At 74.1% G+C, this 57,671-nt stretch carries 42 protein-coding genes and 5 pseudogenes (2 of these 47 cut by a window edge); 28 read left to right on the top strand and 19 right to left on the bottom strand.

Annotated features, from left to right (window positions below; translation table 11 throughout):
• Positions 1 to 78, bottom strand: partial view of a class I SAM-dependent methyltransferase gene (locus VSR01_RS30975; RefSeq protein WP_326452326.1) — the start only. 804 nt of this gene lie to the left of the window's left edge; the window shows 78 of its 882 coding nt (coding positions 1-78); its start codon is at positions 76 to 78; the stop codon falls past the left edge of the window.
• 325 nt (positions 79 to 403) lie between these two features.
• Here VSR01_RS30975 and acnA point away from each other — a divergent pair, with 325 nt between their 5' ends.
• From acnA to VSR01_RS31040, 13 genes are all read left to right on the top strand, one after another.
• Positions 404 to 3,121, top strand: a complete 2,718-nt coding sequence (gene acnA / locus VSR01_RS30980; protein ID WP_326453911.1) for an aconitate hydratase AcnA — start codon at positions 404 to 406, stop codon at positions 3,119 to 3,121.
• Between the two features lie 456 nt (positions 3,122 to 3,577).
• Complete coding sequence (gene ngcE / locus VSR01_RS30985; RefSeq protein WP_326452327.1) at positions 3,578 to 4,978, top strand: N-acetylglucosamine/diacetylchitobiose ABC transporter substrate-binding protein; 1,401 nt, start codon at positions 3,578 to 3,580, stop codon at positions 4,976 to 4,978.
• Between the two features lie 91 nt (positions 4,979 to 5,069).
• Positions 5,070 to 6,005, top strand: a complete 936-nt coding sequence (locus VSR01_RS30990; protein WP_326452328.1) for a carbohydrate ABC transporter permease — start codon at positions 5,070 to 5,072, stop codon at positions 6,003 to 6,005.
• A 14-nt stretch (positions 6,006 to 6,019) separates the two neighbouring features.
• The gene (locus tag VSR01_RS30995) at positions 6,020 to 6,955 is read left to right on the top strand and encodes a carbohydrate ABC transporter permease (RefSeq protein WP_326452329.1); all 936 of its coding nucleotides are present in this window, start codon (positions 6,020 to 6,022) and stop codon (positions 6,953 to 6,955) included.
• 284 nt (positions 6,956 to 7,239) lie between these two features.
• Positions 7,240 to 8,442: an ROK family transcriptional regulator gene (locus VSR01_RS31000; protein WP_326452330.1), complete on the top strand. Its 1,203-nt coding sequence runs from the start codon at positions 7,240 to 7,242 to the stop codon at positions 8,440 to 8,442.
• Positions 8,443 to 8,581: 139 nt separating this feature from the next.
• A complete protein-coding gene (locus VSR01_RS31005; RefSeq protein ID WP_326452331.1) occupies positions 8,582 to 9,679 on the top strand; it encodes a substrate-binding domain-containing protein in 1,098 nt (365 codons plus the stop codon).
• A 246-nt stretch (positions 9,680 to 9,925) separates the two neighbouring features.
• On the top strand, positions 9,926 to 10,714 hold the full coding sequence (locus VSR01_RS31010; RefSeq protein WP_326452332.1) for an ATP-binding cassette domain-containing protein: 789 nt from the start codon (positions 9,926 to 9,928) through the stop codon (positions 10,712 to 10,714).
• A complete protein-coding gene (locus tag VSR01_RS31015) occupies positions 10,711 to 12,000 on the top strand; it encodes a sugar ABC transporter permease (protein ID WP_442785584.1) in 1,290 nt (429 codons plus the stop codon). Before VSR01_RS31010 ends, VSR01_RS31015 begins: the two co-directional genes overlap by 4 nt.
• A gap of 254 nt (positions 12,001 to 12,254) precedes the next feature.
• Positions 12,255 to 14,282 carry a 1-deoxy-D-xylulose-5-phosphate synthase gene (dxs, locus tag VSR01_RS31020; RefSeq protein WP_326452333.1) on the top strand — a complete coding sequence of 676 codons (2,028 nt, stop codon included), beginning with the start codon at positions 12,255 to 12,257 and terminating at the stop codon, positions 14,280 to 14,282.
• 251 nt (positions 14,283 to 14,533) lie between these two features.
• Positions 14,534 to 16,063, top strand: coding sequence for an amino acid permease (locus VSR01_RS31025; protein WP_326453913.1), 1,530 nt, complete (start codon positions 14,534 to 14,536; stop codon positions 16,061 to 16,063).
• A 90-nt stretch (positions 16,064 to 16,153) separates the two neighbouring features.
• Entirely contained in the window at positions 16,154 to 17,011 is an 858-nt protein-coding gene (locus VSR01_RS31030) for a DsbA family protein (protein ID WP_326452334.1), read from the top strand.
• 187 nt (positions 17,012 to 17,198) lie between these two features.
• Entirely contained in the window at positions 17,199 to 18,665 is a 1,467-nt protein-coding gene (locus VSR01_RS31035; RefSeq protein WP_326452335.1) for a peptidoglycan-binding protein, read from the top strand.
• 7 nt (positions 18,666 to 18,672) lie between these two features.
• The gene (locus tag VSR01_RS31040) at positions 18,673 to 19,740 is read left to right on the top strand and encodes an SPFH domain-containing protein (RefSeq protein ID WP_326452336.1); all 1,068 of its coding nucleotides are present in this window, start codon (positions 18,673 to 18,675) and stop codon (positions 19,738 to 19,740) included.
• Positions 19,741 to 19,822: 82 nt separating this feature from the next.
• Here the strand turns inward: VSR01_RS31040 and VSR01_RS31045 are convergent, their stop codons facing one another.
• The 6 genes and pseudogenes from VSR01_RS31045 to VSR01_RS31070 all read right to left on the bottom strand — a co-directional run bounded on the left by VSR01_RS31045 (position 19,823) and on the right by VSR01_RS31070 (position 27,756).
• The gene (locus VSR01_RS31045; protein WP_326452337.1) at positions 19,823 to 20,095 is read right to left on the bottom strand and encodes a GNAT family N-acetyltransferase; all 273 of its coding nucleotides are present in this window, start codon (positions 20,093 to 20,095) and stop codon (positions 19,823 to 19,825) included.
• Positions 20,096 to 21,000: 905 nt separating this feature from the next.
• Positions 21,001 to 23,136 (bottom strand): 3-hydroxyacyl-CoA dehydrogenase NAD-binding domain-containing protein, encoded by a 2,136-nt coding sequence (locus VSR01_RS31050; protein ID WP_326452338.1) that lies wholly within the window; start codon positions 23,134 to 23,136, stop codon positions 21,001 to 21,003.
• Entirely contained in the window at positions 23,133 to 24,353 is a 1,221-nt protein-coding gene (locus VSR01_RS31055; protein WP_326452339.1) for a thiolase family protein, read from the bottom strand. The genes VSR01_RS31050 and VSR01_RS31055 overlap by 4 nt, the downstream gene beginning before the upstream one ends.
• Positions 24,354 to 24,557: 204 nt before the next feature.
• Positions 24,558 to 25,780, bottom strand: a pseudogene (locus VSR01_RS31060) (HRDC domain-containing protein); the annotation flags it as partial.
• 288 nt (positions 25,781 to 26,068) lie between these two features.
• Complete coding sequence (locus VSR01_RS31065) at positions 26,069 to 26,743, bottom strand: response regulator transcription factor (RefSeq protein ID WP_326452340.1); 675 nt, start codon at positions 26,741 to 26,743, stop codon at positions 26,069 to 26,071.
• 377 nt (positions 26,744 to 27,120) lie between these two features.
• On the bottom strand, positions 27,121 to 27,756 hold the full coding sequence (locus VSR01_RS31070; protein ID WP_326452341.1) for a DUF3000 domain-containing protein: 636 nt from the start codon (positions 27,754 to 27,756) through the stop codon (positions 27,121 to 27,123).
• 310 nt (positions 27,757 to 28,066) lie between these two features.
• Between VSR01_RS31070 and hemE the strand changes: the two are divergent.
• Positions 28,067 to 29,121, top strand: a pseudogene (gene hemE, locus VSR01_RS31075) (uroporphyrinogen decarboxylase).
• A gap of 125 nt (positions 29,122 to 29,246) precedes the next feature.
• Here the strand turns inward: hemE and VSR01_RS31080 are convergent.
• Entirely contained in the window at positions 29,247 to 30,500 is a 1,254-nt protein-coding gene (locus VSR01_RS31080) for a DUF4349 domain-containing protein (protein ID WP_326452342.1), read from the bottom strand.
• 734 nt (positions 30,501 to 31,234) lie between these two features.
• On the opposite strand from VSR01_RS31080, the gene VSR01_RS31085 reads away from it, so the two are divergent.
• From VSR01_RS31085 to hemQ, 4 genes are all read left to right on the top strand, one after another.
• Positions 31,235 to 31,876 (top strand): DUF5753 domain-containing protein, encoded by a 642-nt coding sequence (locus VSR01_RS31085; RefSeq protein WP_326452343.1) that lies wholly within the window; start codon positions 31,235 to 31,237, stop codon positions 31,874 to 31,876.
• Positions 31,873 to 32,091, top strand: coding sequence for a DUF397 domain-containing protein (locus VSR01_RS31090; RefSeq protein ID WP_326452344.1), 219 nt, complete (start codon positions 31,873 to 31,875; stop codon positions 32,089 to 32,091). The genes VSR01_RS31085 and VSR01_RS31090 overlap by 4 nt, the downstream gene beginning before the upstream one ends.
• A gap of 84 nt (positions 32,092 to 32,175) precedes the next feature.
• Positions 32,176 to 33,642 carry a protoporphyrinogen oxidase gene (gene hemG, locus VSR01_RS31095; protein ID WP_326452345.1) on the top strand — a complete coding sequence of 489 codons (1,467 nt, stop codon included), beginning with the start codon at positions 32,176 to 32,178 and terminating at the stop codon, positions 33,640 to 33,642.
• A gap of 4 nt (positions 33,643 to 33,646) precedes the next feature.
• Positions 33,647 to 34,426 carry a hydrogen peroxide-dependent heme synthase gene (gene hemQ / locus VSR01_RS31100; RefSeq protein WP_326452346.1) on the top strand — a complete coding sequence of 260 codons (780 nt, stop codon included), beginning with the start codon at positions 33,647 to 33,649 and terminating at the stop codon, positions 34,424 to 34,426.
• A 172-nt stretch (positions 34,427 to 34,598) separates the two neighbouring features.
• On the opposite strand, the gene VSR01_RS38040 is transcribed toward hemQ, so the two are convergent.
• Positions 34,599 to 35,165, bottom strand: coding sequence for an aminoacyl-tRNA hydrolase (locus tag VSR01_RS38040; RefSeq protein WP_442785728.1), 567 nt, complete (start codon positions 35,163 to 35,165; stop codon positions 34,599 to 34,601).
• A pseudogene (locus VSR01_RS38045) lies at positions 35,151 to 35,518 on the bottom strand (peptidyl-tRNA hydrolase); the annotation flags it as partial. The pseudogene VSR01_RS38045 and the gene VSR01_RS38040, both read right to left, overlap by 15 nt.
• A 183-nt stretch (positions 35,519 to 35,701) precedes the next feature.
• Between VSR01_RS38045 and VSR01_RS38050 the strand changes: the two are divergent.
• The 6 genes and pseudogenes from VSR01_RS38050 to VSR01_RS38060 all read left to right on the top strand — a co-directional run bounded on the left by VSR01_RS38050 (position 35,702) and on the right by VSR01_RS38060 (position 41,416).
• Complete coding sequence (locus tag VSR01_RS38050) at positions 35,702 to 37,783, top strand: ATP-binding cassette domain-containing protein (RefSeq protein WP_442785585.1); 2,082 nt, start codon at positions 35,702 to 35,704, stop codon at positions 37,781 to 37,783.
• Between the two features lie 11 nt (positions 37,784 to 37,794).
• Positions 37,795 to 38,067: a hypothetical protein gene (locus VSR01_RS31115; RefSeq protein WP_326452347.1), complete on the top strand. Its 273-nt coding sequence runs from the start codon at positions 37,795 to 37,797 to the stop codon at positions 38,065 to 38,067.
• Between the two features lie 188 nt (positions 38,068 to 38,255).
• Positions 38,256 to 39,248, top strand: coding sequence for an aldo/keto reductase (locus VSR01_RS31120; RefSeq protein ID WP_326452348.1), 993 nt, complete (start codon positions 38,256 to 38,258; stop codon positions 39,246 to 39,248).
• 178 nt (positions 39,249 to 39,426) lie between these two features.
• Positions 39,427 to 40,608: a sensor histidine kinase gene (locus tag VSR01_RS31125; RefSeq protein WP_326452349.1), complete on the top strand. Its 1,182-nt coding sequence runs from the start codon at positions 39,427 to 39,429 to the stop codon at positions 40,606 to 40,608.
• A gap of 20 nt (positions 40,609 to 40,628) precedes the next feature.
• A pseudogene (locus tag VSR01_RS38055) lies at positions 40,629 to 40,892 on the top strand (LytR/AlgR family response regulator transcription factor); the annotation flags it as partial.
• A 215-nt stretch (positions 40,893 to 41,107) separates the two neighbouring features.
• Positions 41,108 to 41,416, top strand: a complete 309-nt coding sequence (locus tag VSR01_RS38060) for a LytTR family DNA-binding domain-containing protein (protein ID WP_442785586.1) — start codon at positions 41,108 to 41,110, stop codon at positions 41,414 to 41,416.
• Positions 41,417 to 41,838: 422 nt separating this feature from the next.
• On the opposite strand, the gene VSR01_RS31135 is transcribed toward VSR01_RS38060, so the two are convergent.
• The gene (locus VSR01_RS31135; RefSeq protein ID WP_326452350.1) at positions 41,839 to 42,075 is read right to left on the bottom strand and encodes a hypothetical protein; all 237 of its coding nucleotides are present in this window, start codon (positions 42,073 to 42,075) and stop codon (positions 41,839 to 41,841) included.
• Between the two features lie 116 nt (positions 42,076 to 42,191).
• Between VSR01_RS31135 and VSR01_RS31140 the strand changes: the two genes are divergently transcribed.
• From VSR01_RS31140 to acs, 3 genes and pseudogenes are all read left to right on the top strand, one after another.
• Positions 42,192 to 44,093: a sodium/solute symporter gene (locus VSR01_RS31140; protein ID WP_326452351.1), complete on the top strand. Its 1,902-nt coding sequence runs from the start codon at positions 42,192 to 42,194 to the stop codon at positions 44,091 to 44,093.
• Positions 44,094 to 44,440: 347 nt separating this feature from the next.
• The gene (locus VSR01_RS31145; protein ID WP_326452352.1) at positions 44,441 to 45,070 is read left to right on the top strand and encodes an acetate uptake transporter; all 630 of its coding nucleotides are present in this window, start codon (positions 44,441 to 44,443) and stop codon (positions 45,068 to 45,070) included.
• Positions 45,071 to 45,156: 86 nt separating this feature from the next.
• Positions 45,157 to 47,114: pseudogene (acs, locus tag VSR01_RS31150) on the top strand (acetate--CoA ligase).
• A 58-nt stretch (positions 47,115 to 47,172) separates the two neighbouring features.
• Here acs and msrB read toward each other — a convergent pair.
• The 4 genes from msrB to VSR01_RS31170 all read right to left on the bottom strand — a co-directional run bounded on the left by msrB (position 47,173) and on the right by VSR01_RS31170 (position 50,674).
• A complete protein-coding gene (msrB, locus tag VSR01_RS31155) occupies positions 47,173 to 47,622 on the bottom strand; it encodes a peptide-methionine (R)-S-oxide reductase MsrB (protein ID WP_326452353.1) in 450 nt (149 codons plus the stop codon).
• A gap of 16 nt (positions 47,623 to 47,638) precedes the next feature.
• Positions 47,639 to 49,045 carry a UDP-N-acetylmuramate--L-alanine ligase gene (gene murC / locus VSR01_RS31160; protein WP_326452354.1) on the bottom strand — a complete coding sequence of 469 codons (1,407 nt, stop codon included), beginning with the start codon at positions 49,043 to 49,045 and terminating at the stop codon, positions 47,639 to 47,641.
• 202 nt (positions 49,046 to 49,247) lie between these two features.
• Positions 49,248 to 49,724, bottom strand: coding sequence for an indole-3-glycerol phosphate synthase (locus VSR01_RS31165; RefSeq protein WP_326452355.1), 477 nt, complete (start codon positions 49,722 to 49,724; stop codon positions 49,248 to 49,250).
• A 176-nt stretch (positions 49,725 to 49,900) separates the two neighbouring features.
• A complete protein-coding gene (locus VSR01_RS31170) occupies positions 49,901 to 50,674 on the bottom strand; it encodes a pyrimidine reductase family protein (protein WP_442785587.1) in 774 nt (257 codons plus the stop codon).
• 260 nt (positions 50,675 to 50,934) lie between these two features.
• On the opposite strand from VSR01_RS31170, the gene zapE reads away from it, so the two are divergent.
• A complete protein-coding gene (gene zapE / locus VSR01_RS31175) occupies positions 50,935 to 52,014 on the top strand; it encodes a cell division protein ZapE (RefSeq protein WP_442785588.1) in 1,080 nt (359 codons plus the stop codon).
• Between the two features lie 72 nt (positions 52,015 to 52,086).
• Here the strand turns inward: zapE and VSR01_RS31180 are convergent, their stop codons facing one another.
• The 4 genes from VSR01_RS31180 to glgX form a co-directional block, all read right to left on the bottom strand.
• Positions 52,087 to 52,281 (bottom strand): hypothetical protein, encoded by a 195-nt coding sequence (locus VSR01_RS31180; RefSeq protein WP_326452356.1) that lies wholly within the window; start codon positions 52,279 to 52,281, stop codon positions 52,087 to 52,089.
• Positions 52,278 to 54,059: a malto-oligosyltrehalose trehalohydrolase gene (gene treZ / locus VSR01_RS31185; RefSeq protein WP_326452357.1), complete on the bottom strand. Its 1,782-nt coding sequence runs from the start codon at positions 54,057 to 54,059 to the stop codon at positions 52,278 to 52,280. The genes VSR01_RS31180 and treZ overlap by 4 nt, the downstream gene beginning before the upstream one ends.
• 208 nt (positions 54,060 to 54,267) lie before the next feature.
• Complete coding sequence (gene treY, locus VSR01_RS31190; RefSeq protein ID WP_326452358.1) at positions 54,268 to 56,823, bottom strand: malto-oligosyltrehalose synthase; 2,556 nt, start codon at positions 56,821 to 56,823, stop codon at positions 54,268 to 54,270.
• Between the two features lie 130 nt (positions 56,824 to 56,953).
• Positions 56,954 to 57,671 carry the 3' portion of a glycogen debranching protein GlgX gene (gene glgX / locus VSR01_RS31195; protein WP_326452359.1) on the bottom strand. It continues 1,421 nt past the right edge of the window, so only the last 718 of its 2,139 coding nucleotides appear in the window; its start codon lies beyond the right edge, outside the window; its stop codon occupies positions 56,954 to 56,956.

The following is a 57,671-nucleotide window of genomic DNA, read 5'->3' on the forward strand; positions in this document are numbered from 1 at the left end:
CCGCCTGGCCCGGGACTCGTTCACCAGGTAGGCGGTCAGCTCCACCCCGCCGTCCAGCCCGCCGTGCACCGTGCCCACCGCACGTCCCCCGTCCCCGTCCGTTTCCGTACCGGCGCGCCCTCCCCTGCATGCGGGCCGCCCGCCGTGACTTTCCGTCAGCCTCCTTCGTACCATCGCGGACCTCACCGCGGGGACCCCGGGACCGCGGGCTGTGGACAACCTGGACAACCCGGAAGGCGACAGCGGCCCCGCGGCGGGCCGACACTCGCCGGAGGGGCCCACCGCGCCGCGTGATAGAACTGCGGTAGAGTTATCTTGACATCGAGATATCTGCAGCGGCGTACCGTCCGTCGGATCGGCCGCATCGCGGTACGCGCGAGAAACACGCATGAAGGAGACTGTCGTGTCGGCGAACAGCTTCGACGCCCGCAGCACCCTGCAGGTGGGCGACGACTCGTACGAGATCTTCCGACTGGACGCGGTGGAGGGCTCCGCCCGGCTGCCGTACAGCCTGAAGGTCCTGCTGGAGAACCTCCTGCGCACCGAGGACGGCGCGAACATCACCGCCGACCACATCAGGGCGATCGGCGGGTGGGACTCGCAGGCCCAGCCGAGCCAGGAGATCCAGTTCACGCCGGCCCGCGTGATCATGCAGGACTTCACCGGCGTCCCCTGCGTGGTGGACCTGGCGACGATGCGCGAGGCCGTCAAGGAACTCGGCGGCGACCCGGCGAAGATCAACCCGCTGGCCCCGGCCGAGCTGGTCATCGACCACTCGGTGATCGCCGACCGCTTCGGCACCCCCGACTCCTTCGCGCAGAACGTGGAGCTGGAGTACGGCCGCAACAAGGAGCGCTACCAGTTCCTGCGCTGGGGCCAGACCGCCTTCGACGAGTTCAAGGTGGTCCCGCCCGGCACCGGCATCGTGCACCAGGTGAACATCGAGCACCTGGCCCGTACCGTCATGGTCAGGAACGGCCAGGCGTACCCCGACACCCTCGTCGGCACCGACTCGCACACCACCATGGTCAACGGCCTCGGCGTGCTCGGCTGGGGCGTCGGCGGCATCGAGGCCGAGGCCGCGATGCTCGGCCAGCCGGTGTCCATGCTGATCCCGCGCGTGGTCGGCTTCAAGCTGACCGGCGAGCTGCCCACCGGCACCACCGCCACCGACCTGGTGCTGACGATCACCGAGATGCTGCGGGGGCACGGCGTGGTCGGCAAGTTCGTCGAGTTCTACGGCGGCGGCGTGGCGGCCACCTCGCTCGCCAACCGCGCCACCATCGGCAACATGTCGCCGGAGTTCGGCTCCACCGCGGCGATCTTCCCGATCGACGCCGAGACGCTCAGCTACCTGCGGCTGACCGGCCGCAGCGAGCAGCAGGTCGCGCTGGTCGAGGCGTACGCCAAGGAGCAGGGCCTGTGGCTGGACCCGGAGGCCGAGCCGGACTACTCCGAGAAGCTCGAACTGGACCTGTCCACCGTGGTGCCGTCCATCGCCGGTCCCAAGCGCCCGCAGGACCGCATCGTGCTGGCGAACGCCGCCGAGCAGTTCGCGCGCGACGTGCGCAACTACGTCAGCGACGACCAGGAGGCCGGCAAGGAGTCCTTCCCCGCCTCGGACGCGCCGGCGCCCGGCAGCAACGGCGTGCCCACCAAGCCGACCCTGGTCACCGCCGAGGACGGCAGCACCTACGAGATCGACCACGGCGCGGTCACCGTCGCCGCGATCACCTCCTGCACCAACACCTCCAACCCGTACGTGATGGTCGCCGCCGCCCTGGTGGCCAAGAAGGCCGTCGAGAAGGGCCTGACCCGCAAGCCCTGGGTCAAGACCACGCTGGCCCCCGGCTCCAAGGTCGTCACCGACTACTTCGACCGGGCCGGCCTGACCCCGTATCTGGACAAGCTCGGCTTCAACCTGGTCGGCTACGGCTGCACCACCTGCATCGGCAACTCCGGCCCGCTGCCGGAGGAAGTCTCCAAGGCGGTCAACGAGGCCGACCTCGCCGTCACCTCGGTGCTCTCCGGCAACCGCAACTTCGAGGGCCGGATCAACCCCGACGTGAAGATGAACTACCTGGCCTCCCCGCCGCTGGTGGTCGCCTACGCCATCGCCGGCTCCATGAAGGTGGACATCACCAAGGACGCCCTGGGCACCGACGCCGACGGCAAGCCGGTGTACCTGGACGACATCTGGCCCTCGGAGTCCGAGGTCAACGACGTGGTCGCCTCCGCGATCGGCCAGGACATGTTCCGCGACTCCTACCAGGACGTCTTCGCCGGCGACGCGCAGTGGCAGGCGCTGCCGATCCCGACCGGCGACACCTTCGAGTGGGACCCGCAGTCCACCTACGTCCGCAAGCCCCCGTACTTCGAGGGCATGGGCACCGACCCCGAGCCGGTCACCGACATCACCGGCGCCCGGGTGCTGGCCAAGCTGGGCGACTCGGTCACCACCGACCACATCTCCCCGGCCGGCGCGATCAAGGCCGACACCCCGGCCGGCCAGTACCTCACCGAGCACGGCGTGGAGCGCCGCGACTTCAACAGCTACGGCTCGCGCCGCGGCAACCACGAGGTCATGATCCGCGGCACCTTCGCCAACATCCGGCTGCGCAACCAGATCGCGCCGGGCACCGAGGGCGGCTTCACCCGCGACTTCACCCAGGAGGGCGGCCCGGTCGCCTTCATCTACGACGCCTCCCGGCACTACATCGAGCAGGGCGTCCCGCTGGTGGTGCTGGCCGGCAAGGAGTACGGCTCCGGCTCCTCGCGCGACTGGGCGGCCAAGGGCACCGCACTGCTGGGCGTCAAGGCCGTCATCGCCGAGTCCTACGAGCGCATCCACCGCTCCAACCTGATCGGCATGGGCGTGCTGCCGCTGCAGTACCCCGAGGGCGCCACCGCGCAGAGCCTGGGCCTGACCGGCGAGGAGACCTTCTCGGTCACCGGCGTCACCGCGCTCAACGACGGGACCACCCCGCGTACCGTCAAGGTCAGCACCGACACCGGGGTGGAGTTCGACGCGGTGGTCCGCATCGACACCCCCGGAGAGGCCGACTACTACCGCAACGGCGGCATCATGCAGTACGTGCTGCGCTCCCTGCTGCGCAAGTAAGATCGTCGCCGCCGCGGGCGATCCGGGTGATCCCGCTGGGCCATCGGAACTAACGGTTCTTCGGATCGTATTCGAACACATAGGCCGCGCCTCCCGCCCGGGAGGCGCGGCCTGCGTGTTGCCGGGCCGTGACCCTCCGATGAGCGTCCACAACCCCGTTCACCTGCAATTTTGCCGATGGACGTTTCGGAGAGGTCTCAACTCGGGAAAGCTTATCGTCCAAACCGCCGCTTGATCTTGCCCTGTCCGAGCCGAGTGGACTATACCTGTCGCGTCCAAGGAACCCGCTGGGCGCGGGGACGCGCGGGGGATACGACACGGGTGGCACGGCTGGTCGTTCGATATCGTTCCTCGCCTCACTGGATGCACAGCATCACTCACGCTTCAACTGTTCGCGGTCGTCGGCGGATTCCGCTGCACCACCGCATGAGTCCTGATGAAGGCGAGGACTTGAGCATGGGATCCGAAATCAACCGCCGGGATCTGGTCAAGCGCTCCGCGGCGCTCGGCCTGGTGGCCATCCCGGCGACCGGCCTGCTGAGCGCCTGCGCGTCGAGCGGCGGCGACAGCAGCGGCGACTCCACCAAGCCCACCAAGGGCTCGACGAGCGCAAACAACCCGTTCGGCGTCAACGAGAGCACCGGTCTGGACGTCCTGATCTTCAAGGGCGGCTTCGGCGACGACTACGCCAAGCGGTTCGAGGCGCTGTACAACAAGGAGTACCCGAAGGCCAAGGTCTCCCACAACGCCACCCAGAACATCACCGGCCTGCTCCAGCCGCGCCTGAACGCGGGCACCCCGCCGGACGTCGTCGACGACTCGGGCAACGCCCAGATCAAGCTCGACGTGCTGCAGAAGGCGGACCAGCTCACCGACCTCACCCCGCTGCTGGACGCGCCCTCCATCGACGACCCGAGCAAGAAGGTGCGCGACACCCTCATGCCCGGCACCATCGAACTGGGCACCATCGGTGGCAAGTTCGTCACGCTGCAGTACGTCTACACGGTCTTCGGCCTGTGGTACTCGAACAAGCTGTTCAAGCAGCACGGCTGGACCGCGCCCAAGACCTGGGCGGACTTCATGTCGCTCAGCGGCGAGATCAAGAAGGCCGGCATCTCGCCCTTCGCCCACCAGGGCAAGTACCCGTACTACATCAACGTCGCCATCGTCGACCTGGCCGTCAAGCACGGCGGCCTGGACTGGCTGGACCGGCTGGACAAGCTGGACGAGACCGTCTGGGACGACGACGCCGCCAAGCAGGCGATCAACGCGATCTACCAGATCGTGCAGAACAAGTACCTGCTGCCCGGCACCAACGGCATGACGCACATCGAGTCGCAGACCGCCTGGAACCAGTACAAGGCCGCCTTCATCCCCTGTGGCGCCTGGCTGGAGAACGAGCAGCTGAAGGCCACCCCCTCGGACTTCGAGATGACCTTCATGCCGATGCCGTCGCTGCCCGGCGACAAGCTGCCCTTCGAGGCCATCCGCGGCGGCGCCAACGAGCCGTTCATCGTGCCCAAGAAGGCGAAGAACGCGGCCGGCGGCCTGGAGTTCATGCGCACCATGCTGAGCAAGGCCGGCGCCACCGCCTTCGCCCAGAGCGCCAACTCGCTGACCGTGGTCAAGGACGGCATCGGCGACGACGTCCAGCTGCGCCCGGGCACCAAGTCCACGGTGACCGCGCTGAAGGCGGCCGGGACGAACGTCTTCAACCCGACCTACCTGCAGACCGCCAGCTCGCTGGACATCGACATGGGCAACGCCAGCACCGAGCTGATGGCCGACCGCATCAAGCCCGAGGAGTGGCTGAAGCGCGTCAAGTCGGCCACCGTGAAGGCCAAGAAGAACGCCTGACACCGTCGGCGGCGGTGCGGCCGGACCCCACCCGTCCGGCCGCACCGCCGCCAGCCCGGACCGCAGCGGAGCCAGAGCAGGGGCATCAGCAATGAGAAGAAACAGTAAATACCCCTTCATCGTGGGATTCCTCATCGTCCCCGTCGCCTTGTACGCACTGCTGGTGCTGTGGCCGTACATCCAGACGTTCGGCTACTCGTTCACCGACTGGTCGGGCGAGTCGCAGAAGATGAAGTTCATCGGGTTCAAGAACTACAGCACGCTGTTCTCCGACGACGTCTTCCGCAAGGCGTTGTGGCACAACGTGCTCATGCTGATCTTCCTGCCACTGGTGACCATCCTGCTGGCCCTGTTCTTCGCGTTCCTGCTGAACGTGGGCGGGCGCGGCGGCACGGCCGGCATTCAGGGCGTCCGCGGCTCCGCCTTCTACAAGGTGGTCTTCTTCTTCCCGCAGGTGCTCTCGGTGGCGATCCTCGTGGTGCTCTTCGAGGCGGTCTACCGCAGCGACGGCGGCGGACTGCTCAACGGCATCCTGATCAAACTCCATCTGGAGAGCGCCAACAATCCCACCGAATGGCTGAACGACCCGACCTTCGTGCTCTGGTGCATCATGGGCATCCTGGTCTGGTCCGGCGTCGGCTTCTACCTGGTGCTCTTCTCCGCGGCGATGCAGTCCATCCCCAAGGAGATCTACGAGGCCGCGCTGCTGGACGGCGCGGGCCGCGGGCAGACCTTCTTCCGGGTCACCATGCCGCTGCTGTGGGACAGCGTGCAGACCGCCTGGGTCTATCTGGCGATCGCCGCGATGGACGGCTTCGCGCTGGTGTCCGCGCTGACCCCCGGCGTCTCCTACGGCGGCGGCCCGGACTACCACAGCGAGGTGCTCGCCACCTACCTGATGCGCAACTTCCTCTACCTCGGCAAGAGCGGGTACGCCTGCGCCATGGGCGTGGTGATCCTCTTGCTCACCCTGATCCTGTCCATCGTCACGCTCCGGGTCACCCGGCGCGAGCGCATCGAGTTCTGAACCGGGGCCGTGAGATGACCACACCCATCAAGGAGTCCCCCGCCTCCGGAATCCCCGCGGGACAGGTCGCGGCCCCCGGGCGGGCGCCGACCAAGCAGGCCAGATTCGCCGACAGCGGCAAGGTGCTCAACGTCTTCTCGCACGGCTTCCTGGCGCTGTGGGCGATCATGATCCTACTGCCGCTGGCGTGGATCGTCATCAGTTCCTTCAAGACCGACGCGCAGATCGGCGGCAGCGCCTGGGCGTGGCCGCACCACTGGTCGTTCAGCGTCTTCCACCGCGCCTGGGACAAGGGCATCGGCAGCTTCCTGCTGCACACCGCGATCGTGATGGTCTTCTCGGTCACCCTCACGATGCTCTTCGGCTCGATGGCCGCCTACGTGCTCTCGCGCTACGAGTTCCCCGGCAACCGGTTCCTCTACTACCTGTTCGTGGCCGGCGCGATGTTCCCGGTCTACCTGGCGCTGGTGCCGCTGTTCTTCATGGTCAAGAACCTCGGTATGCTCAACACCTACCAGGGCCTGATCCTGGTGTACGTCGCCTACTCGCTGCCGTTCACGGTCTTCTTCCTGCACTCGTTCTTCCGCACGCTGCCGACCTCGGTGCACGAGGCGGCGATGATCGACGGCTGCTCGCACACCCGGGCGTTCTTCCAGGTGATGCTGCCGATGGCCAAGCCCGGCATGATCAGCGTCGGCATCTTCAACGTGCTCGGCCAGTGGAACCAGTACATCCTCCCGCTGACCCTGATGCAGAAGCAGACCGGCACCGACCCGGACCGCTCGGTGCTGACCCAGGGCCTGATGAACCTGGCGTTGCAGCAGGGCTACGCCGGCGACATGCCCGCGCTGTTCGCCGGCATGACCATCGCCATGATCCCGGTGCTGGTGGTCTACCTCTCCTTCCAGCGGCAGGTCCAGGCGGGCCTGACCTCGGGCACCCTGAAGTAGTCCGCGGGCGGGCGTCCGCGCCTGCCCCGGCCTCCCACGGCCGCCGCGCCACGAGCAGCGGCCCCGCGTCCGGCGGGGCCGCTGCTCGCTGTGGTGAAGGAGGGTTTCGCGTAACGGTGTGGCTCTCCCCCTTGACGGGACATCACCCCAAACACTCAACTTAGAGTTCACATGTTGTAGACGACGGGGTCTCGCTGGTGTGGCACCTGTGGCACCGCGCACCGACCCCGTCCGGTGCGGGCAGTCGGAGAATGGCCTCCGGCCGCCGGGCAGGAGTGGATGTCGTGGAGACTCCGGGATCGCAGTCGTCGCTGCACCGGGCCAACCTGGAACGGGTCGTGCGCGCGGTGCGGCTGGCCGGGTCGCTCACCCAGGCGGAGATCGCGCGCAGCACGGGCCTGTCGGCGGCGACGGTGTCCAACATCGTCCGCGAGCTGCGGGACAACGGAACGGTGCAGGTCACGCCGACCTCCTCGGGCGGTCGGCGGGCGCGCAGCGTGGCGCTGTCCGGAGACGCGGGCATCGTGGTGGGCGTCGACTTCGGGCACTCGCACCTGAGAGTCGCGGTCGGCAACCTGGCGCACCAGGTGCTCGCCGAGCAGTCCGAGCCGATCGACGTGGACGCCTCGGCCTCCGAGGGCTTCGACCGGGCCGAGCAGCTGGTCGGCCGGCTGGTGGAGTCCACCGGGATCAGCCGGGGCAAGGTGCTGGGCGTCGGCCTCGGCGTGCCCGGCCCGATCGACGTGGAGACCGGCACCCTCGGCTCGACCGCGATCCTGCCGGGCTGGATCGGCATCAATCCGCGCCAGGAGCTGGCCGACCGGCTCGGCGTGCCGGTCCAGGTGGACAACGACGCCAACCTCGGCGCGCTCGGCGAGCTGGTCTGGGGCGGCGGCCGGGGGGTCAAGGACCTGGCGTACATCAAGGTGGCCAGCGGTGTCGGCGCCGGCCTGGTGATCGACGGCAGGATCTACCGGGGCCCCGGCGGCACCGCCGGTGAGATCGGCCACATCACGCTGGACGAGTCCGGGCCGGTCTGCCGCTGCGGCAACCGCGGCTGCCTGGAGACCTTCACCGCCGCGCGCTACGTGCTGGAGCTGCTGCGCGGCAGCCACGGCGAGGGGCTGACCATCCCGAAGATGGTCCAGCTCGGCCGGGAGGGCGACCCGGGCTGCCGCCGGGTGATCGGCGACGTCGGGCGGCACATAGGGATGGGCGTCGCGAGTCTCAGCAACCTCTTGAACCCCAGCAGGGTCGTCCTCGGCGGCGATCTGGCCGAGGCGGGGGAGCTGGTGCTCGGCCCGATCCGCGAGTCGGTCTCGCGCTACGCCATCCCCAGCGCCGCCCAGCGGCTGTCGGTGATGCCCGGCGCCCTGGGCGCCAGGGCTGAGGTTCTGGGCGCTCTCGCCCTGGTATTGTCCGAGATGGGTGATTCTACCCTCCTGGATGGAAACACGCCGGTTGACACGCCCGCATTCTCGGCATAACTGAGCGTTCACACAGCTAACGAAACGCGCCGTTGCCATCTCGTTAAGTGTTTACTTCTTGACGACATGGCGTCAGCCGGAGTTGACTCACGAGCACCTCGGCCGCGGTGTTGCGGCCCTGTCAGGGAGGCAACCTCACATGAACGCAATGACGCGTCGGATCGCCGTCGGAACGGTCGCCGTTTCGATCGCGCTCACCATGGCCGCGTGCGGCAAGGCTGGCGACAAGAAGGACTCGTCGAGCAGCGGCGGCGACAGCAAGAACAAGTCCATCGGCCTGCTGCTGCCCGAGAACGCCACGACGCGGTACGAGAAGTTCGACAAGCCGCTCATCGAGGCCAAGATCAAGGAGCTGTGCTCCGACTGCACGGTCAGCTACGACAACGCCGGCGCTGACCCGGCCAAGCAGGCCCAGCAGGTCAACACCATGATCACCAAGGGCGTCAAGGTCCTGATCCTGGACGCGCAGGACTCGGTCGGCATCCAGTCCTCGGTCGAGGCCGCCGTCGCCAAGGGCATCAAGGTCGTCGCCTACGACCGCCTCGCGCAGGGCCCGATCTCGGCCTACGTCTCCTACGACAACGAGAAGATCGGCGAGCTGCAGGGCCAGTCGCTGCTCGACGCGATGGGCGCCGACGCCAAGCCGACCTCGAAGATCGTGATGATCGACGGCGACCCGGCCGACCCGAACGCCGCCATGTTCAAGGCTGGCGCGCACAAGGTCCTGGACGGCAAGGTCGACATCGCCTACGAGCAGACCGGCCTGTGGAAGGACACCGTCGCCAACCAGAAGGTGACCGCGGCGATCACCCAGCTCGGCAAGGCGAACATCAAGGGCGTCTACTCGGCCAACGACGGCATGGCCGGCGGTATCGCCACCGCCCTCAAGGGCGCCGGCATGCACGTGCCGCTGACCGGCCAGGACGCGGAGCTCGCGGGCATCCAGCGCATCCTCACCGACCAGCAGGCCGCGACGATCTACAAGGCGTACAAGCCGGAGGCCGACGCCACCGCCGAGATCGCGGTCGACCTGCTGGAGGGCAAGGACTTCAAGTCCATCGCCGACACGACCGTCAAGTCCGGCTCCGGCCAGACCGTCCCGGCCCACCTGATCCCGGCCACGCCGGTCACCAAGGCCAACATCAAGGACACGGTCATCAAGGACAAGCTGTACACCGTGGCCCAGATCTGCACCGCCGAGTTCCAGGCGGCCTGCAAGGCGGCCGGCATCCAGTAAGGACCGGCCGAGGGACCGAGAAGCCTGTCCGGCGCCCCGCCTCAACCAACCACCCCGCTGCCGAGGCGGGGTGCCGGACGGAAACGGTTCCGCAGCCGGTCGCGGGTAGCCTCGGGGAAACGTTGTCCTCGGGGCGCGGGCATACCCCTGGCCCGTAACCCGTTCGATTTGTCATCATGTGCTTTGCGCACTCCCTCCGCCGCTGTTCCAGCGCGCGGCATCCCCGCCGGTCAGGCGGCGAAGGAGATGGTTCACGTGTCCGCTACGCCCGTGCTGGCGTTGCGCGGAGTCTCCAAGCGATTCGGTGCGGTCCAGGCCCTCACCGACGTCGAACTGGAGGTCCACCCCGGAGAAGTCGTCGCCCTGGTGGGTGACAACGGCGCCGGCAAGTCCACCCTGGTCAAGACGATCGCGGGAGTCCACCCCATCGACGACGGCGTCATCGAGTGGGAGGGCAAGCCGGTCAGCATCAACCGGCCGCAGGACGCCCAGGGACTCGGCATCGCCACCGTCTACCAGGACCTCGCCCTGTGCGACAACCTGGACGTCGTCGGCAACCTCTACCTCGGCCGCGAGCTGCTGCGCTTCGGCAGCCTCGACGAGGTCACCATGGAACAGCGCGCCCGCGAGCTGCTGAACACCCTGTCGATCAGGATCCCCAGCGTGCGGATCCCGATCGCCAGCCTCTCCGGCGGCCAGCGGCAGGTCGTGGCGATCGCCCGCGCCCTCATCGGCGAGCCCAAGGTCGTCATCCTGGACGAGCCGACCGCCGCCCTCGGCGTCGAGCAGACCGCCCAGGTGCTCGACCTGGTCGAGCGGCTGCGCGAGCGCGGCCTCGGCGTCATCCTGATCAGCCACAACATGGCCGACGTGACGGCGGTCGCCGACACCGTCCACGTGCTGAGGCTGGGCCGCAACAACGGCGCCTTCCCGGTCAAGGACACCACGAACGAGCAGATCATCGCCGCGATCACCGGCGCCACGGACAACGCCGTGACCCGTCGGCAGGCGCGCAACGCGGAGGCGGCCAAGTGAGCAGCGACAAGACCACCCTGGACAAGAGCAGCGCGGAGGAGGTGCCGCCGCCGGCGGTCGCCGCCGTCGACCCGCGGCTGCTGGTCCGCGAAGAGGGCTTCAAGGGCTACATCACCGAGTTCAAGCGCAAGCTGAAGGGCGGCGAGCTGGGCTCCCTGCCCGTCATCGTCGCGCTGATCATCATCTGGGCCATCTTCCAGAGCAAGGACAGCCTGTTCCTCAGCTCGGCGAACATGGTCAACATCAGCTTCTTCATGGCCGGCACCGGCATGCTGGCCGTCGGCCTGGTGTTCGTGCTGCTGCTCGGCGAGATCGACCTGTCGGTGGCCTCGGTCAGCGGCCTGTCGTCGGCGCTGTTCGCGGTCTTCACCACCACCCACGGGATGAACCTGTGGCTGGCGGCGATCCTCACCGTGCTGATCGGCATCGGCATCGGCGCCGTGCACGGCTTCTTCTTCGCCAAGATCGGCGTCCCGGCGTTCGTCGTCACCCTGGCCGGCTTCCTCGGCTGGAACGGCCTGATGCTGTGGGTGCTCGGCGACACCGGCTCGCTGTCCATCCGCGACAAGGGCCTGCTGCACGTGCTGGGCCAGCGGTCCTTCTTCATGAACCAGGACATCGCCGGCGCGTACATCCTGGCCACCGTGGGCGTCGCCGCCCTGCTGGTCGGCTCCCTGGTCGAGCAGACCCGGCGCCGCAAGGCCGGCGTGCCGTTCCGGCCCACCAGCGAGATCCTGCTCCGGGTGGTCGCCCTCGCGGTGGTCGCCTACGTCGCCGCGTTCGTGCTGAACAAGAGCGCCGGCGTGCCCAACGCGCTGGTCATCTTCCTGGTCACGCTGGTGATCTGCGACTTCGTGCTGCGCCGCACCACCTTCGGCCGCAAGGTCTTCGCGGTCGGCGGCGGCATCGAGGCGGCCCGCCGCGCCGGTATCTCGGTGGCCGCGGTGCGCATCTCGGTCTTCGCCATCGCCGGCGGCTTCGCGGCCATCGGCGGTCTCTTCCTGGCCGCCCAGACCTACACCGCCACCCTCCAGGCGGGCAGCGGCAACCTGCTGATGCTGGCGATCGCCGCCGCGGTCATCGGCGGCACCAGCCTCTTCGGCGGCCGCGGCAACGTCTGGTCGGCGCTGCTCGGCATGCTGGTCATCCAGTCCATCCAGACCGGTCTGGACCTGCTCAACATGAACCAGTCGATCCAGTACATGATCACCGGCGCGGTGCTGCTGGCCGCCGTGGTCATCGACTCGGTCTCCCGCCGCACCCAGCGCTCCTCCGGCCGCGTCTGACGCGCGGCCGCACGCGGCCACCGGCGGACGGACACGCGGACACCCGCGCGTCCGTCCGCCCGGGAGTAAGGCAGCTCACGAAACCGCCGGGCGGCCCTGGACCCTCCAGGGCCGCCCGGCTGTTTCGCGCCGTCTAGACTGCTCTGATCGGCCGGACCGGCCGGTAACACGTACTGGCGCGAGGACGCACCGGCGGCGCGGCCGGCGGTACCCACGCGCCGGGCCGCTGCACGCGACAGGCTAAGGAGGCACGGGTGGCACTGCTGACCCGTATCAACGGACCCCGCGACCTGGACCGGCTCGACAGCCAGCAGCTCGTCGAGCTGGCCGCCGAGATCCGCGCCTTCCTGGTCGACGCGGTGTCCAAGACCGGCGGCCACCTCGGGCCCAACCTGGGCGTGGTGGAGCTGACCATCGCGCTGCACCGGGTCTTCCACTCCCCGGCCGACCGCATCCTGTTCGACACCGGCCACCAGGCCTACGTGCACAAGCTGCTGACCGGCCGCCAGGACTTCGCCCGGCTCAAGAGCAAGGGCGGCCTGTCCGGCTACCCCTCGCGCGCGGAGTCCGAGCACGACGTGATCGAGAACAGCCACGCCTCCACCGTGCTGGGCTGGGCCGACGGCCTGGCCAAGGCCAACGAACTGCTCGGCCGCCAGGACCGGGTCGCCGCGGTGATCGGCGACGGCGCGCTGACCGGAGGCATGGCCTGGGAGGCGCTGAACAACATCGCCGCCGCCAAGGACCGGCCGCTGGTCATCGTGGTCAACGACAACGAGTGGTCGTACTCCCCGACCATCGGCGGTCTGGCCAACCACCTGGCCACCCTGCGCACCACCGACGGCTACGAGCAGTTCCTGGCCCGCACCCGGGACCTGCTGGAGCGCACCCCGCTGATCGGCCGGCCGCTCTACGAGACCCTGCACGGCGCCAAGAAGGGCCTGAAGGACTTCATCACCCCGCAGGGCATGTTCGAGGACCTGGGGCTGAAGTACGTCGGCCCGATCGACGGTCACGACATCGAGGCCGTGGAGTCCGCGCTGCAGCGCGCCAAGCGCTTCAACGGCCCGGTCATCGTGCACTGCATCACCGAGAAGGGCCGCGGCTACACCCCCGCCGAGCGCGACGAGATCGACCGCTTCCACGGCATCGCGCCGATCCACCCCGACACCGGCCTGCCGCGGGCCGCCGCCGGCGCCGACTGGACCTCGGTGTTCGGCGACGAGATGCTCGAACTCGGCAAGGAGCGCCAGGACATCGTCGCCATCACCGCGGCGATGCTGCACCCGGTGGGCCTGACCAAGTTCGCCGAGGCGTTCCCCGAGCGGGTCTACGACGTCGGCATCGCCGAGCAGCACGCCGCGGTCTCCGCGGCGGGCCTGGCCACCGGCGGCCTGCACCCGGTCGTCGCGGTCTACGCGACGTTCCTGAACCGGGCCTTCGACCAGGTGCTGATGGACGTGGCGCTGCACGGCTGCGGCGTGACGTTCGTGCTGGACCGGGCCGGCGTCACCGGCAGCGACGGCGCCTCGCACAACGGCATGTGGGACATGTCGATCCTCCAGGTGGTGCCCTCCCTGCGGATCGCCGCGCCGCGCGACGCCGACCAGGTCCGCGCGCAGCTGCGCGAGGCCGTCGCGGTGGACGACGCGCCCACCGTGGTCCGCTACTCCAAGGGCGCGGTGGGCCCCGCGGTCCCGGCCGTCGGCCGCATCGGCGGCATGGACGTGCTGCGCGAGCCCTCGACCGGCCCCGGGCAGGACGGCGCGGACCGGCTCGGCACGGACGCCCACGGCACGGAGACTCCCGGCGCGGACGTGAGCGCCGCGGACGCCGCCGCGCAGCCGGACGTGCTGCTGGTGTCGGTCGGCGCGCTGGCGCCGATGTGCCTGGAGGTCGCCGCGCTGCTGGACGCCCAGGGCATCACCTCCACGGTCGTCGACCCGCGCTGGGTCAAGCCCGTCGACCCCGAGCTGCCGGCGCTCGCCGCCCGGCACCGGCTGGTCGTCACCGTCGAGGACAACGGCCGGGTCGGCGGTGTCGGCTCGGCGATCGCGCAGGCGCTGCGGGACGCCGAGGTGGACGTGCCGCTGCGCGACTTCGGCATTCCGCAGCAGTTCCTCGCGCACGGCTCGCGCAAGGACGTGATGGCCGACATCGGCCTGACCGCGCCCGACATCGCCCGCCAGGTGACCGGCGTGGTCGCCACCATCGGCGGCCGGTTCGCCGACGAGGCGGCCGACGCCGAGCCCGCCCACGCGCCGGAGTCGGTCCAGGACTGACCGCCCCGGTGGGGAGGGGGTCCACCCGCACGGGTGGACCCCCTCCCCACCGGGCGTACGTGTAGGCGCGCCTCGACGGGTCAGACGCACCTCCGCAGTGGAGTGATCCCTGCCGCCCCGGGCCCGGGGCGGCGGAACCACCGGGAGGTAGGCAGATGGACAGCGCAGTGGGCAGGGGCACGGACTCCGGAGGCAGCGGCGGCGGGCCCGCCGGAGGGGCGCGCGGCGGCACCGCGGCGCCGCCGCGGGGGATGTTCCGCACCAAGACCGTCGAGCAGTCGATCGCGGACACCGAGGAGCCCGAGCACGGCCTGCGCAAGAGCCTGTCCGCGCTGGACCTGATCGTCTACGGGGTCGGCGTCATCGTCGGCACCGGCATCTTCGTGGTGACCGGCTCGGTGGCCAAGCAGTACGCCGGCCCGGCCACCGCGCTCGCCTTCGTCGCCGCCGCGGTGGTCTGCGGACTGGCCGGCCTGTGCTACGCCGAGTTCGCCTCGACCGTGCCGGTCGCCGGGTCCGCGTACACCTTCGGCTACGCCTCCATCGGCGAACTGCCGGCCTGGATCATCGGCTGGGACCTGGTGCTGGAGCTGGCGCTCGGCGCCGGCGTGGTGGCCGGCGGCTGGTCCGGCTACGTGGCGAACCTGCTCTCGCACGTCGGCGTCGAGGTGCCGACCCGGCTCAGCCACAAGAGCGGCCACTTCGGCTTCGACATCCTCGCCGCGGCCCTCGTGCTGGTGCTGACCGGGATCGTGATGGCCGGGATGAAGCTGTCCGCGCGGGTCACCGGGCTGGTGGTGGCGGTCAAGGTCACCGTGGTGCTGATCGTGATCTTCGCCGGCCTCTTCTACGTCACCGGCAGCAACTACCACCCGTTCCTGCCGCCGTCCCAGCACAACACCGGCAGCGGCTCGCACCTGCACGCGCCGCTGGTGCAGGTGATGTTCGGCTTCACGCCCTCCTCCTTCGGCGTGATGGGCATCTTCTCCGCCGCCGCGGTGGTCTTCTTCGCCTTCATCGGCTTCGACATCGTGGCCACCGCCGCCGAGGAGACCAAGAACCCGCAGCGCGACATGCCCCGCGGCATCATCGGCTCCCTGGTGGTCTGCACCGTGCTCTACGTCGCGGTGTCGCTGGTCGTCACCGGCATGCAGAAGTACAGCGAGCTGGACACCACCGCGCCGCTGGCGACCGCCTTCAAGTCGGTCCACGCGCCGTTCTGGTCCGGGCTGATCAGCTTCGGCGCGGCGGTCGGCCTGACCTCGGTGGTGATGATCCTGCTGCTCGGCCAGACCCGGGTGTTCTTCGCGATGAGCCGCGACGGGCTGCTGCCGCGCGCCTTCTCCCGGGTGCACCCGCGGTTCGGCACGCCGTACCGCACCACCGTGCTGCTGGGCGTCGTGGTGGCGCTGATCGCCGGCTTCTTCACGGTGGGGGAGCTGGAGGAGATGGTGAACATCGGCACGCTGTTCGCCTTCGTGGTGGTGGCGATCGGCGTGATCGTGCTGCGCCGCACCCGCCCCGAGCTGCCCCGGGCCTTCCGCGCGCCGTGGGTGCCGGTGCTCCCCGTGCTGTCGGTGGCCGCCTCGCTGTGGCTGATGATCAACCTCAGCGTGGAGACCTGGCTGCGCTTCGCCGGCTGGATGGCGGCCGGGTTCCTGGTCTACTTCGGCTACGGCCGCAGCCACAGCAGGCTGGGCCGCGGCGAGCTGGACCCGCGCCCGGACACCGGCCCGGCGTCGCCCTCACAGCCCCCGCGGCCGGGTCCGACGGCCGGCTGAGGAGCCCGCGGGGGCCCGGAATTCGGGGCCTGGGGCGCGCGATGGTAGAAATGCGCGAGAGCAGTGCGGGATGATCGAGGTGGCGTAGTCATGACGGAGTCCAAGGGACCCGAGCGGGCGGACCGTGCGACGGGCCCGGGCAAGAAGAAGCGCAGGGGCCCGCTGGAGCGGCTGCGGCCGTACGCCATCGGCATCGTCGCGATGGCCGTGGTCTTCGGCGGGTCCGCGCTGATCGGCGCCCATGTGCGCGCCACCAAGGACGACAAGGTCAAGACGCCGAACAACGCCGCGGGCCCCGCCGTCGTGCCCACCGGGCCGAGCGACTCCGCCTCGCCCACCCCGACCCCGAGCGGCCCCAAGCTGGACCTGCCGGTGCACCCCTCGGTGCCGGTCACCGTGACCATCTACGAGGACCTGCGCGACCCCGCGTCCAAGGCGTTCGCCGACGAGTACCAGCCGGTCCTGGACCAGCTGCTGACCACCGGTCAGGCACAGCTGCACTACCGGCTGGTCACCGCCTCGGACAAGAAGTACGGCGGCCACGGCTCCGAGGACGCCGCGGCGGCCGCCGCCTGCGCGCAGGACCAGGGCCGGTTCGTGAACTTCGTGGTGGCGCTGTTCAAGAACCAGCCGGACCCGACCAGCAGCAAGCTGTCCAGCCAGAAGTTCCTCAAGGACATGGCGCGCAGGGCCCACAAGATCAAGCCGGGCACCTTCGACCCCTGCCTGGAGCAGCGCGACCACATCGGCTGGGTGGAGAAGTCGCAGGCGCAGTACGCGTCCTCCGGCTACGGCGACGTGCCGGTGGTGCTGATCAACGGCAAGCAGGTCAAGGACGTGCAGGGCAAGCTGACGCCGAGCAAGCTGCACAGCATGGTGCTGGCCGAGGCCAAGCGGGTCATCAAGATCGAGGCGACGCCTTCGCCGACCGACCCGATGAAGGGCTGACGCCCGGGGCGGTGAAGGGCCGACGGCCGGCGCGGTGAAGGGCGGACGGCCGCCGCGCCGCCTCCCGGAGCGGGCTTCTCGTGTGCCGGGCCCGGTGTCATGTCACCCGATGTGGTCTGAGTGGTCACATTTTTGACAAAACCGGGTAATACGGACATGTGACACCCGATCACGAGGAGTGGTGCGCATGTCGATACCGGTGTTCGACGACGTCGAGCCCCTGCCCGCCTGCGGCTGCGAGGAGTGCGCCCGGCAACGGCTGGCGGACGCGGTGGCCCGGGGGAGCGCAGGCCTCGCGGCCACCGGCGCGACCCGCGCGGCCGTGGTCGCCGCCGTGGCGACCACCGCGCTGGGCGGCGCCGTGGTCGTGGCGGCCCCGGCCGGCGCCACCGCCTCCGTCAGCGGGACGCTCAGCGCCGCCGCGGCGGGCGGCACGCACGCCGCGCTGCCGGCCGCGCCGCTGCGGCTGACCCGGACGCAGATCCTGGCCCGGGCCGAGACCTGGGTCCGGGCCAAGGTGCCGTACAGCATGACCGCGTACTGGAAGGACGGCTACCGGCAGGACTGCTCCGGCTTCGTCTCCATGGCCTGGGGCCTGGACGCCAACGCCTGGACCGGCGACCTGCGGGACTACGCCGTGCGGATCGGCAAGGACGCGCTGCGGCCCGGCGACGTCCTGCTCTTCCACAACGCGGCCGACCCCCGGCTCGGCTCGCACGTGGTGCTCTTCGGCGGCTGGACCGACGCCTCGCACACCCACTACACCGGCTACGAGCAGACCCGGCCGGGCACCCGGGTGCGCACGACGCCCTACGCGTACTGGACCAACTCGGCGCGCTACGTGCCGTACCGCTACAAGTACCTGGCCGCGACCGCCGCGCAGGGCCCGGCGGCCGGAAACGCGTACCCGGGCGCCAAGGCGTTCGGTCCGGGCGCGGACAACGCCTACGTCACCCGGCTGGGCACCATGCTCGTCGGTCGCGGCGCCGCGCGGTTCTACGCGTCCGGCCCCGGGCCGAAGTGGAGCAGGGCGGACCGGGACGCCACCGCGGCCTTCCAGCGCGCTCAGGGCTGGACCGGCGCGGACGCGGACGGCCTGCCCGGTCCGACCACCTGGACGTACCTGGTCGGCCACCGCGGCAAGGACATTCCTGCGGCGCCGGGAGGCGCGGCCGGGAAGAAGCCCGCGGCGAAGAAGCCGGCGGGCACCAAGCCGGCGGGGACGAAGCCGGCGGCGGCGAAAGCCGGCGCGGGGAGAACCCGTGCGGTGACGCCCGGTGTGACGCCCGGTGTGACGGCAGCAGGTGCGACGGGAGCCGGCGCGCCGCAGGCCGGTGCGGTGCGTGCCGCCGGACCGGGGGCCGCCGCTCCCGTGGCGGTCGCCGCCGCGGCCGAGCCCGCTCGGGACGGCGGCGTCCCGGCCTATCCCGGCGCGGGGGTCTTCCGGCCGGGGCACGGCGGGGACGCGGTCCTCGCGCTCGGCCGCCGGCTCGTCGCCAAGGGCTTCGGCGGTCACTACCGGACCGGCCCCGGCCGAGCGTGGACCGAGGCGGACCGGCGCAATGTCGAGGCGTTCCAGCGCGCCCAGGGCTTCTCGGGGCGCGACGCAGACGGCCACCCCGGCCCCGAGACGTGGAGGCGACTGTTCGCGTGATGCTCTCGTGACCCCACCGGTCCCTTCGATCCCCCCACCCGGCGTCGCCGCCGCGACCGCCGCGACCGCCGCGTCCGTGCCCTCCGACGCCGCCGACACGCTGCGGCTGCCCGCGGCCCACCCGCCGGGCGACCCGGAGCCCGACCCGGACTGCGCGGAGGCCGCCGCGCCCGCCGAGCGGCAAGGGCCGTGCCTGCCCGGCTGGGCGGCGGTGCTGAGCCTGGTGGCCGCCGCGGGCGCGGCCGGCTGGCTGGTGGGGCAGGCCGGCCTGCTGCCGATCACGCCGGTGTGGCCGGACGAGCTGCCGCGCCCGCCGCGCACCGGAACCGGCCCCGGCCTGTGGAGCGGCCTCGGCGTGCTCGCCGCGGTGGCCGTCTTCGTGCTGTGCGGGCTGACCCGCAGCCGTGCGGGCAGCGTGTGGGTGCTCACCCGCTGCGGCGCCTACCGCGGCACCGTGCGCCGCACCGGGCTGCTGTGGATCAGCCCGCTGCTGCGCCGCCGCCGGCTCGACGTCACGCTGCGGCACTGGCGCAGCCGCCCGGTCGACGCGGTCGACGCGCACGGCACGCCGATCCAGGTGACGCTGCTCGTGGTGTGGCGGGTCAGGGACAGCGCACGGGCCGCCTTCGCGGTCCACGACCACCGGCGCTTCCTGCGCGAGACCGTCGAGGCGGCCCTGGCCCGGGCGGTCTCCCGGCACCCCGCCGACGACTTCCGCGGCCAGTCGCCCACCCTGCGCGACTGCGACCGGCTCGCCGACGAACTGCGCCGGCTGATCGCCGACGCGGTGCGCCCGGCCGGCCTGGAGGTCTTCTCCGCCACGCCGGTCAGGATCGACTACGCGCCCGACGTGGCGCCGGTCATGCGCCGGGCCCGGATCGCCGCGCTCGACGCCCGGCAGCGCAAGGCGGTGCTGGACGACGCGCTGGCCGCGGTGGCCGAGGCGGTGCGCGGCATCTCCGAGCGGGGCCTGGCGGACCTGGACGACTACGAGCGCAAGGCGCTGGTACGCGATCTGACGGTGAGCCTGCTCTCCCACCCCGCGCCCCCGGCGGCCGGCGCGAGGCTCAACTAGGGCCGCCGACCGGCGTCGGCGTCGACGCGGGTCGGCGGGGCCCCGGCCGGCGCCGTGACCCGGCCCGCAGCCGGGGCCGGGCTCAGGCAGCCGTCGCGGGCTTGGCGAGCGGCGCGTCCCGGGAGATCTCGCGGAAGCCGACGCCCTGGTAGAGGGCGCGGGCCGCGGGGTGCCCGGGCGCGCCCGCGCACGCCACGGTCGCGTGCCGCGCGCCGGCCGCGCGGGCCAGGCGCATCCCGTGCAGGAGCATCGCCCGCGCGAGCCCCCGGCGCCGGTGGCCCGGGTGGGTGCCGACCGGCTCGAACTCCACGGTCGCGTTGACCTCGTCCAGCCACATGATCGTCGAGCAGGCCATGGTGCCGTCCGCGCCTCGACCAGCACGTGCAGATCGCCGCGGTAGGCGGCGGTGGCACGTACGCCCTCGTAGGACTCGGCGGTGTACGGCGAGGGCGCCCACGCGTCCTGGTGGGCGCGGACGGCGGCCTGCGGACCGGCCTCGTCGGCGGTGCGGAAGCGGTAGCCGTGGGGGAGTGCGGGCTGTTCCAGGTCGGTCAGGTCGCGCTGGTTCAGCTGGGTCCACGAACCGTGCTCGCCGAGCGCGGCCTCGTCGCTCACGTACCCGTGGGCGGCCCACCGCTCCAGCCCGAAGGCGTCGGCGGCGCTCGGCAGCACGGTGCGGGTCAGGCCCGCGGCCACCTCGTCGTACCAGCCGATCACCTCGTCCACCAGGCCGGCCCGGCCGGGGTCGATCTGGTACGCCAGATACGCCTGGCCGACCTCCTTGACCGAGCCGTCGCCGCGGGTCAGCCGGTGCGGGAGCACCGCCCAGGCCCAGGCCGAAAGGTCCCCGTCGGCCGGCCACAGCCGGCGCCGCCAGCTCGGGTCCAGCGTGGCGTGCCCCTTGCCCCAGTTCCAGGCCAGTTCGCCGTACGACGCGTCGCTGGTCACCAGGTCCGGCCGGGCGGCGGTGACCCGCTGCGCCAGGCCCTGCATGAGCCGCAGGTCCGTGGCCGTCACGTGCTGGGCGTTCGCCATGGCAGGCCACTGTGCCAGCGGCCGGTGCGCCGCGTCGAACCGTTTTCGCCGCACCCCGGCCCGTCCGCGGGCGGACCCGGCCGCCGTCCGTCCGCCGCCGGAGAAGCCGGAGGAGCAGGAGAAGCCGGAGTCAACGCACCGGGCCCGGCCCCCCGTCGCTCGACGGAAGGCCGGGCCCGGCCCGTACCACTGCGGCTGTCGCTGGGAAAGCCGCGTGCCGAGGGCCTACTCCGGCACGCTGGCCACGCCCGGCGCGAGGAACGGCTTGCCGTTGACCCGCTGCGAGACGCCCTCGCGGTCCAGATACGGCGTGATGCCGCCCAGGTGGAACGGCCAGCCCGCGCCGGTGATCAGGCACAGGTCGACGTCCTGCGCCTCGGCGACGACGCCCTCGGCCAGCATCAGCCCGATCTCCTGCGCCACCGCGTCCAGCACCCGCTCGCGCACCTGCTGCTCGGTCAGCACGGTGTCGCCCTGCTTCAGCAGCGCCGCGACCTCCGGGTCCAGCTCCGGCGTGCCGGAGTCGTAGACGTAGAAGCCGCGCTTGCCGGCCTTCACCACCGCCGCGAGGTTCTCCGAGACGGTGAAGCGGTCGGGGAAGGCGCGGTGCAGCGTCTCGGAGACGTGCAGGCCGATCGCCGGGCCGACCAGCTCCAGCAGCACCAGCGGCGACATCGGCAGGCCCAGCGGCTCGACCGCCTTCTCCGCGACCGCGACCGGCGTCCCCTCGTCGATGACGTTCTGGATCTCGCCCATGAAGCGGGTCAGGATGCGGTTGACCACGAACGCCGGGGCGTCCTTGACCAGCACCGCGGTCTTCTTCAGCTTCTTGGCCACCGCGAACGCCGTCGCCAGCGAGGCGTCGTCGGTGGCGTCCGCGCGGACGATCTCCAGCAGCGGCAGCACCGCGACCGGGTTGAAGAAGTGGAAGCCGACCACCCGCTCGGGGTGCTCCAGCTTCTGCGCCATCTCCGAGACCGACAGCGAGGAGGTGTTGGTGGCCAGGATCGTCTCCGGCCCCACCACCGCCTCCAGCTCGGCGAAGACCTGCTGCTTGACGCCCAGCTCCTCGAAGACCGCCTCGATCACGAAGTCCGCGTCGCCGAACGCCGCGGCCTTGTCCAGGTGGCCGGTGACCAGGCCCTTGAGCCGGTTGGCCTTGTCCTGGCCGATCCGGCCCTTGCCGAGCAGCTTGTCGATCTCGCCGTGGACGTAGCCGACGCCCTTGTCGATCCGCTCCTGGTCGATGTCGGTCAGCACGACCGGCACCTCCAGGCGGCGGGCGAACAGCAGCGCCAGCTGCGAGGCCATCAGACCCGCGCCGACCACGCCGACCTTGTTCACCGGGCGGGCCAGCGACCGGTCCGGCGCGCCGGCCGGCCGCTTGCCGCGCTTCTGCACCAGGTTGAACGCGTAGACGCCGGCGTGCAGTTCGCCGCCCATGATGAGATCGGCCAGCGCCCGGTCCTCGGCCTCGAAGCCGTGCCGCAGGTCGCCGCCGCGGGCCGCGTCGATGATGTCCAGCGCGCGGTAGGCCGCCGGCGCGGCGCCGTGCACCTTGCCGTCCGCGATCGCCCGGCCGCGGGCCACCGCCCGGTCCCAGGCCTCGCCGCGGTCCACCTCGGGGCGGACCACCTCGATCTCGCCCCTGAGCACCGCCGAGGTCCAGGCGAGCGACTGCTCCAGGAAGTCCGCCGCCTCGAACAGCGCGTCGGCGATGCCCAGTTCGTGCACCTGCGCGCCCTTGAGCTGGCGGTTCTGGTTGAGCGAGTTCTCGATGATCACGGTGACCGCGCGGTCGGCGCCGATGAGGTTCGGCAGCAGCGTGCAGCCGCCCCAGCCGGGCACCAGGCCGAGGAAGACCTCGGGCAGCGAGAAGGCCGGGACCGAGGCCGACACCGTGCGGTAGGAGCAGTGCAGGCCGACCTCGACGCCGCCGCCCATCGCGGCGCCGTTGTAGTACGCGAACGTCGGCACCGCGAGCTGCTGGAGGCGCTTGAACACCTCGTGGCCGCCGCGGCCGATGGCGAGCGCGTCCTCGTGCCGCTTGAGCAGCTCCACGCCCTTGAGGTCGGCGCCGACCGCGAAGATGAACGGCTTGCCGGTGATGCCGACGCCGACGATCGCGCCCTCCGCGGCCTCCTTCTCGACCTGGTCGATCGCGGCGTCCAGGTTCGCCAGCGACTGCGGGCCGAAGGTGGTCGGCTTGGTGTGGTCGAAGCCGTTGTCCAGGGTGATCAGCGCGAACCGCCCGGCGCCGCCCGGCAGGTCCAGGTGGCGTACCTGGGCCTTCGTCACGACCTCGCCGGGGAACAGCTCCGCCGCGCCCCTGAGCAGTTCCTGGGTGCCCTGCGTGCTCACTTGGCCGCTCCCTCGAAGTGCGGGTTCTCCCAGATGACCGTGCCGCCCATGCCGAACCCGACGCACATGGTGGTGATGCCGTAGCGGACCTGCGGCTGCTCCTCGAACTGCCGGGCCAGCTGGTTCATCAGCCGCACCCCGGAGGAGGCCAGCGGGTGGCCGAAGGCGATCGCGCCGCCGTACTGGTTGACCCGCGGGTCGTCGTCGGCGATGCCGTAGTGATCGAGCAGCGACAGCACCTGGACGGCGAACGCCTCGTTGACCTCGATCAGGCCGATGTCGTCGATGCTCAGGCCGGCCCGGGCGAGCGCCTTCTCGGTGGCCGGGATCGGGCCGATGCCCATCACCTCCGGCTCGACGCCCGCGAAGGCGTACGAGACCAGGCGCATCTTCACCGGCAGGCCCAGCTCGCGGGCGACGTCCTCGGCGGCCAGCAGCGAGGCGGTGGCGCCGTCGTTGAGGCCGGCCGCGTTGCCCGCGGTGACCCGGCCGTGCGGGCGGAACGGGGTCTTCAGCCCGGCCAGCTGCTCCAGCGTGGTGCCCGGGCGCATCGGCTCGTCGGCGGTCGCCAGACCCCAACCGGTCTCCCCGGCCTCCTCGTTGGTGCGGCGGATCGCGATCGGCACCAGGTCCTGCTGGATCTTGCCGTTCGCGTACGCCTTCGCCGCCTTCTCCTGGCTGCGCACCGCGTACTCGTCGGAGCGCTGCCGGGTCAGCCGCGGGAAGCGGTCGTGCAGGTTCTCCGCGGTCATGCCCATGAACATCGCGGACTCGTCGACGAGCTTCTCCGACACGAAGCGCGGGTTGGGGTCCACGCCCTCGCCCATCGGGTGCCTGCCCATGTGCTCCACGCCGCCGGCCACCACCACGTCGTACGCGCCGAAGGCGACGCCGCCCGCGGTGGTGGTCACCGCGGTCATCGCGCCGGCGCACATCCGGTCCACGGAGAAGCCGGGCACCGTGGTGGGCAGCCCGGCCAGGATGCCCGCGGTGCGGCCGAGGGTCAGGCCCTGGTCGCCGATCTGGGTGGTGGCGGCGACCGCGACCTCGTCGATCCGGGCGGGGTCCAGGTCCGGGTTCCGCCGCAGCAGCTCCCGGATGCACTTGATCACCAGGTCGTCGGCGCGGGTCTCGTGGTAGATGCCCTTCGGGCCCGCCTTGCCGAACGGGGTACGGACGCCGTCGACGAAGACGACGTCCCTCGCGGTACGAGGCACGCTGGCTCCTGCTGTATTCGGGAAGCTGGACACCGTCATGCTACTCGCGGGTAACCGATGTGCACAGCTCCGGTCCCGGAAGCGGCGGAGGTCACACCGCGCGCTGCGGGGACGTGGGGTTACCCAGGGTTACGCGGGGGGTGCGGCAGGGGGTGCGGCGGGCGGCACGGCGGGCGGCGCGGTCTCCGCGGGCGGCGCGGGGCGGGCCCGCAGCGCGGTGGTCAGCAGCGGGGTGACCAGCTGGACCTGCCAGGGGCGCGCGCCCAGCGAGGTGAGCAGCGAGGCGACCACCTCGGGCCGGCGTCGGCCGGCGGCGCCCAGCAGACCCGGCGCACGGTGTCCGGCGCGATCAGGTTCTCCTGCGGCAGGTTCAGCTCCTCGGCCAGCGCCGAGACCGCCGCCCTGGCCGCCGACAGGCGCGCCGCGGCCACCGGGTCCTTGTCGGCCCAGGCCCGCGGCGGCGGGGGACCGGTGAAGGCCGCGGCCGGCTGCGGCAGTTCACGCTCCGGCAGCGCGCGGGCCCGGTCGATGGCCGCCTGCCACTGCTCCAGCTGACGGCGGCCCATCCGGTGCCCGAAGCCGGGCAGCGCGGCGAGCGCGTGCGCGTTCGGCGGCGACTCCAGCGCGGCGGCCACGATCGCCGCGTCGGTCAGCACCCGGCCGGGCGAGACGTCCCGCTCGCGGGCGGCGCGGTCGCGGGCCAGCCACAGCTCGCGCACCACCGCGATCTGCCGCCGCCTGCGCACCTTGTGCATCCCCGAGGTGCGCCGCCACGGATCGACCCGGGGGGCGGGCGGCGGCGCGGCGGCGATCGCCGCGAACTCCTGCAGCGCCCAGTCCAGCTTGCCCTGGACCCGCAGCTCCTCCTCCAGCGCGTCGCGCAGGTCCACCAGCAGCTCGACGTCCAGCGCGGCGTAGCGCAGCCACGGCTCGGGCAGCGGGCGGGTGGACCAGTCGACCGCCGAGTGGCCCTTCTCCAGGGTGAAGCCGAGGACGTTCTCCACCATCGCGCCCAGGCCGACGCGGGCGAACCCGGCCGGCCAGGCCAGTTCGGTGTCGAAGAGCGAGGCGGGGCGCATGCCCAGCTCGGCCAGGCACGGCAGGTCCTGGGTGGCGGCGTGCAGCACCCACTCGGTGTCGGCCAACGCGTCGCCCAGCGCGGACAGGTCCGGGCATCCGACGGGGTCGATCAGCGCGGTCCCTGCCCCGGCGCGGCGCAGCTGGACCAGATAGGCCCGCTGCCCGTAGCGGTAGCCGGAGGCGCGCTCGGCGTCGACGGCGACCGGACCGGAACCCGCGGCGAAGGCTGCGACCACGCCGGCGAGGGCGTCCGGGCTGGCGGTCACCGGCGGGATTCCCTCGCGCGGGTCCAGCAGAGGGACCGGCGCCGCGTCGGTTCTGGTTGCGGTCTCTCTGGCGTCGGTCACCTGTCAAGGGTAGCCGTGCGGGGCGTTTCCCGCGGAGATCCACCGCACAGGCGTCCGCACGGGGCCCCTCACGGGTGTGCGCCGGCGCGCCCGACGGGGCGCGGGGCGGGCGCGGGGGCCGGGTGAGCAGGGGATCGTCCCGCCCGCGCGCCCCCCTGCGCCGGGGGACGCGAGGGGACGCCGGGGGACACCGGGGGACGCCGGGGGACATGGCGCGGCGCCCGCCGGGGGAACGTTCCACCGACGGGCGCCGTGACCCAGCGGGACCGCCGCGGGCGCGGCGGGCTCTCAGTGGATGATGCCGGTGCGCAGCGCCACCGCCACCATGCCGGCGCGGTCGCCGGTGCCGAGCTTGCGGGCGATGCGCGCCAGGTGGCTCTTGACGGTCAGCGCGGACAGGCCCATCGAGACGCCGATCGCCTTGTTCGACTGGCCCTCCGCGACCAGCCGCAGCACCTCGACCTCACGCCCCGACAGCTCCCGGTAGCCGTTGCCCGGGTGGTGGTGGCCGGGCGCGCCCGGCGGGCGGCGCTGCAGCCGGGCGGCGGTGGCGCCGAAGGGCGCGAGGCCGGGGCGCCCGGCCAGCGCGCCCGCGGTGTTGCGGGTGCCGGTCACGACGTAACCCTTGACGCCGCCGGCCAGCGCGTTGCGCACCGCGCCGATGTCGTCGGCGGCCGACAGCGCCAGCCCGTTGGGCCAGCCCGCCGCGCGGGTCTCGGCGAGCAGCGTGAGCCCCGAGCCGTCGGGCAGGTGGACGTCGGCGACGCAGATGTCGCGCGGGTTGCCGACCCTGGGCCGGGCCTCGGCGATCGACGAGGCCTCGATCACGTCGCGCACCCCGAGCGCCCACAGGTGGCGGGTGACGGTGGAGCGGACACGGGGGTCGGCCACGACCACCATCGCCGTCGGCTTGCTGGGGCGGTAGGCGACCAGGCTCGTGGGCTGCTCGAGAAGGACGGACACCGGGCCTCCTGTGGCAAAAAAGGTGACTGAAACGGTCACAGTCTCCTTCGGCAGCAATTGCTCCGGCCTTTAGGGAAAGATCACGATTTGTTGAGTACCAATTCCGGCAAATCGGACGGCCGATCGAACGGGCGGGCGGCCGGGTGAACGCCCGGCCGCGCGTTCGGTCCGCGCGGGGCGCGTTCACCGGCGCGCATGCCGGCCGCGCGCAGGCGGCGTGAGGGGGTTCGAGGGGCGTGCGCGGGCGTACGCCGTCGGCATCGAGCGGCCCCGACCGGCGCGACCGGTCCCCGCCGGGCCGCGCCGTGACGGCCGGCCGGTCAGCTCCGGCGCTTGGGCAGCGGCAGCACGCCGCCCGGCCGCGCCGTGACGGCCGGTCAGCCCCGGCGCTTGGGCAGCGGCAGCACGCCGCCGGCGCCGCGCGCCTGCTGCTCCGGATCCTCCGACGGCGGCAGCCCGGCGCACGCGCACAGCAGGTCGCACCAGCCGGACAGGTGCGCGGACAGGTCGGGCCCCGCGCCGCCGGGCCGCTCCCGCGGCGTCCACGACGCCCGGATCTCGATCCGCGCGTCGTCCGCGCGGTCCGACAGCCCGCCGAAGTAGTGCGAGGACGCGCGCGAGACCGTGCCGCTCGGATCGTGGTACGACGCCCGGTGCGCGGACAGCGAGCCGGTCAGCCACGACCAGCTGACCTCGGGCAGCAGCGGGTCGCCGGCCATCTCCGGCTCCAGCTCGGCGCTGGCCAGCGTCACCAGCCGGAAGACCCCGTGCCACGCGTCCTGGCCGTCCGGCTCGTGCAGCAGCACCAGGCGGCCGTCGGCCGGCTCGTCGTCGCCGGTCCGCACCGTGGCCTCCAGCGCGTAGGCGTAGGAGGCGAGCCGGCGCGGCGCCGCGACCTCCTCGATCCGGATCTCCGGCCGCACCCGGGCCGCCCGCAGCGCCTCCACGGCCTGCCGGAAAAGAAAGGGGACCTCGTCTGCCTCGTCGCCCAGGTGCACGTGAACCGCTGCCATGCCCGGAAGGGTAAGCGCCCGCGCTGTGCTCCGGGCGGAGCAACACCGCCATATTGGAGCCGCGTGACAGCGCTTTCCCGCCACTTTCGGGCAGGGCCGCCGAAACCTGGCCCGAACACGGCGGCAAGGCGGCCGAGACGTGGCCGCGAGCCGCGTGCCGGGAGCCGCGTGCCGTGAGCTGTGCGCCGAGGGCCGGGGGCCCGCGCGCCAGGCGCCGGGCAGGGCGCGCCGGGCGGTGAGGGCAAGGCGGCGGTGGCCGGGCGGTGAGGGCAAGGCGGCGGTGGCCGGGCGCCTCCGCGGGCGTGCGAAAATGCAGAACGTGAGTGCGCTCCAGCAGACCGCTGCTTCCCCCTTCGTCCGCGCCTGCCGAGGCGAGTCCGTGCCGCACACCCCGGTGTGGTTCATGCGGCAGGCGGGCCGCTCGCTGCCGGAGTACCTCAAGGCGCGCGAGGGCGTCCCGATGCTCGACGCCTGCACGATTCCGGAGCTGATCACCGAGATCACCCTCCAGCCGGTGCGCCGCCACGGCGTGGACGCGGCGGTCTACTTCAGCGACATCGTGGTACCGCTCAAGGCGATCGGCGTCGACCTGGACATCAAGCCCGGCGTCGGACCGGTCATCGCCGACCCGGTGCGCCGCCGCGAGGACCTCGACCGGCTGCGCGACCTGACGCCCGAGGACATCCCCTACGTCACCGAGGCGGTCGGCATGCTCACCGCCGAGCTGGGCGCGACCCCGCTGATCGGCTTCGCCGGCGCGCCCTTCACCCTCGCCAGCTATCTGATCGAGGGCGGCCCCTCGCGCAGCTACGAGCACACCAAGGCCATGATGTACGGCGACCCCGAGCTGTTCGCCGACCTGCTGGAACGGCTCGCGCGGATCACCGGGGTGTTCCTGACCGTGCAGGTCGAGGCGGGCGCGAGCGCGCTCCAGGTCTTCGACTCCTGGGCCGGCGCGCTGTCCCCGCCGACTACCGGCGCTTCGTGCTGCCGGCCTCCGCGAAGGTCTTCGACGCGGTGGCCGGCTACGGCGTGCCGCGCATCCACTTCGGCGTCGGCACCGGCGAACTGCTCGGCCTGCTGGGTCAGGCGGGGGCGGACGTGGTCGGCGTGGACTGGCGGGTGCCGCTGGACGAGGCGGCCCGCCGGGTCGGCCCCGGCAAGGCGCTCCAGGGCAACCTCGACCCCGCGGTGCTCTTCGCCCCCACCTCCGTGGTCGAGGCGAAGGCCCGCGAGGTGCTGGACGACGCGGCCGCCGCGGGCGTCGGCCACATCTTCAACCTCGGCCACGGCGTCCTGCCCAGCACCGATCCCGACGCGCTCACCCGCCTGGTCGGCTTCGTCCACGAGCAGACCGCGGCCTGAGCCGCCGCGGTCTGCGGCCCGCGGACCGCGGTCCGGGCACCGGCCGGGGCGCGCGGGCGGGGACCCGGGTCCGCCGTCCACGCGTCACCCGCACTTCTCGCGCCCGCATCACCCCCACTTCTCGCTCACTTCTCGCCGGGCGGCTCCTCCGCGTCGCGCGCGCCCTCCGCAGGGCCGGCGCCGGGGGCCGGGGCCGCGCCCACCGGCGACTCCTCGTGCACAGGTGACACCAGAGACTCGGCGCCGGCCGGAGGCTCCGCGGCCACGGGGGATTGCGTGGCCGCCGAGGGGGCCGCGGCCGCCGGGGTTCCGGGACGGGCCACCCGGCGGGCCTGCGCCGCCCCGGGAAGGGGCCGGCGCGCGGGCAGGAAACGCCGGCGCACGGCCAGCACCGTCAGCCAGCAGGCGAGCAGCACCGCCGCGAACGGCAGCACCGCGAGGAACGCGACGAGCAGCGCCCGCAGCGTCACGTACAGGGCGTGCCAGCCGCCGCGGGCGGCGTGACCCGCCGCCGTCCAGAAGCCGTCGTGCTTCGCCGCCTTCACCGGCGCGGGCTTCGCGGGCGGCTCGGACAGCCGCAGCGTGACCGTCGCCAGGTTCGTCTGCGACCTCAGCGACGCCTGCTGGGCCTCCAGCGCCTCCAGATCGGACTCGCGGGTGCTCAGCTCGCTCTCCAGCGACACCACGTCGCCGAGCGAGCCGGCCCGGTCCATCAGCGCCCGCACCCGCGCCACGCTCGCCTGCTGGGACTTGATCCGGCTCTGCACGTCCACGACCTGCCCGGTGACGTCCTTCACGCTCACCGTGCGGCTCACCAGCGTGCCCAGCCCGGACAGCTGGGTGAGCAGCCGGTCGTACGCCGCGGCCGGCACCCGCAGCTGGACCGAGGAGGTGGCGTGACCCCCGGAGTCGACGGTGGTGTCCTCGTCGCCCGCGTACCCGCCGTCCTGCGCCGCGTAGTCGCGGGCCCGGTCCAGCTGCCGCTCGACGTGCGGCGTCCTGATGCCGAGCTGCGCGGTGCGCACCAGGTACGTGGCCGCGGGCGTCACCGTGTCGCCGCCGGCGGTCCGCCGCTTGCCGTTCGTGGTCGTGGTGGCGCCGGAGCCGTCGCCGGCGGCGTCGTCCGAGCCGCCGTACGCGTCCACACCGCCGGTGTTCGCCGTGGCCCGCGGAGTCGCCGCCCCGCTCCGGGCGGAGTCGTCGTGCGAGGCGCCGCTGCCGCAGCCGGCCACCGCCGCCACCCCCAGCAGACCGGCCAGCAGCAGCGCCGCCGCGCGCGCCCCGCGCACCCCGCCCGCGCCGGGCGTTCTCCGCGCGCCGCGCGGCCCCCTCGCCCCCTCCGTTTTTTCCGCCGTCGCCACCGTCTGCGTCGTCGCCATGAAGTCCCCCCGGATATCGGGCCGTTGAACGCTGTCGCCGATTGGACGCACACCGCCGCCGGCACGTTTCGGCCCGCCGGTCCCGAAGGGGTCACGTTCGGAACTCGATCCGGCGTCGCGGTCACCGTGCTGGAGGGCTCGGACCCGGCTGGGCCGCGTGCTGTCGGCCGACTCCGCGGGCACCGACCACGTCGTCGAACGCGGCCACGGCGTGCCGCGCCGCCCACCACCGACCCGACGCCCTCACCCACCTGGTCGGCGTCGTCCACGAAAAGTCCGCTGCCCGAGCCGCCGCGGCGGCGCCCCGGCCGCGGACGCTCGCGCTCCCGGCCGCTCCGGCGTGATCCGGGTCCGTGCGCGATGCGAAGTACGTGCGGGGTCCGGCCTACGGCTGCGGAGCCCGCGATCGCTTGGGGTCACCGGCCTGATGTCCGTCACGTCACTCGTTGCCTACGTGACCTTGCTCGATCTCTTCATAACCGAATTCTGATGTTCCGTACGCGGTGCTGCGTACTACGGCCTACGATCAGCCGGGTTGAGCCGTTGGCCGTCCGGTTGGCAGGAAGAGCAGGCGCCCGCCTGCGCCGTTCGTTGTGAACCGCGCGGTCCGGAGTGAGAAGTGGTCCTGCTGTCAAGACTGTTGCCACGGCCGAGGCGCGGGGAAAGGTGCACGGTACGACCCCTCCTATCTCTACCGGCTGGAAACGGGCGAACGGCTCGGCTCCCACGACGTCATGGTGGTGCTGGACCGGCTGTACGGGACCGGCGAGCTTCTCAGCACGCTGTGGCGCGCGGCCAAGCGTGAGGAGGGGCGGAGCCGATACCAGGGATTCGGGGACTTGGAGGCCGAGGCGACCGGCATCCAGGAATTCAGCGTCTGCACCGTGCCGGGCTTGCTGCAGACACCCGGCTACGCGGAAGCGCAGCTGCGTGTCCACCGTCCGGGCAGCGACGAGCAGTTGGCGGATCAGGTACGCGAGCGGATCGACCGGCAGATCCGTCTGACCGGCGACAAGCCCCTCGACTACCGCGGACTGCTGGATGAGGCCGTCATCCGCCGGCAAGCCCCCGACGCCGCCGTGTGGGCCGAGCAGCTCGAGCGGCTGATCGAGGCCGCGCAGTGGTCCAACGTCACGCTTCACGTCGTCCCGCTGGCCGGAAAGTTCCACAATCTGCTGGGCAGCTCGCTCCAACTGCTGTGGCTGCCCAGCGGGCGCACCGTCGCGTATGTCGAGAGCAGTTGGAGCGGTCAGCTCATCGAGGAAACGGAGGAGGTGGAACACCTCCGGTTGTCCTACGATCGGCTACGGGACTCCGCGTTGACGCCGTCCGAGTCCCTTGAGCTACTGCGAGCCACGCTGGAGGATCACAGATGATGAGCACCCGCCGGCCAGACCTGAGCGCTGCCGCGTGGCGTAAGTCGTCGTACAGCGGCAACTCCGACCCCAACAGTTGCGTCGAGGTGGCTGACGGCTTCCCGGTGGTCCCGGTGCGGGACAGCAAGGACCCCGAGGGTCCCGCGCTCGTCTTCGCCGCGGACGCCTGGACGGAGTTCCTGGCCGAGGTGAAGAACGGGCGCTTCGCCGTCTGAGCACTGGCGACCACCGACGGGTGACTTGCGCGAGAACCCGATCCGCCGTCTGGAACGGGTCCGGCGTCTGAGACAGTGGAGGACATGAGCCAGACGCAGCAGCGCAGGTCCGGCGGGCGGGCGGCCGCTCGGCGCGCGGTGGTCATCGGCGGCGGCATCTCCGGACTCACCGCGGCCCACGCCCTCGCCCGGGTCGGCGTCGCGGTCACCGTGCTGGAGGCCTCGGACCGGCTGGGCGGCAAGCTGCTGGCCGACGAGATCGCGGGCGTCCCGGTCGACCTGGGCGCCGAGTCGATCCTCGCCCGCCGCCCCGAGGCGGTGGACCTCGCCCGCGAGGTCGGCCTCGGCGACGACCTGGAGGCGCCGGCCGTGCTCGGCGCGACCCTGTGGACCCGCGGCCGGCTGCGCCCGATGCCCAAGGGCCACGTCATGGGCGTGCCCGGCGACCTCGCCCCGCTCGCCGCGTCCGGCGTGCTCTCCGCGGCCGGCCTGGCCCGGCTGCCGCTCGACCACGTACTGCCGCGCACCGAGGTCGGCGAGGACGTCGCGGTCGGTGCGTACGTCGCCGCCCGGCTCGGCCGCGAGGTCGTCGACCGGCTGGTCGAGCCGCTGCTCGGCGGCGTCTACGCGGGCAACGCCTACCGGCTGTCGCTGCGCGCGGCGATCCCGCAGCTCTACGGCGCCGCCCGCGGCGGCCGCTCGCTCATCGAGGCGGCCCGCGAGCTCCAGCGGAAGGCCGCCGCCGCGGGCGCCACCGGACCGGTCTTCAACGGCGTGCGCGGCGGCGTCGGCCGGCTGCCGCTCGCGGTCGCCGACGCCTGCCGGGCGCTCGGCGCGACCGTCGAGACCGGCGCGCGGGTGCGCGAACTGCGCCGTACCGGCCCGCACGGCTGGCAGGCGGTGCTCGACGACCGGGTGGTCGACGCCGACGCCGTGGTGCTCGCCGCGCCCGCGCCCGCCGCGGCCCGGCTGCTGGCCGCCGAGTCACCCGTCGCCGCCGCGGAGCTGGGCGCCGTCGAGTACGCCGGCATGGCGCTGGTCACCATGGCCTTCCGCCGCCGCGACGTGCACGACCTGCCGGTCAGCAGCGGCTTCCTGGTGCCGCCGGTGGACGGCCGCACCATCAAGGCGTCCACCTTCTCCGGCCACAAGTGGGGCTGGCTCGGCGAACAGGGCGCCGGCGGCGACGTGTTCGTGCTGCGCACCTCGGTCGGCCGGCACGGCGAGGAGTCCGACCTGGCCTGGGACGACACCGACCTCGTCCGGCTGTCCCGGGAGGACCTCGCGGCGGCGGCCGGACTGCGGGCCGCGCCCGTCGCCGCCCGGGTCACCCGCTGGGAGGGCGGCCTGCCGCAGTACGCGGTGGGCCACGTCGCCCGGGTCGCGCGGGTCCGTGAGCAGATCGCGAAACTGCCGGGGCTCGCGGTGTGCGGCGCGGTGTACGACGGGGTCGGCATCCCCGCCTGCGTCGGCAGCGGCCGCAAGGCCGCGGAACAGGTCCTGGCGGGCCTGACCCGGGTGCCGGACGCGGCGGACGACGCGGGAGAATAGCCGTATGACCGACTCGACTGCCTCTTCTGCTTCCTCTGCCCCTGCCGCTTCGTCCCCGACCGCCGCGCAGGGCCGCGCGCCCGAGCGGACCCCGCACGCCGGCAAGAAGGCCAAGGACCTCAACGAGGTCATCCGCTACACCCTCTGGTCGGTCTTCCGGCTGCGCGCGCCGCTGCCCGAGGACCGCGGCGGCTGGGCGGAGGAGGTGGACGAGCTGTTCGCGCAGCTCGCCGCGAAGGACGTCACGGTACGCGGCACCTACGACGTGTCCGGCCTGCGCGCCGACGCCGATCTGATGATCTGGTGGCACTCCGAGACCGCGGAGGCGCTCCAGGAGGCGTACAACCTCTTCCGCCGCACCCGGCTCGGGCGCGCGCTGGAGCCGGTGTGGTCCAACATGGCGCTGCACCGCCCGGCCGAGTTCAACAAGTCGCACGTGCCGGCCTTCCTCGCCGACGAGTCGCCGCGCGCCTACGTCAGCGTGTACCCGTTCGTCCGCTCGTACGACTGGTACCTGCTGCCCGACGAGGACCGCCGCAGGATGCTCGCCGACCACGGCAAGATGGCCCGCGACTACCCGGACGTCCGCGCGAACACCGTCGCGTCCTTCTCGCTCGGCGACTACGAGTGGATCCTCGCCTTCGAGGCGGACGAGCTGTACCGCATCGTGGACCTGATGCGGCACCTGCGCGGGTCCGAGGCGCGGCGGCACGTCCGCGAGGAGGTGCCGTTCTTCACCGGGCGGCGGCGGGAGATCGGCGAGCTGGTGGCGTCGCTGGCCTGAGCCGGCTGCCGGCTCCGGCTGAGGCCCGGCCGGGCTCGGCTCGGCCCCGCCAGGCTCGGCCCCGCTCGGCGCCGCTCGGCTCGCGGAGCCGGCCTGGTCGGCGCCGGCTCGGGTGGCCGGACCGGGTGGCCGGTCCGGCGCCGCGGGCCCGGGGCTCCGCCGGCGGCGCGTGCTACGCCGACAGGCGGGCGCGCAGCGCCGGGTGGTCGGCGACCACGGTCGCCGAGCCGGGCGCGATCTCGGTGAAGCCCGCGTCGCGGACCACCGGCAGCCCGCTCTCGGCCAGCCGCTTCCACTCCTCGCGCGACGGCGTGCGCACGGCGAGCGCGAAGCCGTCCGCGCGCCAGGCCGCGCGCTCGTCCGGCGACAGCTCCCACCACGCCAACTGGGCGCCGTGGCCGGCCTGCGCCATCGCCTTGCCCGCCGACATGGCGACGTCGGGGTTGAGCCAGAGCACCGGGCGCGCGGGGTCGGCGGGCGGCGCGGGCTCGGGGTCGTCCAGCTCGGTGCCCGAGACCTGGAGCCGGGCGAGGTCCTTGGGCCAGCCGTCCAGCGGCACGGGCGGGAAGACCCGCACCTCGGCGGGCGCGGTGCCTGCGGGTGCGGCGGCAGCGGCGGCTGCGGTGCCTGCGGGTGCGGCGGGTGCGGTGCCAGTGGGTGCGGCGGGTGCGGTGCTCTCGGCGTGGCCGGTGTCGGTGACCTCGGCGGCGTCCGGGGCGCTCCCCGCGCCGCCGGTCACGGTGATGCCGGCCAGCCCCCCGCCCGGCGCCACTCCGCGCCGCGGGCCCGCCGCACCACCTTGCGGATGCGCGCGTCCTGCCAGTCGCGGACGGCCCGCGTCCACGGCCCGTCCGGCGCGGTCGCGCGCTCGTCGGCGAGCAGCGTGAGCACCGCGCGCGCCGCGGTCTCCAGCGCGTCGGTCCGCGCGGGCGGGGCCGCGCGCTCGATCCGCACCACCAGCGGCAGCACGTACTGCGGCGCGGCGTCGCGGTCGGCCGCGCGGTCCGCGAACGGGCTGTCGACGGGGGCGCCGTAGCCGCGGTCGGTGGGCGGGGCGGGCGGGGTCGCGTCGGAGGCGTCGGGCGTGGTCACGGGCCAAGTCTGCCACCGGCGCCGCGCCGGGCCGCGGCGGTGGGCGAGGATGTGCGCGGAGCCGCGGAGCCGCGGAGCCGCGGAGCCGCGGAGCCTCCGGCCGGTGGGACGCGAGAGCGCCGCGGGACGGCCCGGAACGCGGGACGGGAGCGCGGGACGGAAGCGCGGAAGGGGGAGCGCGGCATGCTGCGGGTCGAGGGCGTGGGGCGCAGGTACGGTGCGCGCGGGCGCTGGGTGCTGCGCGGCGTCGATCTGGAGGCGGCGCCCGGGGAGCTGGTACGGGTCGAGGGCGCGAACGGCAGCGGCAAGTCCACGCTGCTGCGGATCGTGGCCGGGGCGGACCGGCCGAGCGCCGGCACGGTCACCGGCCGGCCGGCGCGCGCGACGGCGTACGTGCCGGAGCGTTTCCCGCCCGCGCTGCCGTTCCCCGCGCTGCGGTATCTCACTCGGCTCGGCGCCGTCCGCGGGCTGGGCGCGCCGGACGCCCTGGCGCGCGCCCGACACTGGCTGGACCGCTTCGACGTGGCGGGGTACGCGGCCACGCCGCTCGACCGGCTGTCCAAGGGCACCTGCCAGAAGATCGCCGTGGCCCAGGCGCTGCTGGCCGACCCCGAACTCCTCGTCCTGGACGAGGCATGGACCGGCCTCGACGCCGTCGCCCGCGAGACCCTCGACGCGGCGGTCCGCGAGCGCCTCGCCGCCGGCGCGACGGTCCTCTTCGTCGACCACGACCCCACCCGCCTGGCCGCGCACACCGCACGCGTCCCCACCCTCGCGCCGGCCGCGGCCCCGGCCGCCCAGGACTCCCGGGTCCCCGCCCCGCGGCCCGGTTCGCCCCCACCGACGCGCACCGCGCCCCCCACACCGGCCCTGCCGCACACCCCACCCGGCCCGGGCGGCGGCGTCGAGACGCTCACGCCTGGTGTCGGCCCGTCGGGCCCGGGTGGTGGGACGGTCGGCGTGGGGGCGCCGGGCTCCGGCGGTGGCGCCGGGGCGCTCGCGTCCGGTGCGGGGTCGGGTGGTTCGGGGGCGTCGGGCTCGGACGGTGGGACGGTCGGCGTGCGGGTGCCGGGCTCCGGCGGTGGCGTCGGGGCGCTCGCGGCCGGTGCGGGGTCGGGTGGTTCGGGGGCGGTGGGCTCGGACGGTGGGACGATCGGCGTGCGGTCCGGGGGTGGCGTGGGTGGGCCCGGGTCCGGCTCCAGGGGGCATGCTGACGAGACGTCAGGTGGAGCGCCCGCGGGGGGCGCGGGCAGCATGCAGCCGAACCCGGCCGCGGGCCCCGGCACGCGCGCGGCGGGACGCGGTGGCGACGCCTCGGCGACGGCGGACGACGAGACCGTGATCATGGTCGAGGCGGTCGGCGGCGGGGACGTCGTTCTGGGCGCGGGCGAGCCGAGCCGGCGTGCCGGCGGCGGCCTGCGGGTCGTCGTCGCGGCGACGCACTCCGACCAGGTCCTCCGTACGCTGCTCGACGCGCGACCGCCCTGGCACGTGACGAGTGTGCGGCCGGTCCGCCGTCCCTCGGCGCCGACCGACTCCACCGGCCCTGCGGGGCCTGCGGTTTCCGCAGCGTCGGCCGCGCCCGCGGGTTCTGTCGCGCCCGCGGGTTCCGCCGGGCGGGCCGGCCCGGCCGGGTTCGCGGCGTCCGCCGAGGCTGTCGGGCCCGCGGTTTCCGCAGCGTCGGCCGCGCCCGCGGGTTCCGCCGGGCTCGCGGGTTCTGTCGCGCCCGCGGGTTCCGCCGGGCGGGCCGGCCCGCCCGCGCCCGCGGCGTCCGCCGACGTCCAGGGCCGTGCGGGCACCGTGAGGTCTGCCGGTCCGGGACGGAGCGGCCGGGGCGGCCGGGGCGCCGGGCCCGGCGGGGAGCGGTCCTCGGGCGCGGCGGCCCTGGTGCGCTACCAAGCGGAGTTGCTGCTGCGCTCGCACCGGTGGCTGGCGCCGCTCGTGCTGTACCTCGCCGTCATGGCGATCGGCGTCGGCGGCGGGCAGCCCGTGCTGGGGTCGCTCGGATACGCCGCGGCCCTGCTGCTGCCCGTGGCCGCGTGGATCACCGGGATCTGCGTGGCCGGCGAGCCGGGCCGGCCCGCGCGTGCGTCGCCTCGGCGGTGGGCGCGGCCCGGGCCCACCGCGGCGTGCTGCTCACCGCGCTCGGCGCGTCGCTGCTGCTGGGAGCCGCGGGAGCCCTCGCGGTCGCGTCGATCGGCGGGCGGTACTCCGACGACCACCGGACCGCCGTCGCGTTCGGACCCGCGCTGGCCGCGGGGGTGACGGCCGCCGCGGTGTCCGCGCTGCTCGGCACCGCGGTGGGCGCGCTCGCCCACCCGCCGGGCCTGCGCCGCCGGCCGGGCTGGTCCGTCCTCGCCTCGCTCCTCGGCTCCGGCGCGGTGCTCCTCGTCCCCGGGTCGCCCGCCCGTACCGCCGTCTCCGCGCTCGTCACCGGCTCCGGCAGCGGGAGGGTCCACTGCCCCTTCCTCGCGCTCGCCCTCGCCGCGCTCGTGACCGTCGCGGTCGGCGTCCTCACCGCCCAGCGCGCCCACCCCGCCCGGACGTGACCCGCGCGCCCCCGCGCGCCCCCGCGCGCCTCCCGCGCGGCTCGCAGCGCCCGCCGGCCCGTCCCGGCGCCGCGGGCGTGGACGACGAACGCGGCTTGCCTTGGAGCGCGCTCCAGGTCTTAGCGTCGAGGGCGTTCGCCAGTCGTCGAGGTACCGCCCGGATCGCCGGGCAGGAGGAGTGTCCGCGCATGACCACCCGAACCACACTCGGCTCGCCCGGTCTCACCGTCAGCGCGATGGGCCTGGGATGCATGGGAATGAGCGAGAGCTACGGCGCCGCCGACTGGGACGGCGGCACGGCCACCATCGACCGGGCCCTGGAGCTGGGCATCACGTTCCTGGACACCGCCGACGCCTACGGCGCCGGGCACAACGAGGTGCTGGTGGGCCGGGCCGTCCACGGCCGCAGGGACCAGGTGCAGCTGGCCACCAAGTTCGGCATCGACCGCAGCGCCGGCGACCGGTCCCGCCGCATCCGCGGCGCCCGGGACTTCGTGCTGCGCTCCTGCGACGCCTCGCTGCTGCGGCTGGGCGTCGAGGTGATCGACCTGTACTACGCCCACCGTCCGCCCCAGGACGTGGAGATCGAGGAGACCGTCGGGGCGATGGCCGAACTGGTCCAGGCGGGCAAGGTCCGCCACCTGGGCCTGTCCGAGGTCGACGGCGACCTGCTGCGCCGGGCGCACGCGGTGCACCCGATCACCGCGGTGCAGAGCGAGTACTCGCTGTGGACCCGCGACGTCGAGGCGGTCACCCCGGTGATGGCCGAGCTGGGGGTCGGGCTGGTGCCGTACTCGCCGCTGGGCCGGGGGTTCCTGACCGGGGCCCTGGACCGCTCCGCGCTGGGCGAGAAGGACTTCCGGCGGACCAACCCCCGCTTCGCCGGCGAGGCGGGCGAGGCCAACGAGCCGATCGGGCGGACCGTGCGCGACGTGGCCGACCGGCTGGGCGCCACCCCGGCCCAGGTGGCGCTGGCCTGGGTGTACGCCCAGGCCGAGCGGCTCGGGGTGGCGGTGGCGGCCATTCCGGGCACCCGCAGCCCGGCCCGGCTGAAGCAGAACGCGGCCGCCCTGGAACTCACCCTGGACGCCGAGGCGCTGGCCGCGCTGGACCCGCTGAGCGACCAGGTCAGGGGCGAGCGCTACCTCCCCGTCCATACCGCCGAGGTCGCCCGGGGCTGACCGGTGTCCGCGACGTCGTGTCGCCGCGACCGCGCGTGCGCCGGCGGCCTCGCGCGGCGCCGGGTGGAACGCCGGGTGGAACGCCGGGTGGAACGCCGGGTCGAACGCCTGGTCGGGGCGGGGAGCCGGGTGTGCACGGGCCTGGTGCGGGGCGGCGGGGACGGGAGAGGATGGCGGGATGGGATCGGTGGGCGCGGTGGCGGGGACCGCCGTCGTGGTCGCCGTCGCCGCCGGGCTGCTGTTCCGCGTGGTCCGCGGGCGCCGCGGGTTCGGGACGCCCGCGGACAAGGCCGCGTTCGCCACGCTGCACGAGGCGTCGCTCGCCGCGCCGCCGCTGCGCGACGGGCTCAACCGCGACTCCGCGCGCCGCGCCGCGCGCCACCTGCGGGCGCTGCTGGGCACGCCCGCCCTCGCGGTGATCGGCGGCGACACGCTGCTCGCCTGGGAGGGTCCGGGCCGCCACCACAGCGGACAGGCCGTGGCGCACGCCGCCCAGGCGCTGCGGGCCGAACGCCCCTGGGTGGTCCCCGAGGAGGTCATCGCCTGCGGCGACCTCGACTGCCCGGTGCGCAGCGCCGTCGTGGTGCCGCTGGTCGTCGACGGGCTCGTCGTGGGCGCGCTGTCGGTCTACGCCCGGCAGGTCTCCGCCGCCCTGGTCCGCGCCGCCGGCGAGGTCGCCCACTGGGTCATCGCGCAGCTCGAACTCGCAGAGCTCGACCGCTCCCGCACCCGGATGATCGAGGCCGAACTGCGGGCCCTGCGCGCGCAGATATCGCCGCACTTCGTCTACAACTCGCTGACCGCCATCGCCTCCTTCGTCCGCACCGACCCCGACCAGGCCCGCGAACTGCTGCTGGAGTTCGCCGAGTTGACCCGCTACAGCCTGCGCCGGCACGGCCAGTTCAGCACGCTGGCCGAGGAGTTGAGGTCGGTGGACCGCTATCTGCGCCTGGAGCGCGCCCGGTTCGGTTCCCGGCTCCAGGTCGACCTGCTGATCGCGCCCGAAGTGCTGCCCGTCGCCGTGCCGTTCCTGTGCCTCCAGCCGATCGTGGAGAACGCGGTGCGGCACGGCCTCGGCCCCAAGTCCACGCCGGGCCGGGTGACGATACGGGCCGAGGACGCCGGCGCGGAGTGCCGGATCAGCGTGGAGGACGACGGGGTGGGCATGGACCCCGAGGACGTCCGCGCGCGGCTGGCCGGCGAGGCCGGCAGCGACTCGCTGGGCCTGGGCAACGTGGACGAGCGGCTGCGCGCGGTGTTCGGCGACGAGTACGGGCTCGTCGTGGAGACCGCGCCGGGCGCCGGCACCAAGGTCAACGTGCGGGTGCCCAAGTACCGGAACGGGGTGCGCGTGCCGTGAGACCGCTCAACGTCCTCGCGGTGGACGACGAGCCGCCCGCGCTGGAGGACCTGACATACCTGCTGCGCGGCGACCACCGGATCGGCCGGGTGCTCGCCGCGGACAGCAGCGACGCGGCACTGCGGCTGCTGGAGGGCGACACGGTCGACGCCGTCTTCCTCGACATCCGGATGCCGGGCCTGGACGGACTCGAACTGGTCGGCGTGCTGGGCCGGTTCGCCCGTCCGCCCGCGGTCGTCTTCGTCACCGCCTACGAGGACTTCGCGGTGGACGCGTTCGCGCTCAAGGCCGTCGACTACCTGCTCAAGCCGGTCGGCCGGGAACGCCTGGCCGAGGCGGTGCGCCGGGTCGCGGCGGCCGTGGCGGGGGCCGGGGGAGCGCTCGGCGCGGTGCCGGGCGGCGTGCCCGCCGGCGGTGCCGGCTGGCTGGCCGGCCGCCCGCGGTCCCCGACCCGGCCGGCGCCCGCATACCCGTCGACGTCGGCGGCGTCACCCGCTTCGTGGCGCGCGACGACGTGGCGTACGCCGAGGCGCAGGGCGACTACGTACGGCTGCACGCGGGCGGCCGCGCGCCGCTGGTGCGGATGTCCCTGGCGGTGCTGGAGGAGCGCTGGGCGCCGCACGGCTTCCTGCGCGTGCACCGCAGCTACCTCGTCGCGCTGCGGCACGTGGAGGAGCTGCGCTGGGACGCCGGCCACTGGACCCTGCGGGTCGCCGGCCGCGAACTCCCGGTCAGCCGCCGGCACAGCCGCGAGCTGCGCGACCTCCTCGTCCGCTGGTCCCGCGCCCCCGGCGAGGACACCCGGTGACCGTTCCCCCGTTCCCCCGCGCCCGACGACCCGCGCTGGCCCGACGCGGGCGCCCCCGCAGGCTCCGCCGACCCGCGCCCGGCCGGTCCGGGTGGCCCTGGCTGTGCATGTGCGGCCGGCCGCCGAACCTCCGCCGGCGCCGGTGATCCGCCGCCGGGCGTCGCCTCGCGCGGCGAGCATCCGGCAGCGCCTTCCGAGGCCGCCGCGGCCGGGCCCCGTGCCGTGCCGGTTTCGGCGCCGACCGGGCGGTGGCGGCATGCGGTGCGGGACGGCGACGCCGTCGGGGCGGCTCGGGGGGTGGCGGACGGGGGCGGCCCGGCGGAGCGGGTCGCGGTGACCGGGCCTCGCCGCAACCGGGCCGGAGGCTACTCCGCGCGGCCCGGCGCCGCCGACCTGCACGCGCAGCCGCGCCTCGGCCAGATCTACGTGCGCTCCCTGGTGCGCGACCAACTGCGCCTCGCGCTCGGCGTGTTCGCGGTGCTCGCCGCCGCGCTCGGCGGCCTGCCCGCGGCGTTCGCGCTGGTGCCCGCGCTGCGCACCGCCGAGGTGTTCGGCATCCGGCTGGCCTGGCTGCTGCTGGGCGTGGTCGCGTACCCGCTGATGGTCGCCGCCGCGTGGTTCCACGTACGGCACGCCGAGCGCGCGGAGCGCGAGTTCACCGAGCTGCTGGCCGGACCGCGCGCGGAGCCGGACCCGCGGCCCCCGGCCCGTCACGCCGCCGGCCGGAGGACCCCGCCGGCCCGGACGACCCCGCCGGCCCGGAGGGCGCTGCCGGATGAACCCCGCACTCGGCCTCGGCGCGCTCGTCGCCGTGCTCGTGGCGACCGTGGCGGTCGGCGTCTACGGGCTGCGCCTGTCGCGCGGCACCTCCGACTTCTACGTGGCCTCGCGCGAGGTCTCCCCGCTGTGGAACGCCTCCGCGATCGGCGGCGAATACCTGTCGGCCGCGTCGTTCCTCGGCGTCGCGGGCCTGGTCATGGCGTACGGCGTGGACATGCTCGCGTACCCGGTCGGCTACACCGCCGGCTACCTGGTGCTGCTCCTGCTGGTCGCCGCGCCGCTGCGCCGCTCGGGCGCGTACACCCTGCCGGACTTCGCCGAGGAGCGGCTCGGGTCGACCGCGGTCCGCCGGGTGGCCGGCGTCCTCGTCGCGGTGATCGCGTGGCTGTACCTGGTGCCGCAGCTCCAGGGCGCCGGGCTGACGCTGCAGACCGTCACGGGCGCGCCGCGCTGGGTCGGCGCGACCGTCGTCGCCGCGGCCGTCACCGCGGTCGCCGCGGCCGGCGGCATGCGCAGCGTCACTCTCGTCCAGGGCTTCCAGTTCTGGCTGAAGCTCACCGCGATCGCGGTCCCCGCGGTGTTCCTGGTGCTGGCCTGGCGCTCGGTCGGCGCGCCCGCGCTCACCGGTTCCGACGTGCCGCGCTTCCCGCACACCACCGTCGTCGCCCTCGACCAGACGGTCCGCTTCGACGTCCGCACGCCGGTCGCCGTCACCGTGACCGGCACCCTGGACGGCGTCCGGTACGCGCCGCCGCCCGCGGCCACCGCGCCGCCGCCCGCGGCCACCGCGCCACGCGTCGCCGCCGCAGATCCCGGACCCGCCGCCGGACCCGCCGCCGGACGCGGGTTCGCCCCCGGACCCAAACCCGCCACCCGCACCGTACGCCTCGGCGACGGCCCGCACACCGCCGCGGCCGGGACCCGGCTGACCTTCCCGGCCGGCGCCGAGGTCCCGCACGAGCAAGGGCTCGCGCCCGCCTCCGGCGCCCGCTGGGCGAGCCCGCTGTCCGGCGCGGGCGGGCGCGCGCACCCCGTCTACGCGATCTACTCGATCCTGCTCGCGACGTTCCTCGGCACCATGGGCCTGCCGCACGTGCTGGTCCGCTTCTACACCAACCCCGACGGCCGGGCGGCCCGCCGCACCACCCTGCTCGTCCTGGTCCTGCTCAGCGTCTTCTATCTGCTGCCCACCCTCTACGGCGCGCTCGGCCGGGTGCTGGCCCCCCAACTCCTGCTCACCGGGCGGACCGACACCGCGGTGCTGGTGCTGCCGCAGCTGACGCAGGGCGGCGAGGCCGGGCGGCTGCTCGCGGCGCTGGCCACGGCCGGCGCGTTCGCCGCGTTCGTCTCCACCGCCTCGGGGCTGACCGTCTCGGTGGCCGGTGTGGTCGCGCAGGACCTGCTGCGCGGCTCGGCGAAGGGCTTCCGCTGGGCGTCGCTGGCCGCGGGGGCGCCACCGCTGGTGATGGCCACGGCGACCGCGGGGCTGCCGGTGGCCGACGCGATCGGGCTGGCCTTCGCGGTCGCGGCCTCCTCCTTCTGCCCGCTGCTGGTCCTCGGCATCTGGTGGCGCCGGCTGACCGACGTCGGCGCGCTGCTCGGCCTGGTCGCCGGCGGCGGGCTCGCGGCGGTCGCGGTCGTCGTCACCAGCGTGCGCGGGCCCGGCCACGGCTGGGGCGCGGCGCTGCTCGAACAGCCCGCGGCGTGGACCGTGCCGGTCGCGTTCGCGGTCATGGTGGCGGGCTCGCTGCTGACCCGGCGCAGGCTCTCGCCCGCGGCCGTGGACCGGGTGATGCTCCGCATGCACCTGCCGGAAGAGGTCACCCACCTGCCCCGGGACGCCGCGATCCTGCCGGAGGGCGCCGCCCCGCCCGAGGAGCCGGCCCCGCGCCCGTGACACCGCGCGCGGGCCGCGCGTCCCCGGCCCCGCGTCCCCGGCCCGTCGCCCGCGGGCCCCTGCCGGGCGGCCACCCGCCGCGCCGCCCGCCGGCCGCCGACCGTTCGTCGCGCCGCACCGGCCGCCGACCGTTCGTCGCGCCGCACCGACCGCCCGTCGCACCGCGGGGACCGCCCGGCGAGCGGGACCGGCCACTGGGCGAAGCCCGCCGCGGCAGCGCTGTTCGGGGTCGCGGCCGCTGCCTAGCGTGACGAAGGGGCCCGAAACGGCCCCCGGGGGACACCGCGGACCGGACGAGGGACCCGGCCCGCGCCGCCCGCTCCCCGACGAGGAGGGAACACCCGCAGATGAGCACTCCCACGCCCGCCGCCACGGCCGCCGCGGACACCGCCGACCCCGGCCCGCTCGGCCTGGCCGGCTTCGCCGCCACCACCTTCGTCCTCAGCTCCTTCAACGCGCACCTGATCAACCAGAGCCTGCTGACCGTCGTCCTGCCGCTCGCCCTGTTCTACGGCGGCCTGGTCCAACTGCTCGCCGGCATGTGGGAGTTCAGGAAGGGCAACACCTTCGGCGCCACCGCCTTCGGCTCGTACGGCGCCTTCTGGCTGTCCTACGCGGCCTATGTGAAGTTCGTCGTCGCCGACCTGCCGGCGGACAAGGCGCACCAGGCCACCGGCCTCTACCTGCTGATCTGGGCGATCTTCACCGTCTACATGACGGTCGCCGCGCTGCGCACCAGCGGCGCGCTGCTCGCCGTGTTCGCCTTCCTGGCCGCGACGTTCGTGGTGCTGACCATCGCCGAGTTCGCGCAGTCCACCGGCACCACCAAGGTCGGCGGCTGGCTCGGCCTGATCACCGCCGTCCTGGCCTGGTACGCCTCCTTCGCCGTGGTCACCAACGCCACCTGGAAGCGCACCCTGCTGCCGGTCTTCCCGCTGACCGGGCCGGGCGGCGGACCGGTCGAGGGCGGCCACTGATGCCCGAAGGCAACGATCCCGGGGGTCCCGCGAGAGCGGGCCGGGCCGCGGACGGCGGGGCCGGAGGCGGACAGACGCTCTCCAACCTGCTGCGCGAGGAGCGCCGCTTCCCGCCGCCCGCGGACCTGGCCGCGCACGCCAACGTCACCGCCGCCGCCTACGAGGAGGCAGCCGCCGACGGCGAGGCGTTCTGGGCCGCCCAGGCCGCCCGGCTGGAGTGGGCCGAGCCCTGGACGACCGTACGCGACTGGAGCGACGCGCCCTTCGCCCGCTGGTTCACCGGCGGCAGGCTCAACGTCACGGTGAACTGCCTGGACCGCCACGTGCGCGCCGGGCACGGCGACCGGGTCGCCTTCCACTGGGAGGGAGAGCCGGGCGACACCCGCACGCTGACCTACGCAGGACTGAAGGACGAGGTGTGCCGGGCGGCCAACGCGCTGCTCTCGCTCGGCGTCACCGCCGGCGACCGGGTCGCGATCTACCTGCCGATGATCCCCGAGACCGTCGTGGCGATGCTCGCCTGCGCCCGGATCGGGGCCCCGCACACCGTGGTCTTCGGCGGCTTCTCCGCCGACGCGCTGCGCGGCCGGGTGCTGGACTGCGACGCCCGCGTCGTGATCACCGCGGACGGCGGTTACCGCAAGGGCGCGGCGTCCGCGCTCAAGCCGGCCGTGGACGAGGCGCTGGAGCAGTGCCCCGACGTGCGCAGCGTCCTGGTGGTGCGGCGCACCGGCCAGGAGGTCGGCTGGACCGAGGGCCGCGACGTGTGGTGGCACGACCTGGTCGCCGGGCAGTCCGCCGAGCACGAGCCCGAGGCGTTCGACAGCGAACACCCGCTGTACATCATGTACACCTCGGGCACCACGGCCCGCCCCAAGGGCATCTTGCACACCACCGGCGGCTACCTCACCCAGGTCGCCTGGAGCCACTGGGCGGTCTTCGACGTCAAACCGGAGACGGACGTCTACTGGACGGCCGCCGACATCGGCTGGGTCACCGGCCACTCGTACATCGTCTACGGGCCGCTGGCCAACGGCGTCACCTCGGTGCTCTACGAGGGCACGCCCGACACCCCGCACCAGGGCCGCTGGTGGGAGATCGTGCAGAAGTACGGCGTGACGATCCTGTACTGCGCGCCGACCGCGATCCGCACCTTCATGAAGTGGGGCGAGCAGATCCCGGCCGGCTTCGACCTGTCCTCGCTGCGGCTGCTCGGCTCGGTCGGCGAGCCGATCAACCCCGAGGCATGGGTGTGGTACCGGCGCGCCATCGGCTCCGACCGCTGCCCGGTGGTGGACACCTGGTGGCAGACCGAGACCGGCGCGCACATGATCAGCCCGCTGCCCGGGGCGAGCACCTGCAAACCGGGTTCGGCGCTGCGCCCGCTGCCGGGGATCTCCGCCGAGGTGGTCGACGACACCGGCACGCCGGTGCCCAACGGCTCCGGCGGCTACCTGGTGCTGACGCAGCCGTGGCCGTCGATGCTCCGCACCATCTGGGGGACGAGCAGCGGTACGTCGACACGTACTGGTCCCGCTTCCCCGGCTGGTACTTCGCCGGCGACGGCGCGAAGAAGGACGAGGACGGCGACATCTGGCTGCTGGGCCGGGTGGACGATGTGATGAACGTGTCCGGGCACCGGATCTCCACCACCGAGGTGGAGTCGGCGCTGGTCTCCCACCCGCTGGTCGCCGAGGCCGCGGTGGTGGGCGCGGCCGACGCCACCACCGGGCAGGGCATCGTGGCGTTCGTCATCCTGCGCGGCGCGGGGGAGCAGGCGGCCGGGGCGGCCGGCGGGCAGGACGTGGCGCGGGAGCTGCGCGGCCACGTCGCCAAGGAGATCGGGCCGATCGCCCGGCCGCGGCAGATCCTGGTGGTCGCGGAGCTGCCCAAGACCCGCTCCGGCAAGATCATGCGCCGGCTGCTGCGGGACATCGCGGAGAACCGGGAGCTGGGCGACGTCACCACGCTCACCGACTCCACGGTGATGGACGCGATCCGCCAGCGACTGCCGTCCGGACCGGGCGGCGGGGACGAGGAGTAGCGGACGAGGAGGAGCGCCGGGCCGGACACGGCGGTGGACGCCGTGTCCGGCCCCCGGCTCAGTCCTTCGGGCTCAGCTTCAGCGACACCGAGTTGATGCAGTACCGCTGGTCGGTGGGCGTCGGGTAGCCCTCGCCCTCGAAGACGTGGCCCAGGTGGGAGCCGCAGCGGGCGCACCGCACCTCGACCCTGACCATGCCCAGCGAGCGGTCCTCGATCAGCTCGACCGCGTCGGAGTCGGCCGGGTCGTAGAAGGACGGCCAGCCGCAGTGCGACTCGAACTTGGTGTCGGAGCGGAACAGCTCGGCGCCGCACGCCCGGCAGGAGTAGACGCCCTCGGTGGTGGTGTCGGTGTACTCACCGGTGAAGGGGCGCTCGGTGGCCGCCTCGCGCAGGACCGCGAACTCCTGCGGGGACAGCTCCGCCCGCCACTCCTCCTCGGTCTTCTGCACCGGGTACGCACCCGCGCCGTGCGCGCCCGTGCCGTGGGTGTTCGCGTCGTGCGACATCTCGGACCTGCCCTTCTCAGCCGGCGAGGCGGGCCAGGATCCGCGGACCGAGATCGGTCACGTCGCCCGCCCCCATGGTGAGAACGAGATCACCGGGCTTGGCCATTCCTGCCACCACCTCCGGGACCGCGTCCTTGTCGTGCTCGGCGGTCGCGTCGGCGCCGGCCGCCCGCGCCGCCTCGATGATCAGCTCGCTGGTCACGCCCGGGATCGGGTCCTCGCGGGCCGGGTAGACGTCCAGCACCACCGAGGCGTCGGCCAGCGCCAGCGCGGCGCCCATCTCGGCGCCCAGCTCACGGGTCCTGCTGAACAGGTGCGGCTGGAAGACCACCAGCACCCGCGCGTCCGCGGCCGCCGCACCCCGGATCGCCTCCAGGTCGGCGGCCATCTCGGTGGGGTGGTGCGCGTAGGAGTCGATCACCTGCACGCCCGACGCCTCGCCCTTGAGCTGGAGCCGGCGCCTGACCCCGGTGTACGTCGCCAGTGCCGAGGCGAGATTGCGCGGCGGCGCGCCCGCGGCGATCCCGGCGGCCAGCGCGGCGACCGCGTCGTGCGCGTAGTGCCGGCCGGGCACGGACACGGTGAAGGTCAGCGGGCGGCCCTCCAGCAGCACGGTCACCTCGCTGGTCAGGCCGCGCGGCGTGATCCGGGTGATCCGCACGTCGGCGCCCTCGGACTCGCCGACGGTGACGATCCGCAGGCCCTCGCGGCCGCGCACCCGCGAGGTCAGCTCGACCGCGCCCGGCTGGTCCGCGGAGACCACCAGGGTGCCGCCGTCGCGCACCTTGCCGACGAAGGTCTCGAACGACTCGAAGATCTCGTCCATCGAGGCGTAGTTGGCGTGGTGGTCGAGCTCCACGTTGAGCACCACGGCCACCTCGGGGGAGTAGGCGTGGAAGCTGCGGTCGCTCTCGTCGGCCTCCGCGACGAAGATCCGCCCGCTGCCGTGCCGGGCGTTGGACCCGGGTCCGTCCAGATCGCCGCCGATCGCGTACGACGGCTCCAGGCCGAGCGCGGTCAGCGCGACCGCGAGCATCGAGGTGGTGGTGGTCTTGCCGTGCGTGCCGGCCACCGCGACCGGCCGGGTGCCCTCCATCAGCGCGGCCAGCGCGGCGCTGCGGTGCACCACCGGCAGGCCCCGCTCGCGGGCCGCGGCCAGCTCCGGGTTGTCCGGGCGGATCGCGCTGGAGACCACCACGCCGCTGGCGTCCGCCGCGAGGTGCGCCCCGTCGTGCCCGATGTGCACGGTCGCCCCGGCCTCCCGCAGGGCCTGCGCGACCGGCGAGTCCTTGGCGTCGCTGCCCGCGACCCGCGCGCCGCGCTGCGCCAGGATCTTGGCGATGCCGGACATCCCGGCCCCGCCGATCCCGATGAAGTGCGGCCGCTCCAGGGCGGGCGGAACGGACGGGCTGGACTGGCTCATGCGCGGATCTCCCGAGGTGCAGCGGTTGGGGCCGGTGCGGGCCGGAGCGCGGCGGGGCGGCGCTCCGGAGCCGCGGTGACGATTCTCGCACCTGCGCGGCCACGGACTACGCGTCGCGCCACCCGCGGGCCGTACGCGCCGCGCCGCGGTCCGCGCTCGCCGTGCCCTGCCGCGCCCGGCGCCGGCGGTACGGACCTGTGTGCTACTCCTCCTCCTGGCCCTGGGCGAAGAGCTTGAGCACCGGCACGCCGACCTTGTGCCGGGCCCGCGAGGTCCAGTCCCGGTGGAAGAACTCCTCCACGAAGTGCGGCGCGGTCAGCACGATCACCTCGTCGGCCTTGGTCTGCTCGACCACGGTGCGCAGCAGGTCCAGCGGGTGCTTGGCGACGACCTCGCCGACCGCCTCCGCCCCGGCCGCGTGCAGCGCCTCCAGCGAGTGCGCGAGCGAGCGCTCGGCGGGCGGCGCGGCCTCCTCGCCCTCGGGCACCCGGTTCTCGCCGGCGGCCTCGTCCAGATGGCCGAGTGCCACGTCGTCCAGCGCCCGCAGCAGCCGGTCCTGGTCGCCGCGCGGCTGCATCAGGACGACGAAGGAGACCGGCTCGTCGCCGTGGAGGGTGGTGACCATCTCCACATCGGCGGGCGTGAGCGGCTTCTCGATCATGAGTACGGTCGTGAACACGGACACGTCCTTCTCTCTTCGGAGCCCCGTTCCGATCTTCACAGGGCGCGAAGGTAAGTGTTCCCGTGCGACGCGAAGTGGAACGGGGGAATCCGCTTTTTCGGCGGGACTGGTGATCCAGGAGTGTGTGCTGGTGAACGCGGGTGCGAGCCGGTGGCGGGGTCCGGGCGTGCGCGTCAGGCGCGGACGTAGCGGGTGAAGAGGAAGCCGTCCTCCTCCAGCACCGAGCGCGGCACATAGCGGGCCGGCGGGGTGACGCCGGGGCCGTTCATGATCCGGGGCGCGTCGCCGCCGGTCAGCAGCGGCGAGACGGTCAGGCACAGCTCGTCCAGCACGCCGGCCGCGGCGAACTGGGCGAGCACCCGCGGACCGCCCTCGTGCAGCAGCCGGGCATGGCCGCGCGCGGCCAGCTCCCGCACCACCCGCGCCGGCTCCACGCCGTCGCCCTCGCCGGCGATCACCACCTCGGCGCCGGCCGCGCGGGCCCGGTCCAGCGCGGCGCGCGGCGCTCCCGCGCCGGTCAGCAGCAGGGTGGGCACGGACGGCGCGGCGAACAGCGGCGCGTCGAAGTCCAGGTCCAGCCGGCGGCTGATCACCGCGATCGCCGGGGCCGGCGACTGGCCGTCCGCGGCCCGCCGCGCGGCGAACGCGGCGCGGGCCTTGGCCGGGCGGTAACCCTCGTGGCGGGCGGTCTCCGCGCCCACGAGGATCACGTCGGCGAGGGCGCGCAGGACGCCGAAGACGCGCATGTCGGCGTCCGAGGACAGCGGGGCGGAGCGGCCTTCGGCGCGGGCGGCGCCGTCGAGCGACCCCACCATGTTGGCCCGTAGGTACGGGCCCGCCTCTCGCGGCGGGTACGCGTACGCCTCGGCCAGGCCGAGGGGCGTGTCCAGGGCTTCGCCCTGGCGGGCGGCCTCTTCCTCTTCCGGAACGGGATAGATCCGCAGCACTCCGCGATCCTCGCACGTCGCTCCCGCGCTGTCCGTTCCCCGCCCCGGTCAGCCCGGCGGTGGGCGTTGCGCCCCGAGGGGCGCGGGGAACTGCGCGACAAGCCACCGCGCGCCCGCGGGTCGTCACCGTCCCAAGGGGGCTGTTCGGTTCGATCCGGACCACCGGCGCGTGGGTGGTTGTTCGCGCAGTTCCCCGCGCCCCTCAAAAGACACAGGGGCGGCGCCCGGCGTCGGGGCGGGGCGGGCTAGGATCGGGCGGCGTGTCGAGAACGCCCGCGCCGGACGGCGCCCGCACCGTGGAGAGCCTGACCGGCCGGCGCCCGGAAGTGGACGCCGCACGCCTGGTGGGCGACATGGTCCCGCCACCGCGGTTCGACTCCGTACGGTTCGAGACGTACGTCCCCGACCCCGGGCAGCCCAGCCAGGCCGCCGCCGTCCAGAAGCTCGCCGCCTTCGCCGCGACCCTCGGCGAGAACGGCAGGACGCCCCGCAGGCGCTGGTTCACCCGCCACGCCTCCGCGAGCCCGGCCGGCGAGGCCACCGGGGTGTACCTCGACGGCGGCTTCGGCGTCGGCAAGACGCACCTGCTCGCCTCGCTGTGGCACGCCGCCCCCGCCCCGCGCGAGCGCAAGGCCTTCGGCACCTTCGTCGAGCTGACCAACCTCGTCGGCGCCCTGGGCTTCCAGCAGGCCGTCGAGGCCCTCAGCGGCCACCGTCTGGTCTGCATCGACGAGTTCGAGCTGGACGACCCGGGCGACACCGTCCTGGTCTCGACGCTGCTCGGCCGGCTCGCCGACGCCGGCGTACGGCTCGCCGCGACCTCCAACACCCTGCCCGGCAAGCTCGGCGAGGGCCGCTTCGCCGCCGCCGACTTCATGCGCGAGATCCAGGGCCTGTCCGCCCGGTTCACCTCGCTGCGGATCGACGGCGAGGACTTCCGGCACCGCGGCCTGCCCGAGGCGCCCGCGCCGTACCGCGACGAGCAGGTCACCGAGGCGGCGCTGAGCACGGCGGGCGCGGCGCTCGACGACTTCGGGCCGCTCGTCGCCCACCTGGCGACCGTGCACCCCAGCCGGTACGGCGCGCTGTGCGACGGCGTCCACGCGCTGTTCCTGCGGGGCGTGGAGCAGGTCACCGACCAGGCCACCGCGCTGCGGCTGGTCGTCCTCGCGGACCGGCTCTACGACCGGGAGGTCCCGGTGATGGCCTCGGGCGTGCCGTTCGACCGGCTCTTCGCGCAGGAGCTGCTGGCCGGCGGCTACCGCAAGAAGTACTTCCGCGCGGTCTCCCGGCTCACCTCACTGGCCCGCGACTCACTGACCCGCGACGCCTCCTCCTGACCGCCGGGCGCCGGGCGCCGTGCCCCAGCAGCAGGCCCGCGACCGCGCCTGCCGCCGGTCTCGGCCCTGGTCTCAGCCCGAGCAGGCGGTCCGCTGGGCCTCCTGCCACTCGCAGACGGGGCACAGCGTGACGCCGCGGGTGGTCGCCGGGTACTCCGTGGGCTCGCCGCAGTGGACGCAGTCCGCGACCTCGACCCCGGCGGCGGTCCCGGCCGCCGCGCCGACGGCGACCGCGACCCCGGTCTCGTTCTCCGTGGAAGTGCTCACGGCTCCAGCGTAACCTCGGCCGCCGGCACGGCCGCCTCCCGCAGGACCGCGGCGCCGCGCGGCGGGAGCTGGACCGCGGGTCCTGGCAGCACCTTGCAGGGCGGCCGGGACAGGACCACGTCGCAGGGCGCGTTGAGCGGCACCCGGGCCGGCGCGTCGGAGAAGTTGACCAGCACCCGGAAGGGCCCGCGGGCGATCCGCAGCGTCCGGCCGCCCGCGGTGGCCGCGACCGTGTCCAGCCGGGGGTCGCTGAGCGCCGGTTCGGCGCGGCGCAGCGCGATCAGGTCGCGGTACCACGCCAGCAGTTCGCGGTGCTCCGGCCGGCCCGGCTCGGACCAGTCCAGCACCGAGCGGTCCCGCGTCGCCGGGTCCTGCGGGTCCGGCACGTCCTCCTCGGCCCAGCCGTGCGCGGCGAACTCCCGCCGCCGGCCGCGGGTGATGGCCGCCGCCAGCTCCGGGTCGTCGTGGTCGGTGAAGAACTGCCACGGCGTGGACGCCCCCCACTCCTCGCCCATGAACAGCATCGGGGTGAACGGCGAGGTGAGCACCAGCGCCGCCGCCGCGCCGAGCTGCACCGGCGTCAGGCGGTCGCCGGTGGCCCGGTTGCCGATCTGGTCGTGGGTCTGGGCGTAGCCGAGCAGCCGGTGGCCCGCGGTCTCCGAGGTGTCGACCGGGCGGCCGTGGCGCCGGCCGCGGAAGGAGGACCAGGTGCCGTCGTGGAAGAAGCCGTGGGTGAGCACCTTGGCCACCGCGGCCGGGCCCGCGGCGGCGAAGTCGGCGTAGTAGCCCTGCGACTCGCCGGTCACCGCGGTGTGCACCGCGTGGTGGAAGTCGTCGTTCCACTGCGCGTCCAGGCCGAGGCCGCCGGCCTCGCGCGGCGCGGTGGTGCGCGGGTCGTTCAGGTCGGACTCGCCGATCAGGAACAGCGGCCGGCCCACCGCGGCCGACAGCCCCTCCACCGCGGTCGACAGCTCCTCCAGGAAGTGCAGCGCCCGCGTGTCGACCAGCGCGTGCACCGCGTCCAGCCGCAGCCCGTCCAGCCGGTAGTCGCGCAGCCAGGCCAGCGCGCTGCCGATCAGAAAGTCCCGGACCTCGTCGGAGCCGGGCGCGTCGAGGTTGACCGCGTCGCCCCACGGCGTGTGGTGCCGGTCGGTGAAGTACGGCCCGAACGGCGGCAGATGGTTGCCGGACGGACCGAGGTGGTTGTGCACCACGTCGAGCACCACGCCCAGGCACTGGCGGTGCGCCGCGTCGACGAACCGCTGCAGCGCCCGCGGGCCGCCGTACGGCTCGTGCACCGCCCACAGCGACACGCCCTCGTACCCCCAGCCGTTGACGCCGGGGAACGGGCACAGCGGCATCAGCTCCACGTGCGTGACGCCGAGCCTGGCCAGGTGCGGCAGCCGCTCGATCGCCGCGTCGAGGGTGCCCTCGGGGGTGAAGGTGCCGACGTGCAGCTCGTAGAGCACCGCGCCGGGCAGGCCGCGGCCGGGCCACGGCACCTGCCAGTCGAACGCGTCCAGGTCGACCACCGCGCTCAGGCCGTCCGGGCCGTCCGGCTGCCGGCGCGAGCGCGGGTCCGGCAGCAGCGGGCCGCCGTCCAGCCGGTAGCCGTACCGCGCGCCGGGGGCGGCCGGCAGCTCGGCGTGCCACCAGCCGGCCCTGGCCGGGTCGGGGCCCAGGCGCTGGGCCCGGCCGTCGACCTCGATCTCCACCTGCCGTGCGTTCGGCGCCCACACCTCGAACAGCACCCGCTGACTCCCGTCGGATCGGCTCATCCCCGCGTCGGCCCTGCGGGCACATGCATGCCCGGCCTCCGGCGGCTTCGAACGAGGATCACACACCCCGCGCCCCGGCCCGCCGGATTTCCCCTCCCTCTGCTGCCCGCCACCGCCGCACGCACGCCGGACCGCCGTGCGGCGCGGCGCGGCGGATGCGGTCCGCGTGGACGCGGTCCGGGGGCGGCCGTCCGGCGTGGACGTGGTCTCACCCGTCGCGGGTCAGGAGCGCGACCGGCGAGGTGGCGAACAGGGTCGAGACCGGGACCGTGCCCTCGTGGGAGGCGCCGGCCAGGCGGTCGGTCCAGCGGCCGGGCGGCAGCGGCAGGTCGGTGTCCCGCCAGCCGCCCGCCTCCTCCAGGCGCCGCGAAAGGCGGGTCACCGCGGTGAGCGCGCCGCCGCCGCGGACGTACGCCACACAGTGCTCCGCGGCCGGGCCCCGCGCCGCCAGCGGCTGGTACGACGCCTGCGGGCCGTACCACTGCGGGTGGTCCCGGCGCAGCCGCAGCGCCACCGCGGTCAGCCGCAGCTTGGTGTGCTCCAGGTCCCGCGGGGGAGTCCCGTCCAGCGCGGCGCGCAGCGCGCCCGGCAGGTCGAAGCGGACCATGCCCGGCTCGGCCTCGGTCAGCGGCCCCCGGTTGTCCGGGTCCACCAGCGTGAAAACCGGGAACTCGGTGCCCTGGTAGACGTCCGGCACGCCCGGCATGGTCAGGTGCAGCAGCGCGGCGGCCAGGATGTTGGCCCGCGCGTACGGCTCCAGCCGGCCCGCCAGCTCGCCGACGTCGTAGACCTGCGCGCCGCACGGCCCCCGGTCGGTGAACTCGGCGACCGCCTTCTCGTACGCCTCGTCCTGCTCGGTCCAGCTGGTCCGCAGGCCCGCCTCGCGCACCGCCTTGAGCGCGGCGGGGATCAGCCGGTCGGGGTGGCAGAAGCCGAGCCCGAGGGCGGTCTGGAAGACGGTGTACGCGGTGTGCGGGTCGGGCGCCGCGGGGGAGGGGCGGCGCTCGGCGAGCCACTCCCGCCACGCCCCCGGCATCTCCGACAGCACGGCCAGCCGCAGGCGTACGTCCGCGCTGCGCTTGGTGTCGTGGGTGGACAGCACCGTCCCGGTGGCCGGCCGCTCCCGCGCGATCCGCGCGCAGTAGGCGTGGAACTCCTGCGGCGCGGTGGCCGGCCGCCCGGGGTCGCGGCCGACCTCGCACAGCGACAGCAGCGGCGTGTAGCGGTAGAAGGCGGTGTCCTCCACCGACTTGGCGTGCAGCGCGGAGGCGACCTGCGCGAACCGCACGGCGAAGTCCGCGGCGGCCTCGGCGGTGCCTTCCCCGGCCGCGCGCTGCCCGGCGGTGCCATCCGCGGCCGCGCCTCGCCCGGCCGCCTCCGGGCCGGGCGCCCGCCCCAGCGCCAGATCGCGTACGGCGTCGATCGCCGGGCCCAGCTCCGGTGGGCACCCGGCGCGCGCGGCATCGGCCGCGGCGGTCAGCATCGCCGTGTCGTGCGCGGAGGCGGGGACGCCGGGCACCACGTACGGCCGGTACACCGGCACCCGCACCAGCAGCGCGCGCAGCGCCTGCGCGAGCGCCTCCTGGCCGAGCCCCCCGTCCGGCGCGAGCGTCTCCTGGCCGAGCCCCCCGTCCCGTCCGAGCGCCTGCCCACCGGGCGTCCCGCCCAGCGCGCGCGACGCCGCCCGGGTCAGGCGGTCCACCTCGGCCGCCAGGTCGTGGCCGGCCACGCGGTCGGCGGCGCGCCGCACGGTCGGCTCCCAGCGCCCGCCGCGGTCGTCCTCGGCGCCGGTGAACTTCCGGTAGAAGTCGGCGAGTTCGGCCACCCCGCCCGGATCGGTGAACAGGCCGTCGACGCGGTCGAGCGCGTCGTAGCCGGTGCTGCCGGCGCAGTCCCAGTCGGCCGGCAGCACCTCGTCGCGCTGGAGGATCTTCTCGACCACCGTCCAGCGCCCGCCGCTCGCCGCGGCGAGCCGCCGCAGGTACGCCGCCGGGTCGGCGAGCCCGTCCGGGTGGTCGATCCGCAGGCCGTCCACGACGCCCTCGCGCAGCAGCCGCAGCACCGTCGCGTGCGTCGCGGCGAACACCTCGGGGTGCTCGACCCGGACCGCGATCAGGTCGGAGATGGTGAAGAACCGCCGGTAGTTCAGCTCGGTGCGGGCGGTGCGCCAGTACGCGAGCCGGTAGAACTGCCGCTCCAGCAGCTCGGGCAGCGGCAGCTCCTCGGTGCCGGCCCGCAGCGGGAACCGGTGGTCGTAGTACCGCAGCACCCTGCCGCCGGCCGCCTTGTCCCGCACCACGCCCAGCGCGCCCGCGGCCAGCACGTCCGGCAGCGGGTCGCCGAGCACCGGCAGCAGCACCTTGCCGCCGAGCGCGTCCCAGTCGACGTCGAACCAGGAGGCGTGCGCGGAGGAGGGCCCGTCGCGCAGCACCTCCCACAGCGGCGCGTTCAGGTGCTCGGGGGCCGGCACGGCCATGTGGTTGGGCACGATGTCCAGCACCAGCCCGAGGCCGTGGCCGCGGGCGGTGCGCGCCAGCTCCCGCAGCCCGTCCTCGCCGCCCAGCTCCGCGCGGACCCGGGTGTGGTCCACCACGTCGTAGCCGTGGCGGGAGCCGGGCACCGCCTCCAGCACCGGCGACAGGTGCAGATGGGTGACCCCCAGCTCCGCCAGGTAGGGCACCGCCTCCGCCGTGTCGGCGAAGGTGAAACCGGGCTGCACCTGTATCCGGTACGTCGAGCCGGGCGTCGCGCGCGTTGCGGTCATGGGATCTTCTCTACCCCGGATCTGCGGAAGGAGCGCGCGGAAAGGGTCCGAACGCACCAGGGCCGCGCGGGGGCCGCGGGCGACACCCCGCGACGCCCCCGCGGCGCCCCCGCGGCGCGGCCCGCCCGCTTCAGTCCGCCGGCCGCTGCAGCACCACCAGGCTGCGGTCGGCCAGCAGCAGCCGGTCGCCCGCGCTGACCAGCTCGCCGGTGCCCGGCGGCACGCCCTCCGGCCGCTCGGTGTCGATGATCACCTGCCACTCCTTGCCGTGGTTGGCCGGCACCGAGAACTCCTGCGAGGACGGCGCGGCGTTGAACATCAGCAGGAACGAGTCGTCGGTGACCCGCTCGCCGCGCGGCCCGGGCTCGGAGATCGCGTTGCCGTTGAGGAAGACCACCAGCGAGTGAGCGCTCGCCGCCTGCCAGTCGCGCTGGGTCATCTCCCGGCCCTCGGGCGTGAACCACCCGATGTCCGACAGCTCGTCGTGGGTGCCCTCCACCGGCCGGCCGTGGAAGAACCGCCGCCGCCGGAAGACCGGGTGGTCCCGGCGCAGCCACACCATCGCCCGCACGAACTCGTGCAGCCGCAGCGCCTCGTCGTCCTCCTCCGAGGTGCCGGCCTTGTCCGGCCAGGCGATCCAGGACAGTTCGTTGTCCTGGCAGTAGGCGTTGTTGTTGCCGCGCTGGGTGCGGCCGAACTCGTCGCCGTGGCTGATCATCGGCACGCCCTGGGACAGCAGCAGGGTGGCGATGAAGTTGCGCATCTGCCGGCCGCGCAGGGTGCGCACCGCGCGGTCGTCGGTCTCCCCCTCGGCGCCGCAGTTCCAGGACCGGTTGAAGCTCTCGCCG

The organism is Actinacidiphila sp. DG2A-62 (assembly GCF_035825295.1).
GTDB lineage: Bacteria > Actinomycetota > Actinomycetes > Streptomycetales > Streptomycetaceae > Actinacidiphila.

Bases quoted from the DNA above. Each gene is read 5' to 3' on its own strand.
- treY (WP_326452358.1), bottom strand. From the start codon at position 56,823: ATGACCGCAACGCGCGCGACGCCCGGCTCGACGTACCGGATACAGGTG.
- VSR01_RS31045 (WP_326452337.1), bottom strand. From the start codon at position 20,095: ATGGCCTGCTCGACGATCATGTGGCTGGACGAGGTCAACGCGACCGTG.
- ngcE (WP_326452327.1), top strand. From the start codon at position 3,578: ATGGGATCCGAAATCAACCGCCGGGATCTGGTCAAGCGCTCCGCGGCG.
- VSR01_RS31035 (WP_326452335.1), top strand. From the start codon at position 17,199: ATGTCGATACCGGTGTTCGACGACGTCGAGCCCCTGCCCGCCTGCGGC.
- murC (WP_326452354.1), bottom strand. From the start codon at position 49,045: ATGAGCCAGTCCAGCCCGTCCGTTCCGCCCGCCCTGGAGCGGCCGCAC.
- VSR01_RS31080 (WP_326452342.1), bottom strand. From the start codon at position 30,500: ATGGCGACGACGCAGACGGTGGCGACGGCGGAAAAAACGGAGGGGGCG.
- VSR01_RS31070 (WP_326452341.1), bottom strand. From the start codon at position 27,756: ATGGCAGCGGTTCACGTGCACCTGGGCGACGAGGCAGACGAGGTCCCC.
- VSR01_RS30990 (WP_326452328.1), top strand. From the start codon at position 5,070: ATGAGAAGAAACAGTAAATACCCCTTCATCGTGGGATTCCTCATCGTC.
- VSR01_RS31120 (WP_326452348.1), top strand. From the start codon at position 38,256: ATGACCACCCGAACCACACTCGGCTCGCCCGGTCTCACCGTCAGCGCG.
- VSR01_RS31025 (WP_326453913.1), top strand. From the start codon at position 14,534: ATGTTCCGCACCAAGACCGTCGAGCAGTCGATCGCGGACACCGAGGAG.
- VSR01_RS38050 (WP_442785585.1), top strand. From the start codon at position 35,702: ATGCTGCGGGTCGAGGGCGTGGGGCGCAGGTACGGTGCGCGCGGGCGC.
- VSR01_RS31030 (WP_326452334.1), top strand. From the start codon at position 16,154: ATGACGGAGTCCAAGGGACCCGAGCGGGCGGACCGTGCGACGGGCCCG.
- hemQ (WP_326452346.1), top strand. From the start codon at position 33,647: ATGACCGACTCGACTGCCTCTTCTGCTTCCTCTGCCCCTGCCGCTTCG.
- VSR01_RS31140 (WP_326452351.1), top strand. From the start codon at position 42,192: ATGAACCCCGCACTCGGCCTCGGCGCGCTCGTCGCCGTGCTCGTGGCG.
- VSR01_RS30995 (WP_326452329.1), top strand. From the start codon at position 6,020: ATGACCACACCCATCAAGGAGTCCCCCGCCTCCGGAATCCCCGCGGGA.
- treZ (WP_326452357.1), bottom strand. From the start codon at position 54,059: ATGAGCCGATCCGACGGGAGTCAGCGGGTGCTGTTCGAGGTGTGGGCG.
- VSR01_RS31085 (WP_326452343.1), top strand. From the start codon at position 31,235: ATGGTGGTGCTGGACCGGCTGTACGGGACCGGCGAGCTTCTCAGCACG.
- VSR01_RS31145 (WP_326452352.1), top strand. From the start codon at position 44,441: ATGAGCACTCCCACGCCCGCCGCCACGGCCGCCGCGGACACCGCCGAC.
- VSR01_RS31010 (WP_326452332.1), top strand. From the start codon at position 9,926: ATGGTTCACGTGTCCGCTACGCCCGTGCTGGCGTTGCGCGGAGTCTCC.
- VSR01_RS31005 (WP_326452331.1), top strand. From the start codon at position 8,582: ATGAACGCAATGACGCGTCGGATCGCCGTCGGAACGGTCGCCGTTTCG.
- msrB (WP_326452353.1), bottom strand. From the start codon at position 47,622: ATGTCGCACGACGCGAACACCCACGGCACGGGCGCGCACGGCGCGGGT.
- hemG (WP_326452345.1), top strand. From the start codon at position 32,176: ATGAGCCAGACGCAGCAGCGCAGGTCCGGCGGGCGGGCGGCCGCTCGG.
- VSR01_RS31090 (WP_326452344.1), top strand. From the start codon at position 31,873: ATGATGAGCACCCGCCGGCCAGACCTGAGCGCTGCCGCGTGGCGTAAG.
- VSR01_RS31125 (WP_326452349.1), top strand. From the start codon at position 39,427: ATGGGATCGGTGGGCGCGGTGGCGGGGACCGCCGTCGTGGTCGCCGTC.